The organism is Vreelandella boliviensis LC1, from assembly GCF_000236035.1.
Lineage (GTDB): Bacteria > Pseudomonadota > Gammaproteobacteria > Pseudomonadales > Halomonadaceae > Vreelandella > Vreelandella boliviensis.
This window is the reverse complement of sequence record NZ_JH393260.1, coordinates 94,626-140,182: the sequence shown is the minus strand read 5'-3', so window position 1 is coordinate 140,182 and position 45,557 is coordinate 94,626. Positions and strand designations below refer to the sequence as shown.

The 45,557-nt window shown below is 54.9% G+C and carries 42 protein-coding genes and 1 pseudogene; 15 read left to right on the top strand and 28 right to left on the bottom strand.

All coding sequences use genetic code 11. The annotated features are described in order from the left end of the window. The 4 genes and pseudogenes from vgrG to KUC_RS17595 form a co-directional block, all read right to left on the bottom strand. Positions 1-485 (bottom strand): annotated as a pseudogene (vgrG, locus tag KUC_RS20165) (type VI secretion system tip protein VgrG); the annotation flags it as partial. 208 nt (positions 486-693) lie between these two features. Next, on the bottom strand, positions 694-1,368 hold the full coding sequence (locus KUC_RS17605; RefSeq protein ID WP_007114603.1) for a zinc metallopeptidase: 675 nt from the start codon (positions 1,366-1,368) through the stop codon (positions 694-696). Between the two features lie 143 nt (positions 1,369-1,511). Further along, positions 1,512-2,630: an App1 family protein phosphatidate phosphatase gene (locus KUC_RS17600; protein WP_007114602.1), complete on the bottom strand. Its 1,119-nt coding sequence runs from the start codon at positions 2,628-2,630 to the stop codon at positions 1,512-1,514. A 231-nt stretch (positions 2,631-2,861) separates the two neighbouring features. Further along, the gene (locus KUC_RS17595) at positions 2,862-3,749 is read right to left on the bottom strand and encodes a substrate-binding domain-containing protein (protein WP_007114601.1); all 888 of its coding nucleotides are present in this window, start codon (positions 3,747-3,749) and stop codon (positions 2,862-2,864) included. A gap of 185 nt (positions 3,750-3,934) precedes the next feature. On the opposite strand from KUC_RS17595, the gene KUC_RS17590 reads away from it, so the two are divergent. From KUC_RS17590 to KUC_RS17580, 3 genes are read left to right on the top strand one after another with little or no spacing between them, the layout of a single operon-like run. Continuing rightward, positions 3,935-4,639, top strand: coding sequence for an ABC transporter permease (locus tag KUC_RS17590; protein ID WP_007114600.1), 705 nt, complete (start codon positions 3,935-3,937; stop codon positions 4,637-4,639). Further along, on the top strand, positions 4,636-5,367 hold the full coding sequence (locus tag KUC_RS17585; RefSeq protein WP_040481522.1) for an ATP-binding cassette domain-containing protein: 732 nt from the start codon (positions 4,636-4,638) through the stop codon (positions 5,365-5,367). Before KUC_RS17590 ends, KUC_RS17585 begins: the two co-directional genes overlap by 4 nt. Positions 5,368-5,420: 53 nt before the next feature. Next, on the top strand, positions 5,421-6,230 hold the full coding sequence (locus KUC_RS17580; RefSeq protein ID WP_007114598.1) for an ABC transporter substrate-binding protein: 810 nt from the start codon (positions 5,421-5,423) through the stop codon (positions 6,228-6,230). 62 nt (positions 6,231-6,292) lie between these two features. Here the strand turns inward: KUC_RS17580 and KUC_RS17575 are convergent, their stop codons facing one another. The 7 genes from KUC_RS17575 to KUC_RS17545 form a co-directional block, all read right to left on the bottom strand. Then, a complete protein-coding gene (locus KUC_RS17575) occupies positions 6,293-6,880 on the bottom strand; it encodes a hypothetical protein (protein WP_040481519.1) in 588 nt (195 codons plus the stop codon). Between the two features lie 54 nt (positions 6,881-6,934). Beyond that, complete coding sequence (gene cysN, locus KUC_RS17570) at positions 6,935-8,377, bottom strand: sulfate adenylyltransferase subunit CysN (protein WP_007114597.1); 1,443 nt, start codon at positions 8,375-8,377, stop codon at positions 6,935-6,937. A gap of 1 nt (position 8,378) precedes the next feature. Continuing rightward, positions 8,379-9,407: a sulfate adenylyltransferase subunit CysD gene (gene cysD / locus KUC_RS17565; RefSeq protein ID WP_083825794.1), complete on the bottom strand. Its 1,029-nt coding sequence runs from the start codon at positions 9,405-9,407 to the stop codon at positions 8,379-8,381. 176 nt (positions 9,408-9,583) lie between these two features. Next, positions 9,584-10,345 carry a phosphodiesterase gene (locus KUC_RS17560; RefSeq protein WP_007114595.1) on the bottom strand — a complete coding sequence of 254 codons (762 nt, stop codon included), beginning with the start codon at positions 10,343-10,345 and terminating at the stop codon, positions 9,584-9,586. Beyond that, on the bottom strand, positions 10,345-10,791 hold the full coding sequence (locus KUC_RS17555; protein ID WP_040481516.1) for a DUF1249 domain-containing protein: 447 nt from the start codon (positions 10,789-10,791) through the stop codon (positions 10,345-10,347). Before KUC_RS17555 ends, KUC_RS17560 begins: the two co-directional genes overlap by 1 nt. 2 nt (positions 10,792-10,793) lie before the next feature. Then, complete coding sequence (locus KUC_RS17550) at positions 10,794-11,498, bottom strand: NUDIX domain-containing protein (protein ID WP_007114593.1); 705 nt, start codon at positions 11,496-11,498, stop codon at positions 10,794-10,796. A 72-nt stretch (positions 11,499-11,570) separates the two neighbouring features. Further along, a complete protein-coding gene (locus KUC_RS17545; protein ID WP_040481513.1) occupies positions 11,571-12,230 on the bottom strand; it encodes a tetratricopeptide repeat protein in 660 nt (219 codons plus the stop codon). Between the two features lie 171 nt (positions 12,231-12,401). Here KUC_RS17545 and greB point away from each other — a divergent pair, with 171 nt between their 5' ends. After that, positions 12,402-12,932 (top strand): transcription elongation factor GreB, encoded by a 531-nt coding sequence (greB, locus tag KUC_RS17540; protein ID WP_007114590.1) that lies wholly within the window; start codon positions 12,402-12,404, stop codon positions 12,930-12,932. An 18-nt stretch (positions 12,933-12,950) separates the two neighbouring features. Here greB and KUC_RS17535 read toward each other — a convergent pair whose 3' ends face one another. The 3 genes from KUC_RS17535 to KUC_RS17525 all read right to left on the bottom strand — a co-directional run bounded on the left by KUC_RS17535 (position 12,951) and on the right by KUC_RS17525 (position 15,683). Beyond that, the gene (locus KUC_RS17535; RefSeq protein WP_040481511.1) at positions 12,951-13,679 is read right to left on the bottom strand and encodes an SIMPL domain-containing protein; all 729 of its coding nucleotides are present in this window, start codon (positions 13,677-13,679) and stop codon (positions 12,951-12,953) included. A 133-nt stretch (positions 13,680-13,812) separates the two neighbouring features. Next, positions 13,813-14,847 carry a methyltransferase gene (locus tag KUC_RS17530; protein WP_007114588.1) on the bottom strand — a complete coding sequence of 345 codons (1,035 nt, stop codon included), beginning with the start codon at positions 14,845-14,847 and terminating at the stop codon, positions 13,813-13,815. Beyond that, positions 14,844-15,683, bottom strand: coding sequence for a methyltransferase domain-containing protein (locus KUC_RS17525; protein ID WP_007114587.1), 840 nt, complete (start codon positions 15,681-15,683; stop codon positions 14,844-14,846). Before KUC_RS17525 ends, KUC_RS17530 begins: the two co-directional genes overlap by 4 nt. Positions 15,684-15,963: 280 nt before the next feature. Between KUC_RS17525 and KUC_RS17520 the strand changes: the two genes are divergently transcribed. The 5 genes from KUC_RS17520 to KUC_RS17500 all read left to right on the top strand — a co-directional run bounded on the left by KUC_RS17520 (position 15,964) and on the right by KUC_RS17500 (position 21,913). Beyond that, positions 15,964-17,700 (top strand): PilZ domain-containing protein, encoded by a 1,737-nt coding sequence (locus KUC_RS17520; RefSeq protein WP_050804883.1) that lies wholly within the window; start codon positions 15,964-15,966, stop codon positions 17,698-17,700. A 135-nt stretch (positions 17,701-17,835) separates the two neighbouring features. Then, entirely contained in the window at positions 17,836-18,852 is a 1,017-nt protein-coding gene (locus tag KUC_RS17515) for a LacI family DNA-binding transcriptional regulator (RefSeq protein ID WP_007114585.1), read from the top strand. Positions 18,853-18,938: 86 nt separating this feature from the next. Continuing rightward, entirely contained in the window at positions 18,939-19,922 is a 984-nt protein-coding gene (locus KUC_RS17510; protein ID WP_007114584.1) for a sugar kinase, read from the top strand. 342 nt (positions 19,923-20,264) lie between these two features. Further along, positions 20,265-21,239: a 2-hydroxyacid dehydrogenase gene (locus KUC_RS17505; RefSeq protein ID WP_007114583.1), complete on the top strand. Its 975-nt coding sequence runs from the start codon at positions 20,265-20,267 to the stop codon at positions 21,237-21,239. Then, complete coding sequence (locus tag KUC_RS17500) at positions 21,236-21,913, top strand: HAD family hydrolase (RefSeq protein ID WP_040481510.1); 678 nt, start codon at positions 21,236-21,238, stop codon at positions 21,911-21,913. Before KUC_RS17505 ends, KUC_RS17500 begins: the two co-directional genes overlap by 4 nt. Before the next feature lie 39 nt (positions 21,914-21,952). Here KUC_RS17500 and uxuA read toward each other — a convergent pair whose 3' ends face one another. The 8 genes from uxuA to KUC_RS17460 form a co-directional block, all read right to left on the bottom strand. Continuing rightward, positions 21,953-23,134: a mannonate dehydratase gene (uxuA, locus tag KUC_RS17495; RefSeq protein ID WP_007114581.1), complete on the bottom strand. Its 1,182-nt coding sequence runs from the start codon at positions 23,132-23,134 to the stop codon at positions 21,953-21,955. Between the two features lie 15 nt (positions 23,135-23,149). Continuing rightward, positions 23,150-24,622, bottom strand: a complete 1,473-nt coding sequence (locus tag KUC_RS17490) for a mannitol dehydrogenase family protein (protein WP_007114580.1) — start codon at positions 24,620-24,622, stop codon at positions 23,150-23,152. Between the two features lie 3 nt (positions 24,623-24,625). After that, a complete protein-coding gene (locus tag KUC_RS17485) occupies positions 24,626-25,906 on the bottom strand; it encodes a TRAP transporter large permease (protein WP_040481508.1) in 1,281 nt (426 codons plus the stop codon). A 2-nt stretch (positions 25,907-25,908) separates the two neighbouring features. After that, positions 25,909-26,487: a TRAP transporter small permease gene (locus tag KUC_RS17480; RefSeq protein ID WP_007114578.1), complete on the bottom strand. Its 579-nt coding sequence runs from the start codon at positions 26,485-26,487 to the stop codon at positions 25,909-25,911. Positions 26,488-26,578: 91 nt separating this feature from the next. Beyond that, a complete protein-coding gene (locus KUC_RS17475) occupies positions 26,579-27,547 on the bottom strand; it encodes a TRAP transporter substrate-binding protein (RefSeq protein WP_007114577.1) in 969 nt (322 codons plus the stop codon). A gap of 87 nt (positions 27,548-27,634) precedes the next feature. Next, entirely contained in the window at positions 27,635-28,657 is a 1,023-nt protein-coding gene (locus KUC_RS17470; RefSeq protein ID WP_007114576.1) for a Zn-dependent oxidoreductase, read from the bottom strand. 31 nt (positions 28,658-28,688) lie between these two features. After that, a complete protein-coding gene (manD, locus tag KUC_RS17465; protein ID WP_007114575.1) occupies positions 28,689-29,900 on the bottom strand; it encodes a D-mannonate dehydratase ManD in 1,212 nt (403 codons plus the stop codon). Then, a complete protein-coding gene (locus KUC_RS17460; RefSeq protein WP_007114574.1) occupies positions 29,897-30,652 on the bottom strand; it encodes a GntR family transcriptional regulator in 756 nt (251 codons plus the stop codon). Before KUC_RS17460 ends, manD begins: the two co-directional genes overlap by 4 nt. A 357-nt stretch (positions 30,653-31,009) precedes the next feature. On the opposite strand from KUC_RS17460, the gene KUC_RS17455 reads away from it, so the two are divergent. From KUC_RS17455 to KUC_RS17440, 4 genes are read left to right on the top strand one after another with little or no spacing between them, the layout of a single operon-like run. Then, positions 31,010-32,569, top strand: coding sequence for a sensor domain-containing diguanylate cyclase (locus KUC_RS17455; RefSeq protein WP_007114573.1), 1,560 nt, complete (start codon positions 31,010-31,012; stop codon positions 32,567-32,569). A 52-nt stretch (positions 32,570-32,621) separates the two neighbouring features. Further along, positions 32,622-33,287 (top strand): ABC transporter ATP-binding protein, encoded by a 666-nt coding sequence (locus tag KUC_RS17450; RefSeq protein ID WP_007114572.1) that lies wholly within the window; start codon positions 32,622-32,624, stop codon positions 33,285-33,287. Further along, positions 33,284-35,785, top strand: coding sequence for an ABC transporter permease (locus KUC_RS17445; protein ID WP_007114571.1), 2,502 nt, complete (start codon positions 33,284-33,286; stop codon positions 35,783-35,785). The genes KUC_RS17450 and KUC_RS17445 overlap by 4 nt, the downstream gene beginning before the upstream one ends. Beyond that, complete coding sequence (locus KUC_RS17440; RefSeq protein ID WP_040481504.1) at positions 35,782-36,969, top strand: lipocalin-like domain-containing protein; 1,188 nt, start codon at positions 35,782-35,784, stop codon at positions 36,967-36,969. The genes KUC_RS17445 and KUC_RS17440 overlap by 4 nt, the downstream gene beginning before the upstream one ends. Positions 36,970-36,982: 13 nt before the next feature. Here KUC_RS17440 and hutG read toward each other — a convergent pair whose 3' ends face one another. Genes hutG through hutU form a run of 3 tightly spaced genes read right to left on the bottom strand, consistent with a single transcriptional unit; the run spans position 36,983 to position 40,705 of the window. Then, positions 36,983-37,813 carry an N-formylglutamate deformylase gene (hutG, locus tag KUC_RS17435; RefSeq protein WP_007114569.1) on the bottom strand — a complete coding sequence of 277 codons (831 nt, stop codon included), beginning with the start codon at positions 37,811-37,813 and terminating at the stop codon, positions 36,983-36,985. Beyond that, complete coding sequence (gene hutI, locus KUC_RS17430; RefSeq protein ID WP_007114568.1) at positions 37,810-39,036, bottom strand: imidazolonepropionase; 1,227 nt, start codon at positions 39,034-39,036, stop codon at positions 37,810-37,812. The genes hutG and hutI overlap by 4 nt, the downstream gene beginning before the upstream one ends. A 1-nt stretch (position 39,037) precedes the next feature. After that, complete coding sequence (gene hutU / locus KUC_RS17425) at positions 39,038-40,705, bottom strand: urocanate hydratase (protein ID WP_007114567.1); 1,668 nt, start codon at positions 40,703-40,705, stop codon at positions 39,038-39,040. A gap of 241 nt (positions 40,706-40,946) precedes the next feature. On the opposite strand from hutU, the gene KUC_RS17420 reads away from it, so the two are divergent. Next, positions 40,947-42,308: a formimidoylglutamate deiminase gene (locus KUC_RS17420; RefSeq protein ID WP_007114566.1), complete on the top strand. Its 1,362-nt coding sequence runs from the start codon at positions 40,947-40,949 to the stop codon at positions 42,306-42,308. A 29-nt stretch (positions 42,309-42,337) separates the two neighbouring features. Here KUC_RS17420 and hutC read toward each other — a convergent pair whose 3' ends face one another. The 3 genes from hutC to KUC_RS19630 are packed head-to-tail and all read right to left on the bottom strand — an operon-like array spanning position 42,338 to position 43,853. After that, the gene (hutC, locus tag KUC_RS17415) at positions 42,338-43,051 is read right to left on the bottom strand and encodes a histidine utilization transcriptional repressor HutC (protein WP_007114565.1); all 714 of its coding nucleotides are present in this window, start codon (positions 43,049-43,051) and stop codon (positions 42,338-42,340) included. Between the two features lie 9 nt (positions 43,052-43,060). Then, positions 43,061-43,690: a HutD/Ves family protein gene (locus tag KUC_RS19140; RefSeq protein ID WP_007114564.1), complete on the bottom strand. Its 630-nt coding sequence runs from the start codon at positions 43,688-43,690 to the stop codon at positions 43,061-43,063. Positions 43,691-43,703: 13 nt separating this feature from the next. Further along, positions 43,704-43,853: a hypothetical protein gene (locus tag KUC_RS19630; RefSeq protein ID WP_007114563.1), complete on the bottom strand. Its 150-nt coding sequence runs from the start codon at positions 43,851-43,853 to the stop codon at positions 43,704-43,706. Positions 43,854-44,243: 390 nt separating this feature from the next. Here KUC_RS19630 and hutH point away from each other — a divergent pair. Then, the coding region (gene hutH / locus KUC_RS17405) for a histidine ammonia-lyase (RefSeq protein ID WP_244264842.1) at positions 44,244-45,557 on the top strand (1,314 nt) is incomplete at its 3' end.

Genomic DNA, 45,557 nt, shown 5'->3' with positions numbered 1-45,557 from the left:
TCGGCGGCCAGACGTTCGATAAAGGCAAGGTCGGTCTCACGGTATTGAACGCAGTACTCGCGCTCGGCAAACTCGCGGGTAACAGCAAACTCCACATCGGTAATCCCCCGCTCATCGCACAGGGTATTAATGATGGCGAGCGGGTCTGCCTTTTGAAAAATCCGCGAGTTATGGCGCAGCGAAAGCCGCCAGAGCGCCGGGCGCAGTACCAGGGAGTAGAAGGTGCGCCGGTGGCCGCGGTCTCCCCGACCAAACTCGCTGATGATACCGTGCACCCGGCGCAGCGGTTCGCCGTCTTGCCAGATGGTCAGGGTGGCTTCGCGATCCAGCAGTTCAGCGGCATCAAAACTGCCGTCGCGGCTCGCTAGGTTCAGCACCAGCTCAAAGGGCTCGGAGAGCGCTTCGCGGTGAGTGAAATCGATCACCGCTATATCATCAACATCGGGGAGCGTTAGGGTAAATTGTAAGCCAGTGCCAGCTGCCATCAAACTGCCCCTTGGATCGTCAAACACTAATAAAAACGATCAGGGTAGCGATAACTGTTACTGGCACAACCCTTTCGGTGCACGAAGCGTCAATGTCTTACAACATTTTAAGAAATATCTTACAAACTGGCGGTTAAGCAGGTACGAATCCAATAGTCTGATTGAGTATGGCTGGGCAAGACGGGGTAGGCGTTCCCTGCTTTCAAACTTAGCGCCGCAAAATCACCAGCCAGCGGCCTAGGTTCATCACGCTGGCAAGCGAGGCGGCCACGTAGGTAAAAGCACAGGCGGTGAGTACGTGCCGGGCACCGGGCATATCATAAGGTGGCACGTACTCTTTCAGCAGCGGCAGTGCTCGATTGAAGCTGGCATCAAACTCTACCGGCAAAGTCACCAAATGTACCAACGCCGCGGTGCCAAAGCTGATCACTGCCATGGCAATCACTATCGCTAGGCCTCCGGGCAAGCGCGTCAATAGAAAGAGAAAAGGCGCAGCCATCATCAGCAGGGCGCCGAGTTTTTCGGCTTTTTGGGCGACGCCCACTAACTGGCTACGTGCCAGTAGCGGCGCATATCCCTGATGATGCTGAATAGCGTGCCCTACCTCATGGGCCGCCACCGTGACGGCGGTTAGTGAACGGCCATCGTAATTGTCCGGGGAAAGGCGCACGCAGCGTGTTTCAGGGTCGTAATGGTCACCGAACTCGGTGCGCTCAACGCTCGCGCCCTCAATGCCCAGTCGGCGCAACAAGTGATCGGCAAGCTCTGCCCCTGTGCCGGGATAATCGTCACGGCCACGGGTATAGCGCTTGAGTACCCATTTAGCCCAAACATTGGGGAGCACAAAAATGGCCAACGCAATAATGATTAGCACAACAACCATGGCAGCCCCTATCTACATAAAACCGACGTTAAACCATTTACACAAACCATCGCCTGCAAACAATCACTGGTCAATACTCTTCATCGCAGAGCAGCTTTTTACCATGGGGGCTGACTTGGTAACAGCGTTATGCAGGAGTATGGTTAAGTAGGATTGTTGCGATGCTCCTCTACGTCACGCTGTACTGCCGCTAAGCCGTGGGCAGATATATCGCCCTGGGCGTGGGCATGTTCGGCAATCAGAATGCTATCGGCGGCGAGGACCAGTTCACACTGGGTGCCGATCAACTCGTCACGCAAGCGTTGGATTGCCTGCTCGCGCTTGGGATTTTTATCCACTCGACGAATGTAAATCGCTTTAATCCGATCTGGATAAGCTTTCACGATCTCGATATACACCTCTGGATCGTGCTGGCCGCTGTCGCCAATCAAAATACACGGCAGGTCGTTGTAGAGGGTTAACATTCGGTCGATCAGATCGCGCTTATGCTCTTCTGCACGGCGCGGCCATGGGCGGCGCAAAGAGATGCCCCACTCGCGTAAAAAAATAATCGGCCCGACAGGAATACGGTTGATCTGAAAAAAGGTTTCGAGCATTTCGTATATCGCCCACGGCCCTCGCGAGACATACAAAATGGGCCGTTCAGCGCGTTCACTAACGCCACGGTGCAACGCTTGATAAAGCGATGCGACGCCGGGAAAAGCGGTACGGCGGTGGGGTTTTTTGACAAATAGGCGATAAAGCATTTTGAGCTTTTCCGCCACTCCGGTAAACATCACGGTGTCATCGATATCGCTGATCACCAGCAAATCCGCCTCCGGCGGTGGCACATAGACTTCAACATGAGTACGCACCGGCGTCTGACCCGAGCAGTGCACCATAATATCGGCGCGGTGCCAGGAGACGTCGATGGGGAGGGCGTGACTAATCGGCAAATGCACATCGAAGTAGCCATCGCGATCCGTACCGACGCAGAGCTTATTTTCACCAATGTGAATTTCTACCTGCGCCTCGGCCAGCCCACGGCGCAAAATCCGTCGGGCAACGTCTGCGGTATCGCGCAGCATGCCATGGCGAGGAATTGCTCGACTTAAAGCGGCTTGGCGAAACACTCGGCCCATGACAAATACTTCATGCTGGGAACCGTAACCACGATAGGGGTGAACCACCATGCCACCGCGGCCACTATCACCCTTGATGGGTTTGGCAATAACGTGGACAAGCCTTTTGACAAAGCTTGTCCACTGACGCAATGCACTCATCAAGTGTGCTGACCGGAGTAGCACCCTTCATGTAACACACTTATATAAATACTGTGGGCTAGCACCACTGGTTGGCTGTCCAATGTTTGTTTCATCATGCTCTCCATTTCGTGATGATAGGCGTGTATAACGCACCAATAGTGTGGCGCATAATGAATCAGGGTCAAGCCCTCCTACTTATGACTCAGGACTAATAATCAGGACTAATAAATAGAGGCTCTCGAAAGGGCTCTAGGCGTTATACACAATTTTTCCTGTCTCGGTGAGATTATAACCACCCAACTGTGTTGCCCGCTCGGCAAAACGCGTTTGATGAGCAAACGTCAACAGCCGCTGCATTGAAGGCTCGAAATAGCTGCGCCGCTGCATAATTAAATCAAACGGCTCCTCGCAGAGTGGAATGAAGCCCAATTGCTGTCGATGGGCGGCGGCTTCCACGCCCAAGCCTACATCCGCCTCGCCCTGATCAATGCTGAGTGCCAAATCATCTTCACTTAAGGAGGCGTGTGGCGCCCAGTTAAGCGCCGAAATCTCTATTCCCGCTTGCTGTAGCAAACAGCTCAGCAGCCTTGCTGCTCCAGCATCAGGTTGGCGATGCGCTACGCGGACACCGGCTCGCTTTAAATCACTCAGCCCAGCGATCCTTAGCGGGTTGTCGGCCGACAATAGCAGCCCCTGACGGCGCTTTGCCCAGTGCACTATCAACAGATCACGCATGCCGCTTAAACCGAGCGCGCCGGGTTCGTTGTAGCGCTGAGTGGCTGCATCCAGCAGATGAATCCCCGCCAGCATCGCCTTGCCGTCGAGCAACCGCCGTACACCGTCGCCACTGCCTTGGCAGAGCATCGCCAAATCAGAGCCGCTTTCCCGAATGGCCCACTCCAGCAGCGGATCCTGACTACCCGCGACCACTAGCGGCACTGATAAACGCTGCGCCCAATCACCTTCCAAGTGGCTCAACACCCATAGGTCAATTTGCTGACGGGGAAACAGCAGCTTTCCCGTGACCCGACTACACGGGAGCTGGCCTTGGCGCACCAAGTCATACACCTTGCGCTCTTTTAGGCGCAAGTAGTCGGCGACCTCTGCCGTGGTCAGGTAAGTATGTCGTTCAGACATCGAAAGGAAACCTCACTGCATAAATACAAACGGCAATTTTCGTAGTTTAACTGCATATAACTGCATCTATTCCAGCACAGAGTGCATTAAGTCACTTTTCGATACATCATGCCAATTCTCGTACAACGGTTTTCCCATAACAGTTCTCACACAACAGTTCTCACACAAAATGATACCAACGCTCAATGCTGACCAGTGACAACGCCTTTAGTACCGCCCTAGCCCTAATCCTGAGTATGGATAGCGCATTAATCGACATCGTGATGCTTTCGTTAAAGGTGTCGCTTATGGCGGTGATGATTGCCAGCCTGATAGCCCTACCCTTAGGGGCCGCTCTGGCGCTATGGCGCTTTCCTGGGCGCAACGTCGTCATTGTCGCCCTCAATGCGCTCATGGGCTTGCCGCCAGTGGTCGCAGGGCTTTGCGTTTACCTACTGCTTTCACGCGCAGGCCCCTTAGGTGAATGGGGACTGCTGTTCACCCCAACGGCCATGATGATCGCTCAAGTGATTTTGGTACTACCGATCATCGCCGCCCTTACCCGCCAGCAGGTTGAAGCGCTTCACGGTGAGTATGCCGAGCAGTTGAACTCACTAGGGCTAACGCGCCTACGTATGATCCCCACATTGCTGTGGGATGCGCGCTTCGGGCTATTAACAGTGATCTTGGCGGGCTTTGGCCGCGCCAGCGCCGAGGTGGGTGCGGTAATGATTGTGGGTGGCAATATCGATGGTGTCACCCGCGTGATGACCACCAGCATTGTGCTGGAAACCAGCAAGGGCAACCTCTCCATGGCGCTAGGTTTAGGGATCATCCTGCTCACCCTCGTCACCATGATTAACGCTATCGCCCATATGATCGGCGAAACAGCGAAAAGGCGATTAGGATGAACGCACATCATACGCCCCCCGTCGCCACTCTTGAGCTCGATAGGGTGGACTTTATCCATCGTGGCCATACGCTGCTCAAGCCGACTTCGCTGCGCCTAGCAGGCTGCCAGCGAACGCTAATTATGGGCCCTAACGGCGCAGGCAAAAGCCTGTTAATGCGCTTGGCCCATGGCCTGTTAACGCCTACTACCGGCTCAGTTCGCTGGCAAGGTGCCCAGCCTGCGCAAGCCATGGTTTTCCAGCGCCCCGTGCTGCTGCGTCGCTCAGCGCTGGATAACCTGACCTATGTGCTAGCGATCAAAAAAGCGTCACGACCAGAGTTGAAAGCAATACCCCGAAAAGCCCAGGCGATGAGTGCTCTTGAAAAGTTTGGCTTAGCGCACCTCGCCAAACGGCCTGCGCGAGTGCTTTCCGGCGGTGAGCAGCAGCGCTTAGCGCTGGCGCGAGCATGGCTGCTCAACCCCCAAGTGCTGTTTTTAGATGAGCCCACTTCGGCTCTTGATCCCGCTGCCATCAAGGCCGTTGAAGATGCGGTGCTTGAGTTTCACCGCAGCGGCACGCGAATCGTTATGACGACTCATGATTTGCACCAAGCACGCCGTTTAGCCAACGACGTGCTGTTTATGCATAACGGCGAATTACTTGAACACTCCCCTGCCAATGACTTTTTTACCGCCCCCTCCTCACGTGAGGCAGCGGCGTTTATCCGGGGTGAACTGGTTTGGTAGCCCAGGGATTAATAAGCACTGGAATTGAAGCATCATCCTCAAGGAGCAATACAATGAATAAGACCACCGCGTTGATTACCGCAGGCGCCCTGGGGCTAACCTGGAGCGGCACGCTGCTGGCAGCAGATGACTACATTACCCTGGCCTCGACCACGTCTACAGAAAACTCAGGCCTGTTTGACGCTATTATTCCCGCCTTCACGGAAGAGACCGGCATTGATGTACGCGTGGTGGCTGTGGGCACCGGCCAAGCGTTTGAAATTGGCCGCCGTGGCGATGCCGATAGCCTGCTGGTACACGATACCGCTGGTGAAGAGCAGCTTGTGGCCGATGGCTACGCCACCGAACGTCTTAATGTGATGTACAACGATTTCGTAATTGTAGGCCCGAGCGATGACCCTGCGGGCATCAGCGATAGCGAAAACGTCATTGACGCCATGCAGCGCATCGCCGAAAGCGAGTCCCCCTTCGCTTCACGCGGCGATGACAGCGGCACCAATCGCGCCGAGCTACGTTTATGGGAAGATGCTGGGGTCACGCCACAGGGTGAGTGGTACCGCGAGCTGGGTAGCGGTATGGGGCCCACGCTAAACACCGCGGCAGGTATGGACGCCTATACGTTTACCGACCGCGCCACCTGGGTCGCCTTTGACAACCCACAAGACTTAACCCTGCTGTTTGAAGGCGATAAGGCACTGTTTAATCAGTATGGTAGCCTACTGCTCTCGGCAGAGCGTCACCCGCACTTAAAGCATGATCTCGCCGCCCAGTGGCACGAGTGGCTGGTTTCCGAACAGGGCCAGAAAGCGATTGCGGATTTTGAGGTAGATGGTCAGCAGCTGTTTTTCCCTAACGCTGAGTAAATCTAATCACCTCCGTCATTGCGAGGAGCTTGCGACGAAGCAATCTCATACCGGCGATGGCACTAACCCTGAGATTGCCGCGCTGCGCTCGCAATGACAAAAGCGAGATTGCCGCGCTGCGCTCGCAATGACAAAAGCGGGATTGCCGCGCTGCGCTCGCAATGACAAAAGCGGGATTGCCGCGCTGCGCTCGCAATGACAAAAGCGGGATTGCCGCGCTGCGCTCGCAATGACAAAAGCGGGATTGCCGCGCTGCGCTCGCAATGACAAAAGCGGGATTGCCGCGCTGCGCTCGCAATGACAAAAGCGGGATTGCCGCGCTGCGCTCGCAATGACAAAAGCGGGATTGCCGCGCTGCGCTCGCAATGACAAAAGCGGGATTGCCGCGCTGCGCTCGCAATGACAAAAGCGGGATTGCCGCGCTGCGCTCGCAATGACAAAAGCGGGATTGCCGCGCTGCGCTCGCAATGACAAAAGCGGGATTGCCGCGCTGCGCTCGCAATGACAAAAGCGGGATTGCCGCGCTGCGCTCGCAATGACAAAAGCGGGATTGCCGCGCTGCGCTCGCAATGACAAAAGCGGGATTGCCGCGCTGCGCTCGCAATGACAAAAGCGGGATTGCCGCGTCGCTTCACTTCTCGCAATGACATAAGGAAAGCTCGTCGCACCGAAATGAGGTGGCACGCAACCAAAGTTTATGCCGGTTAGCGATTAAACAAGCCGCTGATATCTTTCGCTTCCCAGTGAGGGAAATGCTTACGCACCAGGGCATTCAGGTCACGCTCAAACGCCGCCCAATCAGTGGTGTTTGAAGCAGTGCCTGGGGCGCTTGCCGTGCCGCGAATCATACCCGCGCCTACGGTCACGTTGGTCAACCGATCAATGATGATAAAGCTGCCGGTGCCCGGACTGGTGCGGTAATCATCCACCGGAATAGCGGCGGTCAGCTCTACGTCGCAGCGGGCAATCGCATTTAGACCCAGCGAGTGAGTGGCATGCTTCTCCAGAGTATTGACGTCGATTTGGTAATCAATTGCGCTGACTTGGCCGGAAAGATCGCGGGTTGCCAGTTTGAAATCGTAGAGCTTGCCCGGCGTTAGCGCCTCTTCCTGCATCCAGACAATATCGGCTTTAAAGGTGTTGGAGAGCGGCAGTTCGCTATCCGCCGCCACCAGCCAATCGCCACGGGAGATATCGATCTCATCTTCCAGAGTCACTGTGATGGCCTGGCCTGGATAAGCCGCCGCAAGGTCGCCATCAAAGGTGACAACCCGTGCAACCCGCGATGTTTTACCCGAGGGGAGTGCCTTAATGGCTTGCCCAGGGCGTAATACACCCGCAGCCAAGGTGCCGCAGTAACCGCGAAAATCAAGGTTCGGGCGGTTCACGTACTGCACTGGCAAGCGCAGATCGCTAAGGTTCTGATCGCGGGTAATCTCGACGCTCTCTAATAACTCAATCAGCGTTTGCCCCTGGTAGCCGCCGCTAAAGTACCAGGGCGTTTGTTCGCTGCGATTGACCACGTTGTCGCCATTCAGGGCCGACATCGGCACAAAGCGAATGTCCGGCGCTTGCAGGTTAGAGGCAAAGGCGCGGTACTCATCGACTATCTCGTTAAAGCGCTGCTCGGAGAAATCCACCAAATCCATCTTATTGACCGCAATCACCAGGTGCTGAATACCCAGCAGGTCGGCAATAAAGCTATGCCGGCGAGTCTGGGTCTGCACGCCATAGCGGGCATCGATCAGAATAATCGCTAAGCTGGCCGTTGAAGCACCCGTGGCCATATTGCGGGTGTACTGCTCATGCCCAGGCGTATCGGCGATAATAAACTTGCGCTTATCGGTGGAGAAAAAGCGGTACGCCACATCAATGGTAATACCCTGTTCACGCTCTGACTGCAGGCCATCCACCAACAGCGCCAAATCAACGGTATCACCGGTCGTACCACTGGTTTTAGAAGCCTGGGTGATCGCTGCCAGTTGATCTTCAAAGATCATTTTCGAGTCGTGAAGCAGACGGCCAATCAGCGTCGATTTGCCGTCGTCGACGCTGCCGCAGGTAATAAAACGCAGCAGGTCTTTGTTCTCGTGCTCGTGCAGGTACTCTTCGATATTGTCGGCGATTAAATTAGATTGGTGAGACATTTTAGAAGTACCCCTCGCGCTTTTTCTTTTCCATCGAACCCACTTGGTCGCGATCGATGGCGCGGCCACTACGCTCACTGGTACGGGTCAGCAGCATCTCTTGAATAATTTCCGGAAGCGTCGCGGCCTCGGATTCCACCGCACCGGTCAACGGGTAGCAGCCAAGCGTTCTAAACCGCACCGACTTCTCTTCCGGCACTTCGCCTGGCGCTAACGGCAAGCGGTCGTCATCAACCATAATTTGCATACCGTCACGCTCTACGACTGGGCGCTTGGCCGAATAGTAGAGCGGCACGATGGGAATAGACTCTAAGTAGATGTACTGCCAGATATCCAGCTCGGTCCAGTTAGAGAGCGGGAATACGCGGATCGATTCGCCTTTATTGACCTTGGCGTTATATACGTTCCACAGTTCAGGGCGCTGATTTTTAGGATCCCAGCGGTGATACTTATCGCGGAACGAGTAAACGCGCTCTTTGGCACGCGAGGCCTCTTCATCACGACGCGCGCCACCAAAGGCCGCATCGAACCCATACTTATCCAGCGCCTGCTTGAGCGCCTGGGTTTTCATGATATCGGTGTATTTGGCGCTGCCGTGATCGAAGGGGTTGATATTGGCTGCCCGCCCCTCTTCGTTGGTATGCACAATCAGTTCCATACCCGCGTCTGCCGCCATGCGGTTACGGAACTCAATCATCTCGCGAAACTTCCACGTGGTGTCCACGTGCATCAGCGGGAATGGCGGTGTGCCGGGGTAGAAGGCTTTGCGCGCCAAGTGCAGCATCACCGACGAGTCTTTGCCAATGGAGTACATCATCACCGGGTTGGAGAACTCGGCGGCGACTTCACGAATAATATGGATAGACTCGGCTTCTAACTGCTTGAGGTGGGTCAAGCGCGCGGCATCAGGGGCGTTAAAAGCCTCCCCCTGCGTCGCTGAAGATGAAGAACGCGTCTCTGAAGACCGCTCTTTTGAAGACCGCTCCTTTGACGACCGCTCCTTTAAAGACAATGTAGACAATTGGGTCATGGCCCCTTACCTCATAAGAACAAGCTCGTCACACAAGCTAAAATCAGCGTACGTTATAAATAATTGTACGTTCGAATGTGGGTAGGGTAACGCCGAGCCAGTAATAACCCAAAAGAATTAATAACTATCTTTTTATTCCTAAAAAACCTATCCAGGAATGAGAGAGCAATAAACGTCTACTCAATGCGCTCAATCCAGCTCTGCCACTCGCCTCCCTGAATATCGCTTAACGTCATATCGATAATACGATAGCCAGGGCGGGAAGCTTCATCAATGGCGAACTGCTCGGCACTGGGCAGAAACTGATCTGCCATCGCCGGGCAACCATAAACATCTATAGTAGCTTCGCCTAGGCGGCGGTGCTCGGCGTAAGCTTGGTGCACGTGGCCAAACAGGATGATCTTGACGTGTGGGTGTTTACTTAGCAGTTCCCAAAATGCCTCGCGATCTTGCAAACCAATGGCATCCATCCATACCGCGCCCACGTCAACTGGCGGGTGGTGCATGGCAATCAGCGTGGGGCGATCGTCCTTCTCAAGCTGCTCAGCGAGTTTGGCTAGTCGCTCGCTTCCCAGTTCGCCATGGGGCTTGCCCTCCACCTGGGTATTGAGCAGCAGTATGCGCCACGCATCTATTTCCGCTCCACCCATGTCCACTTGATCGACCAGCGGGCGCTCGGCAGCCATCAACTCGGGCTGATCGTGATTGCCTGGCAACCAGTACCAGGGGCAAGGCAACTGGTCCATCGCCTGCACCGCCAAGGCGTAGGAAGCGGCTGACTCGTCCTGACTAATATCACCGGTAAACAGCACGATATCGGGTTTTTCTGCGACAACGGCACCCAACACATGCTGAAACTGGCGCCAGGGTATTCCCGCACGGGAACGCGCTTCAGTATCCGCATAGAGATGGGCGTCGGTAATCTGAACCACTCGCATTAGGGCATCTCCGGCACGTCAACAGTGTGGCCATGGGCAAGGCCATGAGCCAGCCACTCGCCTAAGAAGCGGTTGAGCTGAAGCTTCTCATCCGGCTGATGCATCCGGGCATTGGGATAGCGGTAACGGCCGCTAAAGTGGCGCTCGCGCTGAAAGTCGGTCACTTCAGCCATACGTGCATCGTGATAGAGGTGTACGCGCATACGCGGCCCTTCCAAAACAGTATCTAGCGGGCCAGTCTGAAAAACATCCACCATGGTGGTGTAAGGCGCTTGCTCTTGAATATACAGATGCAGATCGCCGAAATGCTGTTTATCACCGCGCAGGGCAATATCACGACGCTGGCCAGCCTCCATATCGCCCACCAAGCGCACCAAACGTAAATAGTTGGCGCTGCACTCCCCTTGGAGCGATTTTAAATCGGTGACATAGGCCGTTCTCGCCATATTCACTCCTCGTCGGTTTCGCTTTGCGTCAACGCGCGCTGAGAGGCGGCACGTAATGAGGCTCGCTGGCTATTAAGCCAATGTAGACCAATTAAACACATGGCGTTGTCGAGTCGTCCCTGCTCTAAGAGTTCCCAAGCGTTCGCAAAAGGCATGACGTGAACACGAATATCCTCATGCTCTTCATCTAGGCCATGAATCCCACCTAATCCATGGGTATCTACCAAACCACAAAATAGCGTCACTTGCTCGTTGCAGGCGCCAGGACTTGGATAATAAGTGTGAAGTTTGGTCAGTTGGGTCACTTTACAACCGGCCTCCTCCCACGCCTCGCGACGAGCCACATCTTCCAGCGTTTCGTTTTTTTCGACCAAACCAGCTACGAGTTCGAGCTTCCAGGGAGAGACGGCATCATCAATGGCGCCGGCACGAAACTGCTCAATCAGCACCAGTGAGTCGCGCTCGGGGTCGTAAAGCAGTACCCCCACCGCATCAAAGCGATTGTGTACTTCGCGGCGCATAGGCTCGCTCCAACCGCCTTCAAATAGCCGGTGGCGAAGCTCTAACGCCTCTAGGCGGAAAAACCCCTGGTATAGCGTTTCGCGTTTAAACAGCTCGACATCGTCACGCTTTAATTGCGGAACGCCAAGCGTTGTGTTTCGAAAAGGGCTGTCTCGAAATGAGACATTCTTGGGGATGGTCGCCATAAGGCACTCCCGGTAGTGATAATCGCCCTATTATCAGTGCTTGCTACCGGGAATGCCAATTCAGCGGGGGGATTACAGCTGATTATGCAACGCCTCGGCATCGCGGCGCAGCGCCTCATCGGAAGCTTGTCGATTATCGCGAGCGGTGCCGTTAACCGCACGCAGGGCGTGCTCGCGGGCTGCTTGCTTGTTGCCCTCTTCTTTCAAAAAGGCGGCATAATAGTAGTTCACATCAATACCGTCTGGGCGGATTTCCAAGGCACGCTGGAACATGCGTTCAGCGGTATCGCTATTGCCAAAACCGAGTGGCCTACCCGGAGCGCGGTCATACAGTGCTCCTAGCGTGACGTAGGCTGAGCCATTCAACCCCTGGGGATCTATTTCAATCGCCTTTTCTAACGCGTCACGCGCATCACCTGCGGTACCTAATGCGCCTAAACCACCGCGCTCACGGGCATAAGAGGCTAAAATAATCCCCTGCCATACCAGTACATCGGCTTCGTCGCTGTGCTGCTCTGCTAATTGTTCCGCTTCACCTGCCAAGGACTTGAGGGTGCCTTCCCGTTCGTTGGCTGGCATGTCCGTCACGGTATGCTCCCAACGATTCTTCAGCGAGAATAACTCACCTTCAAATGCGGTAGCGGTTAATGAAGACAGCGCCAGCGTGCTGCCAATAGCGGCGGCGATTAATGAGCGTGATAAGGATATACGTAAAAAAGAGTGAGTTCGCATAGTTGCTCCTAAATTATTGTTGTCCTGCGTAGACCTACCAATAGCAGGCCTCTCGCCCAATATAGCAAAAAATGTAACGAACGTTTGAATGATTTATCCGTAGCATGCTGCTTGGTTGCTTCGCGCAATTAACGTAAGGTGGATAGCTCAAAACACGATAGGGATTAGGTAATGAAAGGCCGCAATATGACCCGCTGGCGCGATCCAGCCAAAGATCCGCGTCAAGCCCCTAAGAGCAACCTGATTACTCCAGAGGGGGCGGCTCGCTTGCGCGCTATTTTGGATCACCTATCGCGGGTAAAACGCCCCGCTATTTCAGAGAAGGTCGGCGAAGCGGCCGCCCAGGGTGACCGCAGTGAAAATGCCGATTACACCTATAACAAAAAAGAGCTCAACCGCGTTATTGCCCGGATTACCTACCTGACAAAACGTTTGGACGAACTGCAGATCGTTGACCGCCTGCCAGCCGATACCAGCAAAGTGTTTTTCGGCGCCTACGTAAGCCTGGAAGATGAAAACGGCGGGAAGGTTCATCTTAGGATTGTGGGCCACGATGAAATCGACACCAAAAAGCGCTGGATCAGTATCGATGCACCTATGGCCAAAGCACTGCTCAGCAAACAGGTGGGTGATGAAGCAAAAGTGCTCACGCCTAACGGTGATACGTTTTATACCATCACCGCCATCGATTACAGCGCCTAACTGATGCTCCATTAACGCCTAGTCTTGTAAGGAATAGTCCACTGTGGTGACAACGCGAACACGCTTGGTTTGCGGCGTGTAGCTGTCTAAGTCCTCAATGGAAAAGTAGCCTTGCGTCGCCTGACGAATTTGCCCCACTTGGCTACCGGAATCCTCGGCAAACTGCTGTGCTGCGTTGCGCGCGTCTGCAGTGGCCGCCGCGATCATTTCAGGTTTAATAGAGTCAAGACCGGTAAATAAAAACTCTGTGCGATATTCGTAGCTGGGAGAGAGCAGTACGCCTTCTCGCACCAATGAAGTCGCACTGGGGATTGCCTCGATCACACCCTCAACATCGGGGGAACGCAATAGCAGCGTTGCTTCGGCGCGGTAGCGCTCATCCGGGCGCTGACCGCCGTACTGATTGCTAAATTGGTCGGTAATCCTTGGCGGTGTAGAGCTAACATGCTCCGATGCAAACCCTTGGGCCTCCAGAAAATCACGAATAGCCTGCTCGTCGCTGGACAATTGCTGCTCAAGATCGCTCAAGCTATTGGCGCTGACACTGTAGTTGAACGGCCACAACACCAAATCCGCAGGCACTTCTCGCTCGGCTAAGCCACGTACCGTGACGCTACGTGACGACTGCTGCCATACTTCTGCAGCTCCCTTGATATAACTACCGCTCCACACCAACCCTAGCGCCAACAGCCCGCCCAGCAAAACAGCACTTCCCAGCACCGCCGTATTTCGAATGTTTCCCGCCATTTCCGCCACTCCCACTAATGTTCGTTAAATTAACGACTACTTATTTGCATCATAGCCCTTAACAATAGCTCTTAAAGATAAATTCGTCGGCAGTTGAATGTGGCAAGTTTGAGGAAAAGCACATGGATAAAGCCTAGCGCTGTGATTTAATCGCGCCGTAAACCTTGAAGCGGCGATTATCCGCCAGGGTCTGAAAGTCCTGAAACGCCCGCTGCAAATGGTCTGGATAGGGCAAAAAGCCATTTGCCACCACGATTAATCGTCCACCAGCGTTGAGATGCTCTGGCGCCGTGCTGATCAAACGCTGGCTGGGGCCATAGCTGATGTCTCGCTCTTTATGAAAAGGCGGGTTGCTGACAATCCAGTCAAACTGTTCGCCTTCAAGGGCGCTGAACACATCACTGCATAGCACTCGACCCTCTAGCCCATTCGCCGCTAACGTGCGCTTACATGCCTCGACGGCAAAGGCGCTGACGTCCACAGCGGTCACATGATGGCCGCGCTGGGCCAACCAGGCGCTAATAATGCCGTCACCACAGCCCATATCCAGCACCTTGAGCGGTTTTTTCGGCAAGCTATTCTCAATGCTCTCCAACAGTAACAGTGTACCCTCATCGACTTTGCCGTGGCCAAATACGCCTGGGTGGCTGACCAGCGTCAATCCTGATGACTCAATTGTCTGCCAAGCGCTTTCGCTGGCCTCATTTCCACTGGCCTCATTTCCACTGGCTAAGTCTAACGCAGCGGTATGGGTGGTAAACAACGAACAGCGCCGAGCATTGTCGCGCTTGTCCCAAGGCATACCCAGCTCTTCCAGCATCTTGGGAACACGTTTAATTCCGCCTTGATGCTCACCGACAATTTCAATGGGGGTCCCTTCAGGTAGCTGCTCACATAACCACTTGAGCCACCAAATACCTAACTGATGCGCCTTCGGCCAAAACAGCACAATCTCTTTGCCGAATGGCTCGCCCACCGCTAAGTCAAAAGGCGTTCGGGCCTGCTTGCCTTTCGCCTGCCACTCACGCAGTGCGTCAAAATCGCCACTGACCACACCCGCCGATTGATCGATAAGCCAGCTATCGACTGGCGGGCCAACAACCCACAGCGCTGCATAGTTATCTTTTTGCCGCTCTAACAGTTGGCACGCTGGGGCTTGGGCACTCATTTAACGATCTCCGGTTTAATTAATGTATAAAGTAGGTAGCGGCCCAAGCGCCAGTGGGGGTCATGGCGACAGTACTGTTTTTCCAGCGCCAGCAGCGTGGCACTTTCTGCTGGTGTGGCGGGCGGATGGCGCAAGTAATCTTGAAAGACACGGATACCGGCGACAGCGTCTATTCGCAAGCCGTTCTCTGCGCTCCACAGCTCGATCTCCGCATGGCTAACGGGCGAAATAGGCGTCAATCTTTGGCGCTTGCCCTTACCCGCCAAGCGGTCGCTCAAGGCCTTCTCAAGATTACCTTTGACCGCGTTAGAAAAGCGCAGTGCATCGCGATTAAACACCATCAAGCTAAGCTGGCCGCCAGGTGCCAATAAGTGGCTCAAGCAGGTCAGCGCCGCTTGCGGGTCACCTAACCACTCCAACACTGCATGGCAGGTAATGAGAGGCCATGGGCCTGCGGCATGCTCCGTTAACCGTTGCAGTGGCGCCTGGAGATAAGTAATAGCCTCTTCCGGTAACGTTTTAACGTCCCGGTGCCAAGTTTGTGCGTAGCTCAACATATCTGCTGAAGGCTCTGTCATCGTTACGCAGTGCCCTCGCTCAGCGAACCATGCCGCCTGCTGGCCCAGGCCACCGCCCACATCCAATACCTTCTGGCCTTCTAGATACAAAATTTCAGGTAGCAGGTAGTCGAGCATGGCTAGGCGCAGCTCACCCCGGGGCGCCTGATAGAGCGAGCGGGAGAACTTCTCTGCCATGCCGTCGAAATAGCGATCACCAGCCTGGGTCAATTCATAGCTGATCGATTCAGAATTTATTGATTTAGAGTCTGGGTGCATGCCGCGGGCATCACTGTAAAAAAGGAAACGCGCAGTTTACCTGATTCTTCCTGCTCAACCGAATGGCATTCCCGCCTGCATCAAATATAAACAAAAATTATCAAATAACTACAAATGATACTTAAAATAAATATAAATAGGATTGCAAATTTACCCGAAATAATAGCTAATTAACCCAGGATTAGGCGCCCTTCACGTCGGAAATGAAAAACAGCATTAAAATAACACAATCTAATCAAACCGATATAAGCCATAACATTATAATAACGGTGTGTTTTATATGATTATCGATACGGCTAACCAAAATACCTTTGGGCAAATAATACGGTCTTTGCTAAAAAAAGAACATACTATTTCTATTTTTTCAAAAGAAGCGGCCTACGCCATAGAGGCGAAGGCTATTAAAATGGAATTGGACAGTGGTAAAATAACGTTAGCTATACACTACACCGGTAGCTCGCTTTCTCCTTATTTACAAAACGACACCATTTGCTTTGACATAGAAACCTCCCACCCTACGCCGGGCATAGAAGAAATCTATAATATTGAACAAGTGCCTGCGCACGTCATTAAAATAGATACCTGCACTTACCATTTAGAGTGCCAGCTCCCCAGCTCTATCTTTTCGTCTGATAATAGAAGAGCTTTGCGTGTACCTTTTATCCTCGGCATGCACGCACGTGTGCACTTGGAAGTCTTTGCCCATGAGCTCAATGTGGAAGGTAAAGTGCGCAACCTTTCAGTAGGCGGCTGCATGGTGTATGTCAGACTGGAAGATAGTATGGCTCTTACCGTTAATCAGATGCTTCCAGGGGTAACACTCGAGTTTCCAAACGGGGAAACGTTTAACACTCAGGGGCGTATTCGTCATATGCGTCCTTTTGGAAGCCATGATTATGCGGCTATTGGCATTGAGTTTATTAATATGACTGCCACGATGACCGAGACACTTTTCCATTTTGTATCGGAATCTGAGTTCGAAGCCGCTTTTCGCTCGGGTGTACAGGATAGTTCCTCTCGGGCTAAGTCCCGGCTTTTCATAGCAGATGCGAAAGAGAAGAAAATGCAGCAAAAAGAAGAGCGTGATCAGACCAAGGACTCCCAGCGTTCCCCATTGTTACGTGGTGTTCAAGAAATCGCTCACCAGCTACAAGTCATGTTAATGTTTTCCAAAAACAAGGACTTATTTCCAGAAGAAAGTCTTTATGAGTGTGTCGATAGCCTACTTTACATGGTCAACCAAGATCGAAAGGGGCTCCAGTATGCGCTGGCTTTTTTGCATGATGAACCTGAATGGGTTCGCCATGCCATACAAGTGAGTAGCCAACTAGCGATGATCCTCATCAGTCGTGATCCATACGCGTCACAGACACGGGAAGCGGTGGCGGGCGCCCTACTGCACACCATGGGTAAGCCATTGCTAATTAGCCAACAGCTCCCCTCACTTAAAATACGCATGTCGCCATCGCAAACCGAGCTACTTAAAGGGCATGTTGTTGCACTGAACAACAGGTTAACCACACTGGGCTGGACCGCCAGCCCCGCCTGCCATGATATTATCCTCAATGCCAACGAACGGCTTGATGGCAGCGGCTATCCAGAAGGGAAGCAGGCAGCAGAGTTAACCGAACACGTTAAACTAATCAGCGTAATTAAAATAATCAACAAATTAACCCATGCGCGAAATGGTCAACAACCGCGGCAACCTCTTGATGCTTACCGCTGGGTTAACAACTGCCCGACTATTTATGAAAAGTCTTTGCTAGTAGAGTACATTCAACACTTTGGTTTATACCCCATTGGCAGCTTAGCCAAATTCTCAAGCGGTTTTTTAGCATGGATAATGGATGTAGACGCAAAAGGAATGCCGTGTAAAGTCAATGTCATTAAAAATCTTTCCTTTAGAGATACGTCTATAGACACTGTTCTTGAAAATAGTGACTTTACTCAAATTGGGCGCCTTGAGGGTACGGTGAACCCCACAGATTACAATATCCATATGGTTAATCACAGTTAACGGCTCTTACGCCATCGTTTTCAGCCCAGTAAATACCCAAAATTTAGCTACTCTCATTCCGTTAACTACACTGTAACGGAAGACACTTTAACGAAAGAATTATTTATTTAAGCACACTATTTTTTAGAGCATACTATGTCGCCTACACCACGCCGCTCCACCATTCTTGAAGTAGCCCACCTCGCTGGTGCCTCTAAAACCAGCGTATCGCGCTATTTTGGCGAAGAACGTGGACGACTCTCGCCCTCACTTCAGGCGCAAATTGCCCAGGCAGCAGATACCCTTGGCTACCAGCCGAATCTAATGGCACGCGGACTAAAAGGGGGCCGCTCTAAATTGATTGGCATGTTGGTAGCTGATATCCGCAACCCCTTTTCGGTGGCCATCACTCACGGTGTCGAGCAAGCGTGCCGCCAGTACGGCTACTCGTTGGTAGTGTGTAATACCGACAATGACCCAGAACAGGAGCGCCAGCATTTAGATCTACTTGGTGCCTATCAAGTGGAAGGCTTGGTGGTGAATGCTTCCGGGAGCCCCGAACGCCAACTGCACACTTTTATCAGCCAGGGAACACCCATCGTACTGCTAGACCGCGAAGTCGACCATGTGGAGGTGGAAGTGGTCGGGCTCGATAATCACCTAGCGATCGATATGGCGCTCGAACACTTAACTGAGCAGGGCTACCAAGCTGTACTGTATGTCAGCGAAGCTCCCCAGCAGTCAAGCCCGCGACAAAAACGCTTGTCACGTTTTAGCCACGCTGCCGAGCAGCATGGGCTCAATTACGCAACGTCACTGCTTGCTACCTCAGATAGCACTGCAACACTTCAAGCGCTAAGCGACTTTTTAACCACCCAACAACAGCACGCCTGCGCCGTCTTGTGTGGTAACGGCAATGCCACCCTAACTGTGACCCGCCTGTTTCAGCAGTTGAGCTTACCACTTGGCAAGGTGGGCTTGATGGGGATTGATGAGCTCGATTGGTGCGCCTTAGTGCCTCCTGGCATTACCACTCTAGCTCAACCCACCGATGCAATTGGCAAAACGGCTGTTCAATGCTTGGTGCATCGCATTGCGCCCCACACCTCATCAATGCCAACAACGCTGTGTTTTGCACCTACCCTGATTGAACGAGGTTCGACACAGCGCTAATTTTTTAAGGCGATGCTAAAAAATTAGCGCAAAAATGGTATCGTTCCCATTGGATGATAATAAACAACACAAAGAGATTATTGACCATGCCCCACTCCTTCTCCAGCCCACCCAAAATTCTTACTTTTGGCGAAGCCATGGCCATGTTTGTGGCTGATACGCCGGGCGACTTATCCTGCATTGAGCGTTTCCACCGACGCTTAGCCGGTGCCGATAACAATGTCGCTATCGGCCTCTCAAGGCTAGGTTTTCACGTGGGCTGGTTAAGCCGAGTGGGAACCGATAGCTTTGGGGGGTTTATTCAGGCGGCTTTAACGGCGGAAGGTATCGATGCGCGCTATATTCACGCCGATGCACACCACCCCACCGGGCTGCTGTTTAAAGAGCGCGCCCAGGGCGGCGCCGACCCGCGAGTAGAATATTTCAGACGTGGCAGTGCCGCCAGTCATCTCACTATTGACGACGCCCGGAATGTCGACTTTCAGGCGCTTAACCACCTTCATGCGACGGGCATTACTCCGGCTTTATCTGAAAGCGCCTGCCAGCTTAGCCATCATTTAATGGAACAAGCCCGCGCCCATGGCGCCAGTATTTCCTTTGACCCCAATTTGCGGCCGTCACTGTGGCCCAGCGAAAACGTTATGCGATCTACTCTCAATGAACTCGCCAGCCGCGCCGATTGGGTGTTGCCTGGGCTTTCAGAGGGCCAACTGCTCACCGGACAGAAGACACCTTACGACATAGCAGGCTACTATCTGGATCAAGGTGCCTCGGCTGTGATCATCAAACTGGGGCCGGAAGGCAGCTATTACCGTGGCAATCTAGATGGGCAGGAAGAGAGCTATGCCGTAGACGGCTGCTACGTAGCCGAGGTGGTTGATACCGTAGGCGCAGGCGATGGCTTCGCCGTCGGTGTGATTAGCGCCCTGCTCGATGGCGGAACGGCTCGCCAAGCAGCCCAGCGCGGCAACCTTATTGGCGCTCAAGCCATTCAAGTGGTGGGTGACATGGAAGGTCTGCCTAGTAGCGAGCAACTCCAAGCGCTTGAAGCCGAACTTCCCACAGTTTGAAACGCCTCGCCTTGCTTTAAATAGAAGATTTTAATGACAGGCTTTTAGGGCCTGTTGACGTTTCACTCACGGCCGCGCTGGAGCCCGTTTTTATTCGCGGCAAGGCAGGAGGAGAGAGGTTTGGTTATTCCAAATGAACGACGACTAACGCCGCCGCGGGTAAAAACGGGCCCAGCCCTTCGGGTTGCACCACAAAGCGCGCCATACGGTGTTGCAAAACTTGAAAAGGGAACCACCCTTCCCTGCGTTTTGCGCCTTGTCTGGCGCGCTTTGTGGTGCAACGCGGTTCGCGATGAAACGTCAACAGGCCCTAGTAACTGGATTTACAGCAAGGAGATAACAATGCAAAAACGGTTAGTGGTTCAAGGACGACTCAGCGATGCTCAGCTAGATGAGCTAAGCGATTTATTTGAGGTAGATGTGCTGGCGAAAACCACCGCGCTTGATGCCCCTGAAAATCGCGCTCTATTAGCGAAGGCGCATGGCATTATCGGTTCTGGCTTGGCGATTACCCCCCAGCTGCTGGATGCAGCGCCCCACTTGAAAGTCATCGCGACCATCTCGGTTGGCTACGACAACATCCCTATTGATGAACTTACTAAGCGCGGCATCATGCTGTGCAATACGCCTGATGTGCTGACTGAAACCACCGCCGACACCGGCTTTACCCTAATCATGGCCACTGCACGCCGGGTGGTTGAATTAGCCGAGTGGGTCAAAGCTGACAACTGGCAGGCCAGCGTTGGACCCGCACTGTTTGGTAGCGACGTACACGGCAAAACCCTAGGCATGGTGGGGTTTGGACGCATTGGCCAGGCAGTGGCCAGGCGCGGAGCCCTGGGCTTTGGCATGCAGGTGCTCTACTCCAACGCCTCGCCCAAGCCAGCCCTTGAAAAAGAGCTTGGTGCAAAGCGCCGCGAACTCAACGAGCTGTTGGCCGAGGCCGATTTCGTCTGTGTTACTGTGCCGCTTACCGCCGAAACCGAGCATTTGATCGGCGCCGATGAGTTCGCGCAAATGAAGCCAACGGGCATTTTTATCAATATCGCCCGCGGCAAAGTCGTCGATGAAACTGCGTTGATACGCGCCCTGGAGAACGGCGTTATTCAAGCCGCCGGGTTGGATGTCTTCGAGCAGGAGCCGCTACCCGCCTCGTCACCACTGCCGAAGATGCCTAATGTGGTTGCCCTGCCCCATATCGGCTCTGCCACCCATGAAACCCGCGACGCCATGGCCCAGCGGGCGGTGGATAATATTCGCCTAGCTCTCCAGGGCGAGCGGCCGATTAGCCTAGTCAACCAGGAAACCTATCCATGAATTCTGCAATGAACACAGCCACGTCTCTCTGCCTGCTGCTTGACTGCGATGGCACCCTAGTGGATAGCGAAATACTGCTTGCCGAGGTAATGGGGGACATTCTTCCCGAATTCGGCTTACCGTTTTCAGCACGACAGTATATGGATGAATTTCGTGGGGTACGTTTCCAGACAATCGTCCAAACCCTGGAAAACCGTTTTCAGGCGTTGGCAGATGACAAATTCTCCCAGCTTGAGGCAGGCATGCGGGCACGCATGGAAGCCCGCATGCGTGCCGAGCTTGTGGCAATACCGGGCATACCGGCAGCACTAGAACAGTTAAGCCGTCACCCCAAGGCCGTTGTGTCTAATGGCCCCGAGCGCAAAATTCGCTGTGCGCTGGAAAGCACCGAGCTGGGCCACCACTTTGCTAGTAGGCTGTTCAGTGCCTATACCCTCAATGTATGGAAACCCGACCCAGAGCTGTATCGCAAGGCGGCTGCCGCCATGGGTTACCCGCCACAAGAGTGTGTCGTTATTGATGATGCGGCGGTGGGTGTGGAAGCGGGGCTTGCGGCGGGCATGCACGTGATTCACCTCAATCACTTCCCCAACGAGGAAATCACCCCCGAAGGTGCGATAGCCATCCATCACGCCAATGAACTACCCGCCGCTATTGCCAAGTTGAGTGTATAACCGCAATTACTGAGGTCTGTAATTGTAAGCTCTTTTTAGTTAGTTACTACTTACCAACTGCCGCACCGCCAGCTCCACACCGCGCAGTTCGGCCAGGCCGCGCATACGTCCGTAAAGCGGGTAACCGGGTGCCGTATTGCGCTGTTGATCATCAAGCAGTTGGTGACCGTGATCTGGGCGCAGCGGTAAACGTGCCCCGCCCTCTCTTTCACGTCTCCACTCCTCTTCAACCAGCGCTTGAATAACACCTACCATATCCACATCACCTGCCAAGTGCGGTGCCTCGTGGAAAGAGAGGGAATTTTCTTCGCGCTTCGTGGCGCGTAGATGGATAAAGTGAATATGCGGGGCAAAGTGGCGGGTCATGGCCACTAAATCATTGTCTTCACGAACACCGTAAGAGCCTGTGCAAAGCGTCAATCCATTAGCGGGGCTGGGAACACGATCGACAATCCACTGGGCATCCTCGCGAGTCGAGACAACCCGGGGCAAACCCAGCAGTGGCCGCGGAGGGTCATCCGGGTGGATAGCCATGCGGACACCGACCTCTTCTGCCACCGGTATAACCGCCTGCAGAAAATAGCCTAGGTTTTCCCGCAGCCGAGTTGCGTCAATACCAGCGTACTCTTCCAATACAGCGCGAAACTGCTCAAGGGTATAGTGCTCTTCGGCGCCAGGTAGCCCAGCGATCAACGTCTTGACCAACTTATCGCGGTCGGGACTATCCAATGTATCCAAATAGCGGCGCGCTTGGGCTTTCTCCTCGGCGCTGTACGCCGCTTCGGCGCCTGGCCGCTGGAGTAGATAAAGATCAAAGGCGGAAAAAGCCACCTGATCAAAGCGCAGCGCCAACGCGCCTTCGGGTAATTCATAGGCCAGGTCAGTGCGCGTCCAGTCCAGCACCGGCATAAAGTTGTAGCAAACGGTGTCGATACCGCAGGTCGCCAGGTTGCGCAGCGTCTGGCAGTAGGTAGCAATCAGCGCATCTCGTTCGGGCAAGCCTTTTTTGATCGACTCATGTACTGGCACACTCTCCACCACTGACCATGTAAGGCCCGCCGCTTCGATCATCTGCTGACGCTCACGGATCGCCTCAACCGACCAAACTTGATCATTGGGCACCTCATGCAGTGCGGTAACGATACCGGTCGCCCCTGTCTGGCGAATCTCTCCCAGGCGAATCGCATCATTAGGGCCGAACCACCGCCAAGTATGCTCCATGGTGTTCTCCTTTTGTTAGTTGCGCTCAAGCGCTGCGAGCGCCCCACCCAGCCCATCTTGAGTCAACGTCTGATACGCGGTCAGCACAGCCTGGGCAAACTCCTTATCCACTGCCAGTTCACTCGGCACCACATCGTCCATGTCAAAATAGGCCGCTACCAGAGCGCGGGGATCGCTACCATGCGCTTGGTGTAGCTCTGCAAAGCGCTTGGCTAGCGGATCATCCACGGTGTAGCGATTGCCCAAAAGATCTTCGCTCCCGGTATAGCGAATCCAAGCAGCCACTCCCAACGCCACGCAGGGCGATGAGTGACCAGCGGCGCTACGTTTCAGCGCGCCGGAGAGCCAGCGCTGGGGGATTTTTTGGCTACCATCCATGGCGATTTGCTGCAGACGATGACGCAAACTGTCATTGGCAAAGCGTGCCAACAGCGAATCGGCGTAGCTGTCTAAATTGATCCCTTTGGGCATCTCTAATGTCGGAGCAGCTTCTTCAAGCATATAGCGGCGCAATAGCGCTTGTAGCTCGACGTGATTGACGCCGTCAAAAACCGTTTCAATACCTGCAAGTGCACCAAGATAGGCAAGCAATGAGTGGCTACCATTAAGCATACGTAGCTTCATGGTTTCAAACGGCGCCACATCAGCAACCATCTCAACGCCTTCAACTTCCCAGCTTGGCCGCCCCATTGGGAAATTGTCTTCCACCACCCACTGAGTGAAAGCCTCGCACACCACCGCATTGGGATCATTCACTCCCAGCGCCGCTAAGCGCTCAAAGTCGGCGTCGGTCATGGCGGGCACAATACGATCCACCATGCTACAGGGGAACGCGACCTCATTGGCGATCCAACTGGCCAGCTCTGCATCTCGTTGCTCAGCTAGCTGCATCACCGCTTGACGTGTTCGCTTACCGTTATTGGGCATGTTGTCACAAGAAAGCACCGTAAATGCGGCAATGCCAGCCTCCCGCCGCCGAGCTAACGCTTCCACCAACAGCCCTGGAGCCGTGCGTGGCTGCTGGGGTGAAGAAATATCACCGATGATCATCGGGTCATCGACTCTTAACTCACCGCTGGCAGGGTTCAGAAAGTAGCCTTTCTCAGTCACCGTTAAGGTGACTATACGGGTGTCTGCAGACGCCATTCGCGCTAGTAAAGACTCCCGGTCGCGGCCCCAGTTACCGGCGCTATCACGGCCCGAGAATAGCGCTTCTTCGATCACGCCTATTTCACGCAGCGTGAGGGTGTCACTGTCAGCGTACTCGGCTACCTGATAACGGTAGTTGGCATCACGCAGACTATCTACCAAGCCAACACTTGAGCGTAAATTTGCGCTGCAGACGCCCCACTCGTCGTCACCACTGCGCTGGCGATAGCGCTCTAAATACACCGATTGGTGGGCACGATGAAAAGCGCCCAGGCCGAGATGGACGATAGCGATCTGACCGCTTTTTGGCTTTGCTTCAATACGCGTTGGAGTCATCATCAATTACTCTCCCATCAGCAAGTTAGGCAACCAAAGCGAAATCGCGGGGACATAGGTCACTAACAACAGCACCGCCAAGTTGCATAGCAAAAATGGCACGATGGCTCTTGCCACCGTCAACATAGGTAGTTTGCCAATCCCCGCCACTACGAATAGGCACACCCCCACTGGTGGTGTTGTCAGTCCAATCATCAGGTTCAACACCGCTATCACCGCAAAATGGACCGGGTCGACACCAACGCCTGTCGCTACTCCCACCAAAGCGGGGAAAAGAATAATCAGTGCTGCAATGGTTTCCATAAAAGCGCCGACAAACAACAGAATCAGGTTAAGAATGAGTAAAACAATGAGTGGGTTTTCACTGATGGAGAGAATAAGCGCGGCGATCATCTGCGGGATCTGCTCGCTGGTGAGTATCCAGCCGAACAGGTTGGCTAACCCCACCATCAGCAGCAAGGCCGACGAGGTAAGTACGGTGTCAGATAAGATCGCCGGAAGCATTTTCCACGACAAGCCTTTATACACATACATACCAACGACCAAGGCATAAAGTGAGGCCACAATCGAGGCTTCAGTAGGGGTAAAGAAGCCACCGATAATGCCGTAGAGAATAATCACCGTCATCAACAATGCCCAGAAGGCCGTTTTCGCTTCACTCAGTAATTGCATGACCGGCACACGCTTCTCTTTAGGGTATCCACGCCGAACAGCCAGAATGTACACAGTGATCATCATTGCGAGGCCCATTAGAAGCCCCGGTACTGCACCTGCCAGGAACATTCGCCCGACCGAAATACCGCTAAGTGAACCGGCGATAATCATGGGAACGCTGGGCGGTATAATAGGCCCAATGGTAGATGACGCAGCAGTCACCGCAGCGGCAAACGGTTTGTCGTAGCCAGAGCGCGCCATGCCGGGAATCATCACCGAACCGATGCTGGCGGAATCAGCCACAGCGGTACCTGAAATGCCGCCGAAAATCATCGAGCCACCGACATTAGCGAGCCCCAACCCGCCGCGAATATGGCCTAACAAAGCGTTGGCAAAGCGCACGATATGCTCTGTAATATTGCCCGCATTCATCAGGTTACCGGCCAATACAAAGCCGGGAATACAGAGCAGCACAAAGGTATCGATACCCGCATACATACGCTGCGGCACAATCGTCAGTGAGATGCCTTCAAGCAGAAGATAAGAGAGCGAAGCTAACCCCAACGCAAACGCAATGGGCATCCCGACCAAGAGAAGAACCAAGAAAACGCTAAAGAGGATAATAACTTCCATACTTACGACTCCTGAAGGGAGGCAGAGGAACGACACATTGCGATAATTCCCTCAAGACACCCTAGTAAGCTGTAAACCAGGAGTAGCGCAAAGGTGATAACCGTTGAGAAGAAGATATACAGCATGGGAACCCGCAGCGTAGGTGAGGTCTGCCAGGCGCCGTTTTGGGCGTATTGCCAAGCGTAAGGCAGCACCAGAAAGGCAAACAGGCCAATCAGCAAGCAAATCAGCACTTGGAAAGCCGCCTTCATTCTCGGGCTCAGCAGGTGATGGAAAAGCTCAACGCTGATGTTTCGGTTCTGTCGCAGCACCACACCAACGGATAGCGCCACCATATAAATAAACAGATACCGCGAGAGTTCTTCGGTCCAAGCAATGGAAAACGGCAAAAATAGCCGTGAACAAATTTGCAGCAGTACCGTGGCGGCAATCGCAACAAGCGCCACAACGGCCAAGGTCAGAAAGAACGTATCTACCCAGCCAATCACACGCCCGATAGAGCCTTCTAGCTTAGGCACCGCCGACATTGAAGCCAGGCTCTCCAACGCTTCCTGTTCAAGCGCTTTTTGATCCGATTTCATCACCGTATCCTCATGGGCAAGCTGCTTGTGCCGTTAGAAAATGGACTGGCATACGCCAGTCCATTTTCATTACCAATTCACTACCAACGCCTTACAAGCCCTGGATAGCATCAAAGAGTTCACGCTGCTCTTCAGTTAAGGCCTCAAGCACGGCGGGGCGAGCTTTCTCTGCGAAAGCATCAACGTCGACTTCCACAAATTCCATACCACGCTCTTGAAGCGCTTGCTCCAGACGTCCTTGGTCATCAACGAAAAGCTCGGCCTGATACTCTTGCATGGTTTGAGCGGCATCACGAACCACCTGCTGAAGTTCTTCAGGCATACTTTCTAACTGATTACGGCCAATCACCACATAGATCCAACTGCGCACATGGCCGGTCATGTTGACGTAGTCCTGCACCTCATTAAAGCTGGCGCTTTCGATCAGACTAAGCGGGTTCTCCTGACCTTCCAGGGTATTTTGCTGCAGCGCGGTAAACACTTCGCTAAACGCCATTGGGGTTGGGCGTGCCCCCATTGCCTGCCATGTATCAACGAACAGCGGCACGTTCGGCACGCGAAGGCGTAGCCCATCAAGCTCGTCTGGGTGACGAATAGGACGATTAGAAGTTAGCTCGCGAGGGCCACGTTCGAACCATGCCAAGGGAACCAAGTTAGTGCGCTCAGTGATCTGGGCTTCAATCTCAGCACCGATCTCACCGTTAACGGCGGCATGAAGGTGTTCAGCGTCACGGAAAGCGTAGGGCACCGCCATCATTGCGGCTTTAGGCGCCCAGTTCTGTAAGCTTTCACCGGTGATGGTCATATCCGCCGTGCCTAGCTGGATACTGTTGATCACGTCCATCTCGTTACCAAGCTGCTCACTGGGGTAGAGGCGTACTTCAATCTGCCCGTCAGCGTTTGCTTCGACCTCCTGTTTAAATTTCTCGGCGGCCTGGTGCCAAATGTTCTGCTCATTGGCTAAATGGCCAAAACGCAGGGTAAAATCTGCCGCCATTAATGAGTGGCTGCCTAGTATGGCGGCCCCAAGTACAGCGCTGGTGATAAGTTTTTTAATCATTGTATTTCTCCTGCACACGAGTGTTGTTAGTTATTAATTGCAGCTATTACTTACGCATGGGTTGGCGTGGGTTGGAGTAGCGCCCTTTCAAGCACTGATCTCAATCAGCACCTTGCGGGCTTCTTCTGGTCGGTGATCAAGCATATCGATAGCACTGGGCATGTTACTCAGCGGCAACCGATGGCTAACAAGCGCCAATGGATTCAACTGCCCGCTTGCCATTAGCTCAAGCACCTCCGGAAACTTTCGGTTGTTAAGTCGCGAGCCGACCAGGGTCAGCTCCTTCTTGATCACTTCTAGCTGCACAAGATCACTGGGTTGAGCGCTAAAGCCCAGCAAACCAATGCGTCCTGCTGGCGATGCTAGGCGCAGCATTTGTGGCAACAGCGCAGGTACGCAGGCCGCGTCAGCAATCAGCGGCACACCTTCACCTTGGGTGAGCGCTAGCACTTCTTTTTCAACATCTTGCTCACGGCTATTAAATACCTGCGTGGCACCAAGCTGTTTCGCTACGGCTAACCGCTCGTTAATAACGTCCGTGACGATGACGTCTTCGATACCCTTGGCCTGGGCCATCTGCAAAATTGTCAGACCAATAACGCCGGCGCCCAGAATCATTAGTCGATCACCAGGGTGCGGCTGCATACGATCAAGTACGTTGGCGGCAATGGTGTAAGGCTCAACTAAGGCAGCAGCGTCTAGCCCTATATGCTCGGGTAGGTGGTGAACGTTAGCCGCGGGGACGGCAACAAACTCTTCAAAACCACCATCGCGATGCACGCCGATTACTTCGAGCGAACTGCACACGTTGGGGCGGCCAATTCGGCATGGGTAGCACTCACCACAGCTGATAACGGGGTCGATACAGACGCGATCCCCGACGGCGACGCCGAGCACGCCTTCACCCACAGCTTCAACTACTCCGGCAAACTCGTGACCGGTGGTACGCGGAAAACGCACAAAAGCGTTATCACCATGGATAATATGCATGTCCGAGCCGCAGATACCGGCAAATGCCACGCGCACCAGCGCTTCACCAGCGGCCACCTGGGGCGGCTCAACATCTGCTACCTGATAGTCATGAGGCGCCTTCACCTGGAATGCTTTCATTGACGTCAATCTCCTTACCTGTGCCACAAATTCACCAATGCCATAGTGTGCCGTCTTCCAACCGGTTCACCGGCAGGCTGGCGCGCTTATAGGGGTATTGCTTGGCTAACTGTTCGTCGATATCAACACCGTGCCCTGGGGTTTCACCGACGATGAAGTGGCCATCTTCAAAGCGATAATCGTGTGGGAAGACCTCGTCAGTGGCGCTGGTATGCGGCATATACTCCTGGATACCGAAGTTGGGTACCCAGGTGTCAAAGTGAATCGCCGCGCCCAGACAAATCGGCGAAAGATCCGTTGGCCCGTGGAAACCGGTACGCACGTGATAAAGACCCGCTAAATCGGCGATGCGACGTACATGGGTGATTCCCCCGGCGTGGGTTAGGGTGGCGCGGATATAGTCGATCCACTGATTTTCAATTAGCGCTTTGGCGTCATACAGGCTGTTAAAGACTTCGCCTACGGCCAGCGGCGTGGTGGTGTGTTGGCGGATAAGGCCAAACGCCTCCTGATTCTCAGCCGGCACACAGTCTTCGAGCCAAAAAAGATGGTAGGGCTCAACTTCTTTGCCTAAGCGGGCGGCTTCGATGGGCGTCAGGCGGTGATGAACATCGTGTAGCACATGCAGATCATCGCCAAAGCGCTCACGTACGGCGGCAAACAGCTTGGGCACATGGTTTAAGTATTTGCTGGTACTCCAAACGTGCTCGGCGGGCAGCTCGGCATCGGCAGGCTCATAAGGCTCGCCATCTTTTTTGGCGACCCCATAAATACTGGCAATGCCTGGCACACCTGACTGAACGCGCACGGCTTTGTAGCCCTCATCCACATGGCGGGCGACCTCTTCCAGGCACGCTTCTATATCTCGCCCCGTTGCATGGCCATACACCATCACTCGGTCACGACTCTTACCACCTAACAATTGATACAGCGGCATGCCCGCAAGCTTCGCTTTAATGTCCCAAAGCGCCATATCAACAGCGGCAATCGCACTCATGGTGACAGGCCCACGCCGCCAGTAAGCACCGCGGTAAAGGTAGTGCCAGATATCTTCGATGCGCTGAGGGTCACGCCCGATTAACGTCGGGATTACATGCTCCTCCAGGTAGGCCACCACGGCCATTTCGCGGCCGTTTAGCGTCCCATCGCCAATGCCGTACTCGCCTTGATCGGTAACAATCTTTAGCGTCACGAAATTGCGCCCCGGCGAGGACACAATGGTATAAGCCTGCTCGATCTTCATTGGATCGTCTCCTGCTTCAGCGCTGGGTTTTCTTGTTCTTCGAACGCTGCTTGTCCTTCAAACATAGCGGGGAAACGGCGAACCAGATCGGGCATAGAGACCAAAATCTCACGCAAATGAAGCGACATCGCCCGCTCTGCTCTCAAGACGTCTCGTGCCTCAATAGCAGCAACGATACTGGCATGCTGGTCCACTAGCCGTTCCAGCGGGGTGCTATGGGGCACACTGAGGTAGCGTACCCGGTCAAGCTGAGCGCGGACTTCTTCAATGACTTTCCAGGCTGCGTGCTGCTTTACTCCCAGCGAAAGCGTTTGGTGGAAGGCTTCATCAAGACGATAAAATCGATCATTATCATTAGGCTCAATACAGCGATGCTGCCGTGCTAACAGATCATGTAGGTCTGTCAGCACCCCTGGATCAATGCCTTTATCAGCCGCCAACCTCACGACTGCTACCTCAACCGCCTCACGCACAAAGCGCGCCTCAAGCACCGCCTGCTGGGATATCTTGACCACATAGGTACCGCGCTGAGGCTTCACTTCCACCAGCCCAGCCTCGGAGAGCCTTATAAAAGCTTCCCGCACCGGCTGACGGCTAACCGAAAAGGTGTCGGCAATCTCCTTTTCTGATAACGCCTGACCCGGCGCCAGCACCATCTGGATAATTGACTGCCGCAGCACATGAAATAGCCGTTGGCGTACTGATTCTCCATCGTGCGTTTCCTGCCATAGCGTTTGTAATGTTGTGTGCATTGCACCTGATCCTAATAGAGAAGTCCGTGGCGATGAGCGAACACTACTGATATGACTAGTATGGTAGTTAGATTAAAATAATAAAAGGCAGAATGATTTACTCTTTAGTCGAACAGCGCGCCATAATTGCCGCTACCAAAATCCTATTTACTTATAAGAAATACCTTACATAACAAACAGGTTTAGCGTATTTTTAAGGATTGCTTTGTAAAAACGTAGGCATTTGTAAGTATTTCGCAAGCTAATCGCCTAAGATGGTTTAATACAAACAATTGATTACCACGACCACTGCCCAGAACGGCAATTGCCATGGTCAGCTGAGGGCTGCTGCAAGCCTATACGAGTAAGGAGAGAGTAATGCAGGCCATCCAGGCAATGGATAATTCGAAAGACCTGGTTTTAACGACTGAATTACCGTCATTTTTGGTAGCTGATCTACTCAAGTGCCCAACCTTACCTACCTTGCCCGCTGTTGCTGTCAACGTCTTGAAAATAGCGCGTACAGAGCATCCTTCGGTAAACGATTACGCTAATGCCATCGAGCGTGATCCAGCCTTAACCATGCGCATTATTACCCTTGCCAACAGCGCCTTTTTCTCGCGTAGCCATATAAAGGTGCACGCTTGCCAGGAAGCGACGGCTCGCCTGGGGTTAGACACCACGCTGGCAGCGGTGATGAGCTTCAGCCTGCTTCAAAACAGAGGAATAGACGTCCATTACCAGCGAGTATGGATGCGCTCCATCATTGCCTCGTTAGCAGCACGACACCTTGCCATCCACCTCTGCCCCGATATGGCGGGGCCTGTTTTTACGGCAGCTTTGCTCCAAGACATTGGCGTCATGGCATTACGAGCCACATACCCGAAAGAGAGCAATAATTTATACACGGAAATCGCACTATCCCATCGACAGTTATCAGAATCTGAGCAACGGCTTTTTGGCTGCGACCACTCTCAAGTAGGCGCTTGGCTTGCCGCTAAGTGGGGGGTTCCGACACCGCTTGCTCAGCGAATCTGTGATAGTCACGGCGAATATGACATTACCTCCCCCGATATGCTAAGCATTCAGCTATCAGGCCCCATCGCCGATGCCTGGCTCTCGCCTCACCCAGCGCAGTTGCTAGTCGCCGTAGTACGCGAATTTGAAGCCTATCAGGGCAGCCAGGCGATCTCGTTGCGGCATTTACTCGAGAATATTCAGGAACAGTTGCCCGCGCTGGCAGACATGCTGCAAATGACAGCGCCCTCTTTACAGGATAACGAGTCGCTGCTTGCCGAAGCCCAACAACTGCTGTTTCAACAAACACTCCAGCTCAAAGCGCGTCTTGACACGAACCAAGCGGAACTTGCCTCCCTGCGTCAGCAGCAAGTTGAGTTAGAAGAGCGCTCACGAACAGACATGCTAACCGGCCTTGCAAACCGATCCTGGCTTGAAGAGCAGATGCATAAGCGCTTCGCCTTGTGTCAGGAACAGGCCCGCATCATGTCAGTGGTATTTATTGACCTTGACCACTTTAAGAAGCTAAACGATAAATACGGGCACCAAATGGGCGACCATGTACTGCAAAAATTTGGCAAAACACTACAGTCGCTCATTCGTGAAGGCGATCTTGCGGGGCGCTGGGGCGGCGAAGAGTTTCTGGTCGTTTTACCCGATGAAGACGCACAGGCAGCCCAGGTATTCGCCAAACGAATTGCCCAGCGCCTAGAAAACACACCGATGGCTCACGATGACCAGGATCCCATTCATGTATCTGTATCCATCGGTATTGCCTGTTTAGGTGACGGCGGATTTGGCAGTGCTGATGAACTTATTGATGCAGCCGATAAGAGCATGTATTTCATCAAGCACACAGGGCGCGGCGGCATTGCGGTGTACGGAGAACGTGGTGCGGCTGTAACGCCTATTAATGACTAGCCCTTTTCATTACTGGCCCGGGCCCTTCTATAGCAATATATGAGTACTCCCTATGCTGGAACTTCACCAAGTACATAAAACCTACGCGACGCCACAAGGCCCATTGAAGGTGCTTGAAGATGTCTCCCTACGTTTGGCCGCAGGGCAAAGCCTAGCGCTAATGGGCGAATCTGGGAGCGGGAAATCCACCCTCCTGCATCTTGCCGCCGGTATAGATCTTCCCGACCAAGGGGCAATAACCCTCGAAGACCAGAACGTCGCGTCATTAGCTGAGCCCGCCCGCGCCAAACTACGCCGCGAGCAACTGGGCTTAGTCTTTCAGCAGTTTCATTTAGTCCCCAGCCTAACGGTGATCGATAATCTGCGCCTGCAGGCGCGCTTAGCCAAACGCGATGATGCCGACTGGTCAGGCTACTTAATTGAGCGGCTAGGTCTAACTGGCATGGAAAAACGTTACCCAGAGCAGCTCTCTGGAGGGCAGCAGCAACGCTTAGCCATTGGCCGAGCTCTGGCACCGCGCCCGTCACTGCTGCTTGCCGATGAACCCACGGGCAATTTGGATGAAACCACCGCAGGCAAGGTACTTGAACTGCTATTGAGCCTGGTTCGCGAAACCCACTGTGCCCTGCTCGTTGTCACCCACAGCCCCCAAGTGGCGGCTCCGCTTGATCGCTGTCTACGCCTAAGCCACGGTCGTCTCCTAGACGCGGCACCATGACCCGGGTTCTATCCACACTACTTAGCCACTACCGCCGTCACCCCGGCCAGTTGGTCATGTTGCTGCTCGGCCTATGGGTGGCTAGTGCCCTATGGAGTGGTATCCAAGCGATCAACGCCACCGCGCGCGACAGCTACGCCCGCGCCGATGCGCTGTTTGACACCCAACTGGATCAACTTGAGCGGCGCGATGGCGCCCCACTGACGCGTGGCGAGTACTACGCTCTGCGCCAAGCTGGCTTGCCTGTTTCGCCCATGTTAGAGGGTGAAGTCGTTACCCAAGCTGGCACCCGGCTAACCCTGATCGGCATTGACCCACTGACCCTATCCAGCGATAACGCGATGGCTCAAGCAAACACCTCCGCGTCGTTAAGCGATTTTCTAACGCCTCCGTGGCAAACACGCGCAGCGCCTGACGCCTTGGCAGCCCTAGGGGTAGCGCGCGAAAACGCATCGGGTGCTACCCCGACCTTGGCAGATGGCAATACACTCCCACCGCTCGTTTTAGCGCCAGCGTTACCGCCGGACACGCTGATTATGGATATAAGCGCGGCAGCGCGGTTACTTGAAAGCGGCGACGAGATTACGCGCATTGTGGCCGCACCGTGGGCTCTCGCTGAAGCACCCTCCGGATTTATACTCACCCGCGCCACCACGCTCGCCTCCCCCGGTCAACTGACTGAAAGCTTTCACCTAAACCTTACCGCGTTAGGGCTACTTGCCTGGGTCGTGGGGCTATTCATCGTTCAGGCAGCGCTAGGCCTAGCGTTGGAGCAACGCCTGGGCATGCTGCGCACCCTGCGAGTACTGGGTGTATCAGGGCGCAGTTTAGTTGTTGCGCTGTGCTTAGAGCTAATTCTACTCGGCCTGATCGGGGCGCTTGCCGGTATAGCCAGCGGCGTATGGCTGGCACGCGTATTACTGCCCGATGTCGCGGCAACTCTGGGCTCGCTTTACGGCGCAGGCGTGGGGCAAGAGCTCAATCTGCCCTGGCATTACTGGGTCGGAGGGCTGGCGGTTAGTCTTGGCGGGCTACTGCTGGCGGGCAGCGGCGTGCTATGGCGCGCTGCCCGCTTAAACATGCTGGAGTTAGGCCAGATGCAGGCCTGGCGTGGCGGTTACCGTCGTCAATTAACGCTAATGAGCATCAGCGGCGCACTCGCCTTGAGTGTGGCACTCGCACTTTACGGCTGGCTGCGCTTTCAGCCCCCCGGCGATGGTTTAGTGGCAGGCTTTGGGCTGATTGCCGCGCTACTGCTGGCCAGCGCCCTATGGTTGCCGCCATTTTTAGCGCTGGTACTGAAAGTACTGACACACCTTGCCCAGCGGCGCCCGCTTATTCACTGGGCGATGGCGGATATGCAGCTTCAGCTACCCAGGCTGTCACTGGCCATGATGGCACTACTTATCGCCTTAGCGACCAATCTGGGGGTCGGTAGCATGGTCGGCGGCTTTCGCCTCACGTTTTTAGACTGGCTTGATCAGCGCCTAGTCGCCCCGCTCTATTTGAATGCCCCCAGCGAGCAGTATGCGGATATTGATGTTTGGCTGGCTGATCGCCCAGAGGTCTTCGAGCGCTTGCTCACTCGGCGTAGTGATGCAACCCTGCAGGCGACCATTACGCCCGATGGCAGCCGCGCTTTAGGCACGCCTATCGAGCTGTACGGCATCACCCCAGGCGAATCATTAACCCCGCACTGGCCGCTGCTGGCAATCCAACAAGACCGCTCATCCGCCTGGGCAGCCTTTAGCGATGGCGCGATTTTTGTTAACGAGCAACTCGCCACCGCAGAGAACCTTGCCCCCGGAGATCGCCTAACCCTAAGCGCACCGGGCGCCAATGAAACGCTGACAATCGCCGCTATTTATCCCGACTACGGCAACCCCAGGGGGCAGGTGCTGATGGCATCGCCCCAGCTTGCCGCACGTTTTAATGCGCCGCCGAGCTCCATGGGGTTAGTGTTGAATGATAACGCCAATGTTGATGCCATGCGGGCTGCTTTGCGCGAACGCTTTGACCTCGGCAGCGATGCGCTGAGCGATCAAGCCGAGATCAAGCGTATCGCCACCGAGATTTTCGAGCGCACCTTTACCATTACCCGCGCACTGAATGTACTGACCCTAGCGGTAGCGGCCCTCGCACTGTTCGCCAGCCTGTTAGCCCAGGCGCGCAATCGACGCCAACAGTTAGCACCGCTATGGGCGCTGGGCGTACCTCGAGCACAGCTGGCACAATTGAATTTAGCGCAACTTGGCGGTGCTGCATTAGTCACCGGCCTACTGGCCGTTCCACTGGGTATTGCGATTACCTGGGGCTTAGTGGCGATTATTAATGTGGCGGCGTTTGGTTGGCGACTACCGCTCTACCTTTTCCCCTGGGAAATGGCGATCACCCTGGCCACCGCCGTTGGTGTAGCGCTACTGGCAGCGGCCCTGCCCACGCTGCGTTTCTGGCGCGCCTCACCGCGGGCCTTACTGGCAGAAGAGGCTAATCAATGAGCGTACGGCGACTGCGAAACTTGCTTCTTGTGCTAATCGCCACTGTGACGCTGATTCTTTATGGCTGTAGCGATGAAGATCCGACGTCAACCAGTAGCGCAGGCTTTGCCGGCTTGGGCCAGGACGTCGATGGCTTCCAAGACGCCGGGTCAAACTCATCACTTACCTTCCCTGCGGATCATTCAGCGCACCCGGATTACCGTATCGAATGGTGGTATTTAACCGCCAATTTGGAAGATGAATCCGGCGAGCCCCTCGGCCTACAGTGGACACTATTTCGACAAGCCCTGATGGCGCCCAGCAAGCGCCCTGAGCCAACGCCCTGGGCCGCTGATCAACTCTGGATGGCCCATATGGCGCTCTCCCAGGGCGAGCAGCATCAGGTGGCCGAACGTTTTGGACGCAGCCATTCACAGGCCCAGCTAAATACTACCCAGAACAGCCAAGCAGGCGTAGTGGCTAACCCCTTTCATGCCTGGCTAGATGATTGGCAGCTTAAAGCAAACGATGAAGCCGATAACCGCGATTTTGATAACCTCACCCTCACCGCCTATAGCGGCGAAGGCGATACTCGCTTTGGCTATTCATTAACGCTGACCGCCGAAGGGCCGCTGGTATTGCATGGCAACGGTGGGTTCAGTCAAAAAGCTGCCAACGGTCAGGGCTCCATGTACTACAGCCAGCCCTTTTGGCAGATAGAAGGCGATGTCACCCTTAACGGTGAGACCAAAACCGTCAGCGGCCGCGGCTGGCTGGATCGCGAATGGAGTAGCCAACTGCTGGATGCCCGCCAATCCGGCTGGGACTGGTTTTCGATTCACCTTGAAGATGGCCACAAGCTAATGGCGTTTCGGCTACGCGGTGGTGGTGATGACACTGATCAAGCGCAAGGCGCTGATTACCGCTCTGGAACCTGGATAACGCCAGAAGGCCAAGCCACATCTTTAGCCAATAGCGACATCACGCTCACACCGCAAGCAACATCGGCAGTCGCCGGGCGCGATGTACCTACCCGCTGGCGACTGGAAGTGCCATCAGCAGGCCTCGACATGACGATTGAAGCCCCTCACGCCAACCGCTGGATGACCACCAGCGTGCCCTACTGGGAAGGCGAAGTAGTGGTCACCGACCACGCCAGCGGCGAACCGCTTGGCGAGGGGTATCTCGAAATGACCGGGTATTGAGCTAACAAGCACATTAACCCTTTGCATAGCGAGCCTGCCCCCATCGCTGCATTGCCTCAAGCACTTCACGCAGCACTGGTCGTACCTCGGCGGCACGGTCTTCGCGATAGGCGAAGATCGGCTGGTCATCATCGGGTTCGTTCATATAGGTACGCTGGGAGAGTTCGAGCTGCACCGCGTGAATATGGCTGGCGGGATCCCCATAGCTCCGGGTGATATGCCCGCCTTTAAAGCGGCCATTGATCACATGCGTAAAACGCGACTGGGCAGCACAGACCGCTTGTAACGACTTGCTAAGTTCAGAATCGCAGCTTCGCTCCTCAAAGGTACCCAGATTGATATCCGGTAGTTGGTCGTCGAAGAGCCGCGGGATGCGAGAGCGGATAGAGTGGGCATCGAACAGCAGCGCATAGCCGAAGCGCGCCTTTAGCCGCGCAAGCTCCCCAGCCAGGACGTTGTGGTAGGGGCGCCACACATGCTCTTTTGCCCACTCGCGCTCTTCCTTGCTAGGTACTTGTCCGTCTCGAAACAGTGGTTCACCGTCGAAGTCGGTGTCAGGAAATAACCCGGTCGTCGCCCCCGCGTAGAGCGGCGTATCATTTTCAGGCCGGTTAAGATCGATAACGTAGCGCGAATAGCGCGCCTCCAGTCGGCTAGCGCCAAGCGCTGCGGCAAAATCGTAAAGCCTGGGAAGATGCCAGTCGGTGTCGGCGAGGCTAAGCGCCGCTTCGTTGAGCCCGGCTTCCACTGCTGGCGTTAACGCAGTGCCTGCATGGGGCATTGAGATCAGCAGCGGCGTATCGCCCTGGGTGAGCTGGTAACTGTCCATCACACTTCCCATCATGCTTCTATCTCCTTACCTGCTTTGAAAACCGTGACGGGCAATTGCCCACCCAGCCAGTAGCTGAGCTCCGCTGGGCCACTAATATCCCAGACGACGGCGTCCGCTACTTTTCCTACTTCCAAGGAGCCATGGCTGGCATCAATACCCAGTGCCTTAGCGGCATTAATAGTCACCCCTGCCAGCGCCTCTTCAGGGGTTAGGCGGAACAGCGTACAGGCTAAATTCATCATTAACCGTAACGACAAAACCGGCGACGTGCCGGGGTTAAGATCACTGGCTAGCGCCATCGCAACGCCCTGCTCACGGAACGCCGTAATCGGCGGCAACTGCGTCTCACGCAGGGTCAGAAAGGCGCCCGGCAGTAACACCGCAGCGGTGCCACTGCTCGCCATAGCACGAGCATCCGCCTCATCGGCATATTCGACATGATCCGCAGACAGCGCGCCAAATTCGGCAGCGAGCTGGCAACCGCCAAGCCGCGATAGCTGCTCGGCGTGCAGCTTGAGCGGTAAACCCAGCTGTTTAGCGGTATTGAATACACGCCGCATCTGCTCGACCGAGAAAGCGATGCCTTCGCAGAAACCATCCACCGCATCGACAAGTCCCTCCCTAGCCAACGTCGGCAGGAGGGTCTCGCACACTAGCTCGATATACGCATCGCTACGCTCGCGGTATTCAGGCGGCAACGCATGGGCCGCAAGGCAGGTAGTGTGAACCTCAACCGGCAGGTGTTCGCCCAGCGCCCGGGCCACTTGCAGCATCTTGCGCTCGCTGTCCAAATCAAGCCCGTAGCCCGACTTAATCTCCAGCGTGGTGACGCCTTCACGCAACAGCACCTTGGCACGCCCCTCTGCACTTGCCAGCAGTTCGTCAAAACTTGCCGCACGGGTTGCCCGTACGCTGCTGACAATGCCGCCGCCCTGGCGGGCAATTTCGCTATAACTCACCCCCTCCAGACGCTGCTCAAATTCGCTACTGCGATCGCCCCCAAACACCAGGTGGGTATGGCAGTCGATCAACCCCGGCGTTAGCCAGCGCCCGCCCAAGTCACGCACTTCATCGAAGGTTATATCGTTGGGCAGCTTCGCCTCAGGGCCAATCCAGGCAATCCGCCCCGCCTCAATAATCACTGCCGCATCGCGCACAATCGCGTAGTGGCCACCCGCCAAGGTAACCGCATGGCAGTGGTGCCATAGCTGTTTTATGCTTTCTCCCAGGGCCACGTTACTTCACCATCGGCAGGTCGAGGCCTTGCTCAGTGGCACTCTGCTTGGCGATGTCGTAGCCAGCATCGGCGTGACGCATTACCCCGGTGGCGGGGTCGTTACGCAGCACGCGGCCCAAGCGAGCATGGGCATCGTCGCTGCCGTCGGCAACGATCACCACCCCAGCGTGCTGGGAGTAACCCATGCCCACGCCGCCGCCATGGTGAAGAGAAACCCAGGTAGCGCCTCCGGCGGTGTTGAGCAGCGCATTGAGCAGCGGCCAATCGGAGACGGCATCCGAGCCATCCAGCATTGATTCAGTTTCGCGATTGGGGCTGGCCACCGAACCGGAGTCCAGGTGGTCGCGGCCAATCACAATCGGCGCTTTGAGTTCGCCACTGGCGACCATGGCGTTAAACGCCTGGCCCAGACGCGCGCGATCCTTTAAGCCCACCCAGCAGATACGTGCCGGTAAGCCCTGGAAGCTGATACGCTCCTTGGCCATATCCAGCCAGTTATGCAGATGTGGGTCGTCGGGGATCAGCTCTTTAACCTTCTGGTCGGTCTTGTAGATATCTTCCGGGTCACCAGAGAGGGCCACCCAGCGGAACGGGCCAATCCCTTGGCAGAACAGCGGACGAATATAGGCAGGCACAAAGCCGGGGAAGTCGAAGGCATTATCGATACCCTCCTCCCGAGCCATCTGACGAATATTATTGCCGTAATCAAAGGTCGGCACGTCCATCGCCTGAAAATCAAGCATGGCCTGCACATGCACCGCCATAGAGCGCTTGGCGGCTTTGACCACCACCTCAGGCTCGCTCTTGCCCCGAGCCACGTACTCATCCCAGTTCCAGCCTGCGGGCAAATAGCCGTGCAGCGGGTCATGAGCGCTGGTCTGGTCAGTCACCATATCCGGCTTGATGCCACGCTTGACAAGTTCCGGCAGTATCTCAGCCGCATTGCCACGCAGCGCAATCGAGACGGCTTTACCTTCTGAGGTGTAGCGCTCTAGGCGCGCCAGGGCATCGTCGAGATCACTCGCTTGCTCATCCACATAGCGGGTGCGCAGACGCATATCGATACGGCTCTGCTGACACTCGATATTAAGGCTGCAGGCACCCGCGAGCGTTGCCGCCAAAGGCTGGGCGCCGCCCATACCGCCAAGACCGGCGGTCAGGATCCAGCGTCCGGCCAGCTTGCCGTCGAAGTGCTGCCGACCAGCTTCAACAAAGGTTTCGTAGGTGCCCTGGACAATGCCCTGAGAGCCGATATAGATCCACGAACCCGCGGTCATCTGGCCGTACATCATCAGGCCCTTCTTATCCAACTCGTTAAAGTGCTCCCAGTTAGCCCAGGCAGGCACCAGGTTGGAGTTGGCAATCAATACGCGCGGCGCATCCTTATGGGTCTCGAACACTCCCACCGGTTTGCCGGACTGGATCAGCAGCGACTGGTGATCTTCCAGGCGCTTGAGCGTCTCAACGATGGCATCGAAACACTCCCAATCACGAGCGGCGCGGCCAATCCCGCCATACACCACCAGCTCTTTAGGATTTTCGGCCACATCGGGATCGAGATTATTCATCAGCATTCGTAGCGGTGCTTCGGTCAGCCAGCTTTTGCAGGAGAGCCGGGGGCCATGAGGGGCTCGAATATCGATATCGCGAAAGCGTGAAAGGGTCATAAATACTCCTAATTTGCGGCCATATTTTGTATATACATTATGACAACACCCGTCTCCACGCAACGCTTTAAAAGTGCTTTGACGCAAATTCACCACGACAGTGCAATGTTCCGAAAAAAAGCAAAAATACGCACAAAAAAGGCTTATTTAGCCCCTATCAAGAACGTCTCTTTACCTAACGCTCGGAGTTCGCTATATGTATATACATTAGCAGTTAATTGCTTATTTTAATGGAGCCCTCATGTCCCAACGCTACTTCGCCGATCACGCCCTGCTACCCAGCGGATGGGCCTCACAGGTACTGCTCGAAATCGATGCCACCGGCACCCTTACCAAGGTGTTACCTGACAGCGCGCCGGATAATGCCCAGCTCTTAGCTGGCCCTGTGCTCCCCGGCATGCCCAACTTGCACTCGCATGCCTTTCAGCGCGCCATGGCGGGTCTAGCCGAAATTGGCAGTACACAACAGGACAGCTTCTGGAGCTGGAGAGAGAGTATGTATGGCCTGGTTGATCGGCTCACGCCGGATCAAGTGGGTGTGATTGCCCAGGCGCTGTATATCGAAATGCTCAAAGGGGGTTATACCCAGGTCAGCGAGTTCCACTACCTGCACCATGACACCAGCGGCAAGGCCTATAGCGACCCTGCCGAAATGGCCTGGGCCATTACCGGCGCCGCCGAACGCAGCGGTATCGCCCTTACCCTGTTGCCAGTGCTTTACGCCCACAGTGGTTTTGGCGGGCAGACGCCCAATCATGGGCAAAGACGCTTTATCCACACCGTCCCAGATTTTTTGAAGTTACTTGAGACATTAAAGCCAAGCTTTGCAAACCACCCCACAAAAGCACTAGGCATGGCGTTCCATTCACTTCGCGCAGTGACCCTTGAAGAGATGCAGGCAGTACTGGCGACGAACCCTACCGGCCCGCGCCACATTCACGTCGCCGAACAGCAACGCGAAGTGGAAGATAGCCTCGCCCATTGCGGTCAGCGACCAGTACGCTGGCTACTGGATAATGTTGAGGTGGATGAGCGCTGGAGTTTGATCCACGCCACCCACCTAGACGATGGAGAATTACGCGATCTCGCCGCCAGCGGCGCCGTGGTGGGGCTCTGCCCGACCACCGAAGCCAACCTGGGCGACGGGCTTTTCCGCGCAGTCGAGTATGCCGCCCTGGGAGGGAAGCTGGGCATTGGCTCTGACAGCCATGTCTCGCTGGATATCGTTGAGGAGCTGCGCCTGCTTGAGTACGGCCAACGGCTTGCCACCCAGCAGCGCAACTGCCTGCACGATAGCGCAATACGCCCGGTGGGTGACTGGCTTTACCGCAGCGCCTTGGCAGGCGGAGCGCAAGCCTCCGGCCAGCCCATCGGCGCCCTCGAGGTCGGCAAGCGCGCCGATATGGTCGTCCTGGATGGCAGTGACCCCTACCTCTCCACCAGCGCAGACGACACCCGCCTGGGGCGCTGGCTATTGGGCGGGTCAAAACAGCAGATTCGCGATGTCATGGTGGCTGGCCGCTGGGTCATTCAGGAACGGCGCCATGCCCTGGATGACGTTAACCGCACGGCGCTGACACGTCTGTTTCGCGAGATTGGTTAAGCCGCTGAGCGAGATCGATTAAAGATTGATTAATAAGGGGAGTGCGCCATCGAGCGCAATTTATAGCGATCGCCAGGGTGCAGCAGATGCGCATAGCTAATCAGGCGATCGCCAGACCATGTACGGCGACGAACACTTAGGCACGGCAATGCCAGGCCAATATCCAACCACTCCGCGGCTTGGGGATCAGCCACTACGGCTTCGACAATATGCTCCATATCGGTAATCGGGCAGGCAGCCACCAGCACCTCATTCGGGGTATGCCGAGAGAAGTCTGCGTCCAGATAATCGGACACCCAGCGCGGATTAACGTAGCGGTCTTCAAGTTGAATGGGCAGGCCATTTTCGAGGTGAATCAGAATGGAATGGAATAGCTTAGTGCCAATGCGCACGCCCATACGCAGGGCGATCTCATCGTCAGCATTCAGCGCCTCACAGCGCAACACACGGTTAGTGTAGTCATGGCCACGACTACGCACTTCATCAGCGATATTATTGATTTCTGCCAACGGCGACTCTGAACGGCGATCGGTCACAAAGGTACCTATCCCCGATTGACGCACCAGATAGCCTTCCTGCACCAGATCACGAATGGCCTTATTGGCGGTCATCCTGCTGACCCCAAAGGTGACCGCAAGCTGCTCTTCAGGCGGGATTTTATGATCGACGGGGAAATGCCCTGTCTGGATATTCTCCAGCAGGTAGTGCTTAATCTGTTGATACCGGGGCGGTTGTCGTCCCACGTGCTCTCCTCAAATCCCTTTTATCACCCGACTTATCCCCCCCTTCACCACAAGGTCGATGCTAAGCAGGTGTGTTCCAGGCGTCGTCTCAAATTTAATTGCCTCATAGGCAGCGTTAACCGGTACCAGGAGCGGGTCTTGCCCAGACCAATACCACAGGTCGTAACAACTGAGCGAATGCGCTGGACGGCTGGACATCCGCGCAGCCCCACCCACAGCTACTAACAGTGTCTCAGCACCAGGGCGTCGCTTTAGCCGCTCTCCCTTGGCCAGCCAAGCCACACGGGCCTGCCAACGTTGTGGATTGTACATTAAATTCAGCGCCCGACTCGCCCCCTCGGGCAGCAAGCACTCTACCGCCGCATCCCCATCAAAAACGACACTTTGCCGAGGCACTAACGTAGTGCGCTTACCGGGGAGTATCAGCGTGACCGGATGCGCGCCAATCACGGTAAAATGACGCCTCACTCCAGCAATCACCGAAAATGGCCCCGGCTTTTCCAGTTCCGCAATCGACACCCGCCACCCTGGTGATTCACCACTATTCTCTTGGCGCACCACTTCTCGCGTCACCCCACCGCCATTTTGCCAAGCAACGGGCATAAGCTCGTCAAAACGGAGTGTTTGCGGCAGCTTCATGGGTTATTTCCTGTCAGGATGCGGCGGCCTTACGGTAGCTCATTGAGGCATCGATACGGCCAAGGATATAGTCCCCCGCTGCTACTGCCGGGTAGTCAGCCTCGCTAGCAGAGATCCCCAGGTCGACGGGATCAACCAGCGCGCCATAATAAAGCCAGCCCAATCCTCACCTGCGTTAGTCCACTTAGGCTATTGATAGCGGCCATACATAAGAACAGCCACAAGCAATAAGTATATACATACAAAAATGCTTTTATCTATCCGTAAAAGTAAAACAAATTAGATAAAATCTCGCCTAAAACGCACCAAAATCACGCAAAAAGCATCCATAACGCACCAAAACCCATCATTTTAAAATATTATCTAATAACGACCAGTAACTTAACCATTAGAACTTGCATAAACAACGCCTACCTGTATATACATAATAGCAACTGCCGATTTCACCACCACGGATGGGAATATCTAACATCCATTTTTAACACCCAATGGGTGAGAAAAAGGCTGTTTAGATGCTTCCAGATGATGCTCGTAAAGCACTGCAGAGGTAATCATGACATCAATACAACGGCTTTCCCCAGGTCACATTACGCTTGCGACACTACGCGAGCTTTTTGAGGGCAGCCCCACTATCGCGCTCGACGAGGAGAGCCGTGTCAGGGTCGCAAGCGCCGAAGCCACGGTTAGCGCCATCCTGGACAGCGGCCGCACCGTTTACGGTATTAACACCGGCTTTGGCGTGCTCGCCCAGACCTCCATACCACGCGCGTCGCTGACCGAACTGCAGCGCAACCTGGTGCTATCGCACAGTACCGGGGTGGGTGACTACTTGGATGACGCCACTGTAGGGCTGATTCTGGCGCTAAAAGCAGCTTCGCTGGCCCGTGGCCACTCCGGAGTGCGCTGGCTGATTATTGAAACCCTATTGGCGCTTTACAATGCGCGGGTCTATCCATGCATTCCTGCCAAAGGCTCGGTAGGTGCCTCTGGGGATCTTGCGCCGCTGGCGCATATGGCGGCCACCCTGCTCGGCGAGGGTCGCATGCGTCACCAGGGGAGAGAGATACCCGCCAGTGAGGGGCTTGCCCTGGCGGGTATCGAGCCCCTTACGCTGGCCCCCAAGGAGGGGCTGGCACTGATTAACGGCACCCAGGTATCCACCGCCCTGGCGCTGCGCGGACTGTTCGCCACCGAGAAGCTATTCACCGCTGCCGTGGTGGCAGGGAGTCTGTCGGTGGATGCCTTAAAGGGCTCAGACACACCGTTTGACGAGCGCATTCAGGCCGTTCGCGGCCATCCCGGTCAGCGTGATGTCGCCGCTTTCTACCGCGAACTGCTAGCGGGCAGCCGGGTGCGTGAATCCCACCGCGACTGCCCGCGGGTTCAGGACCCCTACTCGCTGCGCTGCCAGCCCCAGGTGATGGGCGCCTGCCTCGACCATTTACGCTTTGCGGCTAGTGTGTTTCTGCGTGAGGCCAACGCCGTTTCCGATAACCCGCTGGTATTCGATAATGGCGACGTATTGTCTGGCGGCAACTTCCATGCGGAGCCGGTGGCGATGGCCGCCGACGTACTGGCGCTGGTGATTTCAGAGATCGGTGCGCTGTCGGAGCGCCGCATCGCCCAACTGGTCGATCCAGCGCTATCCGGCTTGCCAGCCTTCCTGGTCACCGAGAGCGGGCTCAACTCCGGCTTTATGATCGCCCAGGTCAGCGCCGCCGCCCTGGCGTCCGAGAACAAAACCCTGGCCCATCCGGCCTCGGTTGATAGCTTACCGACCTCTGCCAATCAAGAAGACCACGTCTCCATGGCCACCTTCGCCGCAAGGCGGCTGGCCGACATGGCGTTTAACTCCAGTGCGGTGGTA

Coding starts and splice junctions, on each gene's coding strand:
- KUC_RS17550 (WP_007114593.1), bottom strand. CDS start 11,498: ATGGCGACCATCCCCAAGAATGTCTCATTTCGAGACAGCCCTTTTCGA.
- KUC_RS17510 (WP_007114584.1), top strand. CDS start 18,939: ATGCCCCACTCCTTCTCCAGCCCACCCAAAATTCTTACTTTTGGCGAA.
- KUC_RS17545 (WP_040481513.1), bottom strand. CDS start 12,230: ATGCGAACTCACTCTTTTTTACGTATATCCTTATCACGCTCATTAATC.
- KUC_RS17440 (WP_040481504.1), top strand. CDS start 35,782: ATGAGCGTACGGCGACTGCGAAACTTGCTTCTTGTGCTAATCGCCACT.
- KUC_RS17560 (WP_007114595.1), bottom strand. CDS start 10,345: ATGCGAGTGGTTCAGATTACCGACGCCCATCTCTATGCGGATACTGAA.
- KUC_RS17590 (WP_007114600.1), top strand. CDS start 3,935: ATGCTGACCAGTGACAACGCCTTTAGTACCGCCCTAGCCCTAATCCTG.
- KUC_RS17605 (WP_007114603.1), bottom strand. CDS start 1,368: ATGGTTGTTGTGCTAATCATTATTGCGTTGGCCATTTTTGTGCTCCCC.
- KUC_RS17475 (WP_007114577.1), bottom strand. CDS start 27,547: ATGATTAAAAAACTTATCACCAGCGCTGTACTTGGGGCCGCCATACTA.
- cysD (WP_083825794.1), bottom strand. CDS start 9,407: ATGACCCAATTGTCTACATTGTCTTTAAAGGAGCGGTCGTCAAAGGAG.
- KUC_RS17580 (WP_007114598.1), top strand. CDS start 5,421: ATGAATAAGACCACCGCGTTGATTACCGCAGGCGCCCTGGGGCTAACC.
- KUC_RS17505 (WP_007114583.1), top strand. CDS start 20,265: ATGCAAAAACGGTTAGTGGTTCAAGGACGACTCAGCGATGCTCAGCTA.
- KUC_RS17420 (WP_007114566.1), top strand. CDS start 40,947: ATGTCCCAACGCTACTTCGCCGATCACGCCCTGCTACCCAGCGGATGG.
- greB (WP_007114590.1), top strand. CDS start 12,402: ATGAAAGGCCGCAATATGACCCGCTGGCGCGATCCAGCCAAAGATCCG.
- KUC_RS17575 (WP_040481519.1), bottom strand. CDS start 6,880: ATGTCATTGCGAGAAGTGAAGCGACGCGGCAATCCCGCTTTTGTCATT.
- KUC_RS17515 (WP_007114585.1), top strand. CDS start 17,836: ATGTCGCCTACACCACGCCGCTCCACCATTCTTGAAGTAGCCCACCTC.
- KUC_RS17445 (WP_007114571.1), top strand. CDS start 33,284: ATGACCCGGGTTCTATCCACACTACTTAGCCACTACCGCCGTCACCCC.
- uxuA (WP_007114581.1), bottom strand. CDS start 23,134: ATGGAGCATACTTGGCGGTGGTTCGGCCCTAATGATGCGATTCGCCTG.
- KUC_RS17490 (WP_007114580.1), bottom strand. CDS start 24,622: ATGATGACTCCAACGCGTATTGAAGCAAAGCCAAAAAGCGGTCAGATC.
- KUC_RS17485 (WP_040481508.1), bottom strand. CDS start 25,906: ATGGAAGTTATTATCCTCTTTAGCGTTTTCTTGGTTCTTCTCTTGGTC.
- cysN (WP_007114597.1), bottom strand. CDS start 8,377: ATGTCTCACCAATCTAATTTAATCGCCGACAATATCGAAGAGTACCTG.
- KUC_RS17555 (WP_040481516.1), bottom strand. CDS start 10,791: ATGGCGAGAACGGCCTATGTCACCGATTTAAAATCGCTCCAAGGGGAG.
- hutG (WP_007114569.1), bottom strand. CDS start 37,813: ATGATGGGAAGTGTGATGGACAGTTACCAGCTCACCCAGGGCGATACG.
- KUC_RS17480 (WP_007114578.1), bottom strand. CDS start 26,487: ATGAAATCGGATCAAAAAGCGCTTGAACAGGAAGCGTTGGAGAGCCTG.
- KUC_RS17460 (WP_007114574.1), bottom strand. CDS start 30,652: ATGCACACAACATTACAAACGCTATGGCAGGAAACGCACGATGGAGAA.
- hutU (WP_007114567.1), bottom strand. CDS start 40,705: ATGACCCTTTCACGCTTTCGCGATATCGATATTCGAGCCCCTCATGGC.
- KUC_RS17470 (WP_007114576.1), bottom strand. CDS start 28,657: ATGAAAGCATTCCAGGTGAAGGCGCCTCATGACTATCAGGTAGCAGAT.
- KUC_RS17595 (WP_007114601.1), bottom strand. CDS start 3,749: ATGTCTGAACGACATACTTACCTGACCACGGCAGAGGTCGCCGACTAC.
- KUC_RS17600 (WP_007114602.1), bottom strand. CDS start 2,630: ATGAGTGCATTGCGTCAGTGGACAAGCTTTGTCAAAAGGCTTGTCCAC.
- KUC_RS17585 (WP_040481522.1), top strand. CDS start 4,636: ATGAACGCACATCATACGCCCCCCGTCGCCACTCTTGAGCTCGATAGG.
- KUC_RS17525 (WP_007114587.1), bottom strand. CDS start 15,683: ATGCACCCAGACTCTAAATCAATAAATTCTGAATCGATCAGCTATGAA.
- KUC_RS17455 (WP_007114573.1), top strand. CDS start 31,010: ATGCAGGCCATCCAGGCAATGGATAATTCGAAAGACCTGGTTTTAACG.
- KUC_RS17450 (WP_007114572.1), top strand. CDS start 32,622: ATGCTGGAACTTCACCAAGTACATAAAACCTACGCGACGCCACAAGGC.
- KUC_RS17535 (WP_040481511.1), bottom strand. CDS start 13,679: ATGGCGGGAAACATTCGAAATACGGCGGTGCTGGGAAGTGCTGTTTTG.
- KUC_RS17530 (WP_007114588.1), bottom strand. CDS start 14,847: ATGAGTGCCCAAGCCCCAGCGTGCCAACTGTTAGAGCGGCAAAAAGAT.
- manD (WP_007114575.1), bottom strand. CDS start 29,900: ATGAAGATCGAGCAGGCTTATACCATTGTGTCCTCGCCGGGGCGCAAT.
- KUC_RS17520 (WP_050804883.1), top strand. CDS start 15,964: ATGATTATCGATACGGCTAACCAAAATACCTTTGGGCAAATAATACGG.
- KUC_RS17500 (WP_040481510.1), top strand. CDS start 21,236: ATGAATTCTGCAATGAACACAGCCACGTCTCTCTGCCTGCTGCTTGAC.
- KUC_RS19140 (WP_007114564.1), bottom strand. CDS start 43,690: ATGAAGCTGCCGCAAACACTCCGTTTTGACGAGCTTATGCCCGTTGCT.